The organism is Prevotella rectalis (assembly GCF_900607215.1).
GTDB classification, from domain to species: domain Bacteria; phylum Bacteroidota; class Bacteroidia; order Bacteroidales; family Bacteroidaceae; genus Prevotella; species Prevotella brunnea.
Genome location: NZ_LR027820.1, coordinates 277,374 through 321,001 on the forward strand (window position 1 = coordinate 277,374; position 43,628 = coordinate 321,001).

Annotated in this window: 32 protein-coding genes and 2 pseudogenes; 13 read left to right on the plus strand and 21 right to left on the minus strand. The window is 41.9% G+C overall.

Annotated elements, in window-relative coordinates:
* Positions 1 to 666 precede the first annotated feature (666 nt).
* The 15 genes from E0E16_RS02020 to E0E16_RS02090 form a co-directional block, all read right to left on the minus strand.
* Positions 667 to 1,167: a hypothetical protein gene (locus E0E16_RS02020; protein WP_130828605.1), complete on the minus strand. Its 501-nt coding sequence runs from the start codon at positions 1,165 to 1,167 to the stop codon at positions 667 to 669.
* Positions 1,168 to 1,172: 5 nt separating this feature from the next.
* Positions 1,173 to 2,954 carry an AAA family ATPase gene (locus tag E0E16_RS02025; protein ID WP_130828606.1) on the minus strand — a complete coding sequence of 594 codons (1,782 nt, stop codon included), beginning with the start codon at positions 2,952 to 2,954 and terminating at the stop codon, positions 1,173 to 1,175.
* A gap of 2 nt (positions 2,955 to 2,956) precedes the next feature.
* Positions 2,957 to 5,464 carry a transglycosylase domain-containing protein gene (locus tag E0E16_RS02030; protein WP_130828607.1) on the minus strand — a complete coding sequence of 836 codons (2,508 nt, stop codon included), beginning with the start codon at positions 5,462 to 5,464 and terminating at the stop codon, positions 2,957 to 2,959.
* A gap of 47 nt (positions 5,465 to 5,511) precedes the next feature.
* The gene (miaA, locus tag E0E16_RS02035) at positions 5,512 to 6,426 is read right to left on the minus strand and encodes a tRNA (adenosine(37)-N6)-dimethylallyltransferase MiaA (RefSeq protein ID WP_130829713.1); all 915 of its coding nucleotides are present in this window, start codon (positions 6,424 to 6,426) and stop codon (positions 5,512 to 5,514) included.
* Positions 6,427 to 6,433: 7 nt separating this feature from the next.
* A complete protein-coding gene (gene lpxA / locus E0E16_RS02040; RefSeq protein WP_130828608.1) occupies positions 6,434 to 7,204 on the minus strand; it encodes an acyl-ACP--UDP-N-acetylglucosamine O-acyltransferase in 771 nt (256 codons plus the stop codon).
* A 10-nt stretch (positions 7,205 to 7,214) separates the two neighbouring features.
* On the minus strand, positions 7,215 to 8,600 hold the full coding sequence (locus tag E0E16_RS02045) for a bifunctional UDP-3-O-[3-hydroxymyristoyl] N-acetylglucosamine deacetylase/3-hydroxyacyl-ACP dehydratase (RefSeq protein ID WP_130828609.1): 1,386 nt from the start codon (positions 8,598 to 8,600) through the stop codon (positions 7,215 to 7,217).
* Positions 8,601 to 8,606: 6 nt separating this feature from the next.
* Entirely contained in the window at positions 8,607 to 9,647 is a 1,041-nt protein-coding gene (lpxD, locus tag E0E16_RS02050; RefSeq protein ID WP_130828610.1) for a UDP-3-O-(3-hydroxymyristoyl)glucosamine N-acyltransferase, read from the minus strand.
* Between the two features lie 43 nt (positions 9,648 to 9,690).
* Positions 9,691 to 10,911 carry an HD domain-containing protein gene (locus E0E16_RS02055; RefSeq protein ID WP_130828611.1) on the minus strand — a complete coding sequence of 407 codons (1,221 nt, stop codon included), beginning with the start codon at positions 10,909 to 10,911 and terminating at the stop codon, positions 9,691 to 9,693.
* A gap of 48 nt (positions 10,912 to 10,959) precedes the next feature.
* The gene (gene pyrF, locus E0E16_RS02060; RefSeq protein WP_130828612.1) at positions 10,960 to 11,781 is read right to left on the minus strand and encodes an orotidine-5'-phosphate decarboxylase; all 822 of its coding nucleotides are present in this window, start codon (positions 11,779 to 11,781) and stop codon (positions 10,960 to 10,962) included.
* A gap of 49 nt (positions 11,782 to 11,830) precedes the next feature.
* The gene (gene prfA, locus E0E16_RS02065) at positions 11,831 to 12,940 is read right to left on the minus strand and encodes a peptide chain release factor 1 (protein ID WP_130828613.1); all 1,110 of its coding nucleotides are present in this window, start codon (positions 12,938 to 12,940) and stop codon (positions 11,831 to 11,833) included.
* 14 nt (positions 12,941 to 12,954) lie between these two features.
* The gene (locus E0E16_RS02070) at positions 12,955 to 14,121 is read right to left on the minus strand and encodes an AIR synthase-related protein (protein ID WP_130828614.1); all 1,167 of its coding nucleotides are present in this window, start codon (positions 14,119 to 14,121) and stop codon (positions 12,955 to 12,957) included.
* A 31-nt stretch (positions 14,122 to 14,152) separates the two neighbouring features.
* The gene (locus E0E16_RS02075) at positions 14,153 to 14,902 is read right to left on the minus strand and encodes a shikimate dehydrogenase family protein (protein WP_130828615.1); all 750 of its coding nucleotides are present in this window, start codon (positions 14,900 to 14,902) and stop codon (positions 14,153 to 14,155) included.
* Between the two features lie 15 nt (positions 14,903 to 14,917).
* Positions 14,918 to 15,652: a bifunctional demethylmenaquinone methyltransferase/2-methoxy-6-polyprenyl-1,4-benzoquinol methylase UbiE gene (gene ubiE / locus E0E16_RS02080; protein WP_130828616.1), complete on the minus strand. Its 735-nt coding sequence runs from the start codon at positions 15,650 to 15,652 to the stop codon at positions 14,918 to 14,920.
* Positions 15,653 to 15,739: 87 nt separating this feature from the next.
* Entirely contained in the window at positions 15,740 to 16,690 is a 951-nt protein-coding gene (locus tag E0E16_RS02085; RefSeq protein ID WP_130828617.1) for a phosphoribosylaminoimidazolesuccinocarboxamide synthase, read from the minus strand.
* A gap of 4 nt (positions 16,691 to 16,694) precedes the next feature.
* On the minus strand, positions 16,695 to 17,660 hold the full coding sequence (locus E0E16_RS02090; protein ID WP_130828618.1) for a PhoH family protein: 966 nt from the start codon (positions 17,658 to 17,660) through the stop codon (positions 16,695 to 16,697).
* Between the two features lie 108 nt (positions 17,661 to 17,768).
* Between E0E16_RS02090 and E0E16_RS02095 the strand changes: the two genes are divergently transcribed.
* Positions 17,769 to 18,584 (plus strand): DUF5715 family protein, encoded by an 816-nt coding sequence (locus E0E16_RS02095; RefSeq protein ID WP_130828619.1) that lies wholly within the window; start codon positions 17,769 to 17,771, stop codon positions 18,582 to 18,584.
* 611 nt (positions 18,585 to 19,195) lie between these two features.
* Here E0E16_RS02095 and E0E16_RS14900 read toward each other — a convergent pair.
* Positions 19,196 to 19,312: pseudogene (locus E0E16_RS14900) on the minus strand (IS256 family transposase, variant Zn-binding type); the annotation flags it as partial.
* Between the two features lie 560 nt (positions 19,313 to 19,872).
* On the opposite strand from E0E16_RS14900, the gene E0E16_RS02100 reads away from it, so the two are divergent.
* A complete protein-coding gene (locus E0E16_RS02100) occupies positions 19,873 to 20,052 on the plus strand; it encodes a hypothetical protein (protein WP_130828620.1) in 180 nt (59 codons plus the stop codon).
* A gap of 81 nt (positions 20,053 to 20,133) precedes the next feature.
* Positions 20,134 to 21,804, plus strand: coding sequence for a hypothetical protein (locus E0E16_RS02105; protein ID WP_130828621.1), 1,671 nt, complete (start codon positions 20,134 to 20,136; stop codon positions 21,802 to 21,804).
* Positions 21,805 to 22,416: 612 nt separating this feature from the next.
* Here the strand turns inward: E0E16_RS02105 and secA are convergent.
* From secA to E0E16_RS02120, 3 genes are all read right to left on the minus strand, one after another.
* Entirely contained in the window at positions 22,417 to 25,773 is a 3,357-nt protein-coding gene (gene secA / locus E0E16_RS02110; protein ID WP_130828622.1) for a preprotein translocase subunit SecA, read from the minus strand.
* 85 nt (positions 25,774 to 25,858) lie between these two features.
* Complete coding sequence (locus tag E0E16_RS02115) at positions 25,859 to 26,212, minus strand: hypothetical protein (protein WP_130828623.1); 354 nt, start codon at positions 26,210 to 26,212, stop codon at positions 25,859 to 25,861.
* Positions 26,205 to 27,398, minus strand: coding sequence for an Lnb N-terminal periplasmic domain-containing protein (locus E0E16_RS02120; RefSeq protein WP_130828624.1), 1,194 nt, complete (start codon positions 27,396 to 27,398; stop codon positions 26,205 to 26,207). Before E0E16_RS02120 ends, E0E16_RS02115 begins: the two co-directional genes overlap by 8 nt.
* Positions 27,399 to 27,536: 138 nt before the next feature.
* On the opposite strand from E0E16_RS02120, the gene bamG reads away from it, so the two are divergent.
* The 5 genes from bamG to E0E16_RS02145 all read left to right on the plus strand — a co-directional run bounded on the left by bamG (position 27,537) and on the right by E0E16_RS02145 (position 34,716).
* Positions 27,537 to 28,844: a BamG family beta-barrel-assembly machinery protein gene (bamG, locus tag E0E16_RS02125; protein ID WP_130828625.1), complete on the plus strand. Its 1,308-nt coding sequence runs from the start codon at positions 27,537 to 27,539 to the stop codon at positions 28,842 to 28,844.
* A gap of 66 nt (positions 28,845 to 28,910) precedes the next feature.
* The gene (lptC, locus tag E0E16_RS02130) at positions 28,911 to 29,543 is read left to right on the plus strand and encodes an LPS export ABC transporter periplasmic protein LptC (protein ID WP_130828626.1); all 633 of its coding nucleotides are present in this window, start codon (positions 28,911 to 28,913) and stop codon (positions 29,541 to 29,543) included.
* 7 nt (positions 29,544 to 29,550) lie between these two features.
* Positions 29,551 to 30,810, plus strand: coding sequence for a hemolysin family protein (locus E0E16_RS02135; RefSeq protein ID WP_130828627.1), 1,260 nt, complete (start codon positions 29,551 to 29,553; stop codon positions 30,808 to 30,810).
* Between the two features lie 99 nt (positions 30,811 to 30,909).
* A complete protein-coding gene (locus E0E16_RS02140; RefSeq protein WP_130828628.1) occupies positions 30,910 to 33,057 on the plus strand; it encodes a peptidylprolyl isomerase in 2,148 nt (715 codons plus the stop codon).
* 546 nt (positions 33,058 to 33,603) lie between these two features.
* Positions 33,604 to 34,716 (plus strand): porin, encoded by a 1,113-nt coding sequence (locus tag E0E16_RS02145; protein ID WP_130828629.1) that lies wholly within the window; start codon positions 33,604 to 33,606, stop codon positions 34,714 to 34,716.
* Positions 34,717 to 34,962: 246 nt separating this feature from the next.
* On the opposite strand, the gene E0E16_RS02150 is transcribed toward E0E16_RS02145, so the two are convergent.
* Entirely contained in the window at positions 34,963 to 36,024 is a 1,062-nt protein-coding gene (locus E0E16_RS02150; RefSeq protein WP_130828630.1) for a hypothetical protein, read from the minus strand.
* 143 nt (positions 36,025 to 36,167) lie between these two features.
* Here E0E16_RS02150 and E0E16_RS02155 point away from each other — a divergent pair, with 143 nt between their 5' ends.
* The 5 genes and pseudogenes from E0E16_RS02155 to E0E16_RS02175 all read left to right on the plus strand — a co-directional run.
* Positions 36,168 to 37,352: an ATP-binding protein gene (locus E0E16_RS02155; protein ID WP_130828631.1), complete on the plus strand. Its 1,185-nt coding sequence runs from the start codon at positions 36,168 to 36,170 to the stop codon at positions 37,350 to 37,352.
* An 82-nt stretch (positions 37,353 to 37,434) separates the two neighbouring features.
* Positions 37,435 to 40,995, plus strand: a complete 3,561-nt coding sequence (gene nifJ / locus E0E16_RS02160; protein ID WP_130828632.1) for a pyruvate:ferredoxin (flavodoxin) oxidoreductase — start codon at positions 37,435 to 37,437, stop codon at positions 40,993 to 40,995.
* A gap of 227 nt (positions 40,996 to 41,222) precedes the next feature.
* Entirely contained in the window at positions 41,223 to 41,924 is a 702-nt protein-coding gene (locus tag E0E16_RS02165; RefSeq protein ID WP_130828633.1) for a hypothetical protein, read from the plus strand.
* A gap of 314 nt (positions 41,925 to 42,238) precedes the next feature.
* A complete protein-coding gene (locus E0E16_RS02170) occupies positions 42,239 to 42,625 on the plus strand; it encodes an ISAon1 family transposase N-terminal region protein (protein WP_130828385.1) in 387 nt (128 codons plus the stop codon).
* Positions 42,591 to 43,154 (plus strand): annotated as a pseudogene (locus E0E16_RS02175) (ISAon1 family transposase); the annotation flags it as partial. The gene E0E16_RS02170 and the pseudogene E0E16_RS02175, both read left to right, overlap by 35 nt.
* Positions 43,155 to 43,241: 87 nt before the next feature.
* Here the strand turns inward: E0E16_RS02175 and E0E16_RS14120 are convergent.
* Positions 43,242 to 43,628: transposase (locus E0E16_RS14120; protein ID WP_130828423.1), on the minus strand; the 387-nt coding region annotated here is incomplete at its 5' end.

Sequence of the window (43,628 nt, forward strand, 5' to 3'; positions counted from 1 at the left end):
TATTGCTGTCCGGTAAAACTTTTTTGGGGCTATCTGTGTTAGTTAAAATAGACTTAAACTTATTATTTCTTAGAATTATCGGTTATTTTAGGTCTTTTCTTGTCAAAATAAGTGCATTTTATAATGCTTACAGTTTGAAACTGAAAACCAAGCCCCAGGATGAGTAAAACGGCTGCAATACCGATGGATAAAGAGATACAGAGCTTTCAGTTAATTTTTACCGGACAGCAATAATTATAAAATGCACTTATTTTGACAAGAAAAGACCTAAAATAACCGATAATTCTAAGAAATAATAAGTTTAAGTCTATTTTAACTAACACAGATAGCCCCAAAAAAGTTTTACCGGACAGCAATACTTTTAAATAGCAATTAATATCCTTCTGATTATCAGTAAATTACGAAGCATGTCTCGGATGCAGTTTTTGTAATATAATTTCACAATGATGGTCGAGTAGAATATTCACTATCAAGCGTCTGTTTGCCATCACCTGAATACGGATTGAGGACATAAAGGGATATGTGTTATTCGGCATCGGAATAAAATACGTCAAATGTTCATGACTTGATGCAATCTTGTTGATGCTCTTTTGCTGCCTAAAAACAGCTCTTTTACACGGCAAAAGCAAAGGACTTGAATATAAGGGGTGAAGATTTTTTACAAAATTATTTTTTCTGTTTTATCATGTCTGCGTTGAGGTGTGTAACGTAGATGAGTGGCGTGTCCTTGCTTACAATCACTTGATACTTTCCGTTATTTTTGTCTTTACAATCGTAGATACACGCGAACTTGTTAATAGTCCAGCAGGTGTCCTTTTTTGCCGCGTTTTCAATTCTTGCGTAAAAAGCCTTTGAGGGGACGGAGTCGAGCACCAATGTGGCTTTGTAATTACCTCCGCTAACGGTTTCCTCATCGGCGGCGATGCTGATGGAGTCGGGGAGAATCGGTTCTGCTTTCTTGATTTTGTATTTGGGAAATGCCAATTTGGTAATTTGTTGAAGATTTATGCGAACGATTGTGTCTTGTTCTATGGGGGCAAATACTTCAGCTGCGACAGTATCTCCGGTTGGAACATTGTGCACTTTTTGACCGTTGCATGCTGTGAGCAACGCAATTCCGAAAAGTGAGATGATATGTGTGATATATGAACCGGGTGAGTTGTGCATTTGTTTCAGGATTTATTTTTTTGTGTCTCTTTCGGAAGAAGCTTTTTCAATTTTCTCTTGGCTGATGGGTTGTCGGGATAAAGTTCCAAAGCTTTTTTGTAATTGTTTATGGCAGCGGAAGTCATTCCTTCCTTTTCACAATCTTTACCCATGACTACGTATTCAGCTGATAATCTTTTCAAGAGTTGGGCTTGTCGGACTTGTTGCTCTTTAAGTGCTTTGTTCTCATCCTTTAGTCGATTGATGATTTGTAGTTTACGCCTTAAAAACCTTTTGACAATGGGTTTTTCAATGTCATATCTGCTGTGTATGGCCAAGAAGAAGTTTTTTAAGAATGAATCGAAATCTCCCCGCTCGAACGATGCGTTGGCATCGAAATATTCTTTGTCGGCTTTACTTTGCACCAGTGCTTTTTCTATTATGCTCCTATTGTTGAAATGCTCTGCGAAATGTGCTACTTCGGATTTTACGAATATGTCATTTCTTTTTATGGGTTCACGCAAGGTGATTCCTTCCAAACTCTTACATCTCGAGAGTGCAACATAGGTCTGTCCTCCGGCAAAAACCCCTCCGGTAAAATCTATGGTTACGTTCTTAAACGTAAGTCCCTGACTTTTGTGTACGGTTATCGCCCATGCCAGTTTAACGGGGAATTGTTCAAATGTACCTATCTGTTCCTCTTCGATTTTTTGTTCTTCCTCATTGAACCGATATCTGATATTTTCCCATGTCTCTCTTTCCACCTGTAGGTCTTCGTTTTCCTCTGTATGAATGTAGAGCAGCCCATCTTCCTCGTCAATGCCACTAACCGTGCCGAGAGTTCCATTAACCCATTGCTTTTCTATATCGTTTTTGATGAACATGATTTGTGCTCCCACCTTGAGCACCAATTCCATGGATGTGGGAAGGCTGCTTTCTGGAAATTCGCCTGTGATATTTCCGAAAAAAGTAACTTTATCGTTGGGAAGCAGGTCAAGTTGTTGAGAGTTTATCCAATCTACAGTGTCGCGTCTCGAAGATAGGGTAACGGACAAATCGTTGTCCTTTTCTTTTCCAACCGGTTCTTCTTTTTCTTTCGGGCATACCTGTTCGTTGATACGAGCCAAATCCTTATTGTTGATTTGATTCGTGCGAATTCTGTCGAGAATGGAAATAAAAGTGGGGTCGTTTTGTCGATAGACTTTTTGTAGTTCTATGCTGACGAGTGGAATTTGTTGGAACACTTTTGCGTCGAAGAAGTAGCTGCTTTGATAAAATGCTTGAAGCAATTTTCTGTCCTCTTCTTTCAGAACAGGTTCCAATTGATAAATGTCTCCGACAAACAGCATTTGTTTCCCACCGAACGGCTCTCGCATGTTGCGATTGTAAACACGAAGTACTTTGTCGATAAAGTCGATGATATCAGCCCTTACCATACTGATTTCATCAATAATGATAAGTTCCACCTCGCGCAAAAGTTTTTGTTTGTCGGAATTGTATTTTAGGGCGTTCCGTATATTTCTTACGGAGTATTGTTGGTCGTTTGGGAGAAGGGGATGAAAGGGAAGTTTGAAGAAACTGTGCAGTGTTGATCCACCGGCATTAATGGCCGCGATGCCGGTTGGGGCTAATATAATATGCTTTTTCTTGGTAGTCGCGGCGATGTAGTGCAGGAATGTCGATTTTCCCGTTCCTGCTCTGCCGGTCAGAAAAAGAGAATTATGCGTGAACTGAATAATTTGGAGTGCCTTCTGAAAATCCTCATTATTCAGTTCTATGCCATTAATGTCAATTTTGTTTTTCGACATTATTAGTTTTCAATGGGTTCTATTTTGGGCTTGGTGATTGGTGGCATCGGATGCTTGGGAACATTTGGTGCAGGTATCGATCGTTGCGCGTCTTCTTCGGGTACAATGTTCGGATTGCTTTCGCTTTCTTGTGTATTGTCTTCGTCCTCATCAGATTCTTGCGTCTCTTTTCTCTTTTCCCTTAGGTAAAGTTCAAGACTATCAACTTCATGGCGTCTTGGTTGTACCTCTTGGCAATTATACATCTCAGCGTCAATTTCGTCGGTATTGTTTATCCATTTTGCGTGATATTTTCTGAATTTGTTGTCCCGTAGAATGGAATAGATGAAGTTACCACAAATGGGCAAAGCTGTCTTGGAACCTTGTCCCAACGCACCGGTTCGGAAATGGATGCTTCTATATTCTCCTCCGACCCATGCCCCCACAACAAGTTTGGGACTTACCGCCATGAACCAAGCGTCAGAGTGGTTGTTTGTAGTACCGGTTTTTCCTCCCCAATCGGTATCGCCAATGATATATTGGCTCAAGGAACGACTCGTGCCTCTGCCGTCAGTGATACCGGCTTTCAATAGTTGTTGCATGAAGAAAGCACTCTTGTATTGCATCACTTGTTTTGTCTCGTTGGGTGCCACATAGACCTCATTTCCATCTTTATCTACAATCTTTGTTACGACCACGGGTTCGTGAAATTCTCCATCGTTGGCAACCGTGCAATAGGAATTGACCATTTCCAGCAAGTTTACATCGCTTGATCCCAAAGCCAGCGAAGGCTCGTCATCTAACGGACTCTTTATCCCCATGTCTTGGGCGGTTCTGATGATGTTTTTAATTCCCATTTCCTGTCCCAGTCTCACCGCGATGGTATTGATACTTCTCGCGAACGCTGTCTTTAGCGTAACGGAATCGCCGGAATATCTTCCGTTGGCATTACCGGGAGTCCATGTCTTTATAAGTCCTGTTTTTTTATCGGGAACCTGCATGCTGATAAATTCATCGCGTCGCTTATCGCAAGGTGTCAGTCCTTGGTTCATCGCTTCCGAATAGACAAACAGCTTGAAGGTAGAACCCGGTTGTCGGGCAGCTGTTACCTTGTCGTATTTCCATGTCTTGAAATCCACATCGCCCACCCATGCTCTTACTGCACCGGTCTGAGGCTCCATAGCCACCATGGAACAGTGCATGAATTTCACCATATACCTTATGGAATCCAATGACGATATTTCTTTTGTGATATAGCCTTTTTCGTAGTCAAAGAGTTGAACAGTGTGTGGCTTATTCAGATAATAAAGCACGCTGTCCTGTTGGTTGGGATATTTCTCTAACAGCTTTTTATAGAAAGGTTGTTTTTCAGCGATACTTTCGATAAACCCGGGTACTAATTTTCCATTCTCGTCTCGCCACGGATCTTGCCCACTCCAATGATTGTTGAAGTCCTTTTGTATTTTTTTCATCTGTTTCATGGCAGCTTCTTCCGCATATTTTTGCATACGCGTATCTATCGTGGTATAGATTTTAAGTCCGCTGCTGTAGAGGTCATAGCCGTTTTCGCTTGCCCAATCTTTTAAGTAGTTGGCTATATATTCCCTGAAATAGAGTGCTTGTCCGTCATAGTTCTCTTCCACGTGAACGTCCAATTTCGTTTGTATTTTCGATATGGCATCGTATTCTGTTCTTGATAACTTGTTGTGTGTTACCATATTGTATAAAACGGTGTTCCTTCTCTCCAAAGAGTTCTTGGGATTGGTGATGGGGTTGTAATACGTGGTAGCTTTCAACATTCCCACCAGTGTTGCAACCTGATCAAGTGTCAGTTTTGCCGGCGTCGTGTTGAAATAGGTTCTTGCGGCAGTCTTAATACCATAAGCATTATTACCGAAATCCACGGTGTTGGCATACATCGTCAAGATGTCTTTCTTGGAATAGATGAGTTCGAGTTTGAGGGCAATTATCCATTCCTTGCTTTTCATGATTAACATTCTGATACCCGGAATTTTGCCCAATAATCCGGTTGAATATTGAGTACGAACTCGGAACATGTTTTTTGCCAACTGTTGGGTGATGGTGGAAGCTCCGCGAGCACCGTCTTTGGTAACGGCATCTTTCAATGCACCTGCCAAACCTAAATAATCTACTCCATGGTGGCTGTAAAATCTTTCATCCTCAGTGCTAATCAAAGCATTCCAAAAATGAGGTGTTACCTCCTCATATTTCACGGGAGAGCGATTCTCCTTGAAGAACTTACCTATCAATACTGAGTCTGAACTGTAAATTTCTGAAGCGGCAAAAGTTTGTGGTGTCTTGATGTCTATAAATCCCGGAGATTTTCCAAATAGCCATAAGAAGTTAATATCTACCATTCCGAAGTATAAAAAGACACAAACTATCAATGACACCACTGCGAGAGCAGTCTTAGTGTACCATTTTCTGCCTTTATATAGATTCCTGTACCAAGGGAAGAATTGGCGTATTCCCATAAATAATTGCTTTATGAAATTCAAAATACCTTTCATCGTCTATAACGTATTCTTGTCATTGAGTAGTTTTCTACAATGCAAATTTAATGGATTTGGTATGAAGAAAGATTATTTGTAATGTAGTTTAACAATTCTTCAACGTCGTTTGGTTCAAACCATCTCATGGAAGTGTCTTTTTTTAACCATGTGAGCTGTTTTCTCGCATATCTTCGTGTATTGCTTTGAATTTTGAGAATTGCTTCATCCAAAGTGGTCAGCCCGTCAAGGTAATCAAACATTTCTTTGTATCCCACAGTGTTGAGCGCATTGAGATGTCGGTAAGAATAAACGTTCAAAGCCTCTTTTATCAGTCCTTCAGCAATCATGTTGCGGGTTCTTTGATTGATTCGGGCATATAACTCTTCTCGTGGTCTGTTCAGACCTATCTTGATAATTTTGAAAGGACGCTTTTTTTTCTTTCTTTTGCGAAAAGAGGTGTATGTCGTGCCTGACTGATGACAAATCTCCAATGCGTGAATTACTCTTCTCGGGTTTTTCCGATCAACAATTTTCCAATGTTCATAGTCGAGGGATTTTAATTCATCGACAAGAGTTTCTAATCCTTCTTTTTCAAGTCTCCGTTTCATTTCGGTTCGAACCGCATCACTTATCGTGGGCATTTCGTCTATGCTGTTGCAAACCGCATCAATGTACATCATGGAACCGCCACTAAGGATGAAAGACGTTTGTGGTTGTTGAGCCATCAGTTCCAATACCTTTTCTTCATATAAACTCGCCGAGAAATAATCGGTAATATGAAGATTTCCAACAAAATAATGTTTTACTTTTGCCAATTGTTCTTTTGTTGGTGCTGCGGTACCTATTGGCAGCTCGGCATAAATCTGTCTTGAATCGGCATTTATAATTGGAATGTTTAGGCTTTCAGCCACTTCCAGTACCAAATCGGTCTTTCCCACACCGGTGGGACCGGTTACAACTATCAGGGTCTGTGGCTCCAATCGTATGCTATTTAATGATTCCTCGTTCGGAAGTTTCCACAAAGTCGATAATATTTTTTACTTCTTGCGTCAGTTCCATGGTGTCTTTTATCTTCTGCATATTCTCTGCTCTTGTGCCTTCGCTGTACAGAATACGATATGCGTTATGTATTTGGTCGATTTGTTCTTTGCTAAATCCCCTCCGGCGAAGCCCGATGATATTGATACCGGTATATCTTATGGGGTCTCTGCCCGCTAAAATGTATGGAGGTATGTCTTGCGAAAATCTGCTTCCACCTTGAATCATTACGTTTCTGCCAATTTTGCAGAACTGATGGCAAAGAACAGCTGCGGAGATAACTGCAAAATCATCTATTGTTACTTCTCCTGCGAATTTCGTGGAGTTTCCCACAATGATGTGCGAGCCTATGATACAATCGTGAGCGATGTGCATGTTTTCCATGAAAAGATTATAATCGCCAACAATCGTTGTTCCTTTGGAGGCGGTACCCCGCGATATGGTAACATTCTCACGGATAGAGTTGTGGTTGCCAATTTCGCAAATTGTATCTTCACCTTGAAACTTTAAGTCTTGTGGTTTTGTGGAAATACTTGCACCCGGAAAGAATTCATTGCCATCCCCAATCCTTGCACCATAGTTGATGGTTACACTGTTTTGGAGTATATTGTTATCGCCGAGGATGGTATTATCATCTATGTAACAAAAGGGACCGATAATGTTGTTTTCTCCAAGTTGGGCATTTGGGTGAATAAATGCCATTGGGCTTATTTTGTTCATTTTGGGGCTTTTATTTGTTTTTAACAATTTGAGCTGTGAAAGAAGACTCCGCAACAACTTGATCGCCTACAAACATATAGCCCTTCATTGAGCTGATGCCATGTCTTACCGGAGATAACAATTCTACTCTGAAAAGTAACGTGTCGCCCGGGACAACTTTCTTTCTGAATTTTACATCATCAATCTTTAAGAAATAGGTTGACCATCGCTCCGGTTCCTCTACTTGCGATAACACCAAGATTCCGCCACATTGTGCCATGGCTTCTATTTGGAGAACACCGGGCATTACCGGTTCTTGTGGAAAGTGTCCCTGAAAGAACATTTCGTTGCTTGTTACGTTCTTTACGCCTACAATACTGGTGGAGCCCATCGCGATTATTTTATCAACCAGCTGCATGGGGTATCTGTGGGGGAGTAACTCCCTGATGCGGATATTGTCCATCAGTGGTTCTTCATTTGGGTCGTAAATTGGAGCTTGGATTTCATGTTTGCGTATTTCTCTGCGTAAGAGTCTTGAAAATTTATTATTGACAGTGTGCCCCGGTCGGGTAGCTACAATACGCCCCTTGATAGGCTTACCGATTAAAGCTACATCGCCAATGATATCAAGCAGTTTGTGTCTGGTACATTCATTGTCCCACATTAGTGGTTTGTGCTGAATATATCCTATGGCATTGGCATCGATACGCTGCACTTTAAGCAGGTCTGCCAATTGGTTTAATCTTTCTTGCTCTACTTGTTTTTCGTAGATTACAATCGCATTGTCAAGATCCCCTCCTTTGATCATGTCAGCTTTCAGTAATGGCATAATGTCTCTTACAAAGACAAAAGTTCGTGCCGGAGCTATTTCTGAAGCAAATTCATCTATACTGTCCAAAGTTGCGAATTGGCTGCTTATGAACTTCGATTCAAAAGAACACATCGCCGTGATAGAGAATTGTTCATCGGGAAATATTGTAATGACGGAATCTCCATCCTTGATTTCAATCTTTTTGCGTATGATGTAGTAGTCTTTAGGGGCTTTTTGCTCAACGATGCCAACTTCTTTAATCTTTTCTACATATTTGGCTGATGACCCATCCAAGATAGGAAATTCCGGACCGTTTATTTGTATGAGGCAGTTGTCAATACCCATAGCATATAGAGCAGCCATGCCATGCTCAATAGTACTTACACGAACATCTCCGCGAGCGATGACTGTTCCCCTTTGAGTGTCAATCACGTTTTCCGCAACTGCGTCTATGATGGGCTGATTATCTAAATCTATTCGTTGGATTTTGTAGCCTGTATTATCCGGTGCAGGATTAAAGGTAATTGTCAGGCTGTATCCCGTGTGTAATCCTTTGCCGAAGAGAGAGAAACTTCCCTTGAGCGTTTTCTGCTTTGTAGTTTCCATTATCAGTTACTTATTCTTTTTCAGTTCTTCTATTTCTTTTTGTAAAGCATTTAGTTGTTTGTACATTTCAGGTAGTTTTCTGAATATTGCTTGAGACTTGAAATATGGCTTTGATTCCATGGGAGGAGTTCCTATCAGCGTTTGATTGCTTTTGAGGTTACCGGGAACTCCGGATTGCGCACCGAGAAAAACTTTGTCGCCAATTTCAATATGACCGGCTATTCCCACCTGTCCTCCGAACATACACCATTGCCCAACTTTGGTTGAGCCTGCGATGCCCACTTGAGCACTCATGACTGTATTTTCCCCTATGTCATTGTTGTGGGCTATTTGAACAAGGTTATCTATCTTAACTCCTTTGCGCAGATAGGTGCTTCCCATCGTTGAGCGGTCTATGCAAGTATTCGCACCTATCTCAACATTATCTTCTATGGTTACTATTCCTATTTGTGGGATTTTATCGTAGTTGTTGTTTTCGTGGTTAGGGGCAAAACCAAAGCCATCGGCACCGATTACAGCTCCGGAGTGAATGATGACATTGTTACCCAACTTGCATTCATGATAAATGCTGACATTCGGATATATGATGCAATTGTTTCCCAATGTGCAATTGTCCATCACGGTTGCGTGTGGGTAGATTTGTGCTCCATCGCCAACAATCGTGTTATCCCCAACGTATGCAAACGCCCCTATATATACATTGTTACCAATTTTTGCTTTTGGTGAGATAAACGCCAAAGGATCAATACCTTGTTTCTTAGGCTTCATACTCTCATAGAGTTGTAATAGTCTTGCTACACAATCTCTTGCGTTTTTTACACGAATTAGCGTGGTAGTGGTCGGTTTCTCTGTTTTGATGTCTTCATCCACCAAAACAATGGTGCTGTCAGTTTCGTAGAGGTAGTGCGTATATTTGGGATTTGCCAAGAATGATATATCACCTTTCTTTCCATCCTCTATTTTCGCGAAAGAATTGATACGCGCATTTTCGTCTCCTTCTATGCGTCCTTGTATGAATTGTGCGATTTGCTTTGCGGTAAATTCCATTATTACTGTTTGTGCTTAATTTTGCAAAGATAACAAACTTTTGTCATATTCTATGATAACATAAGTAATATTTGCGAATTTTTTTTGATAGAAGATCAATATTAAGAATTTCAGAAGCTTCTGTAATATCTTTTAGTTGACCATCTTTTGATAGGATGCTTATGTGATCGTCGTTAATGTCGTACATGTCTTTTTGAATTGTGTCATTACACACCAAGTACTTTGTATCCTCGTAATCTAAGTTGAGTGCACTGCAGAGTTTATGTCTTTGTTCTTCGATGGCGTATTTCGAAATAGGTTCTTCATGTATCTCAACCTTAAATAATTTTCGGTTAATAAAGTCAGAGGCAAGAGTAGATAAGACAGTATCCTCATTGTTCTTCCAAACTTTCAGCGCGGACCAAAGGTCGTTATCGTCCAATTCAATATAATTTTGAAGTGCTTCCGAATTCTGATGAAAGAAATAGGTATCAACATCATTTTCAAGAAAGAATTGAAGCGATGGGGAGGCAAAGAGTTCTTTCCCTTTTCTTACCAACTCCTTGGCTCGCAACAATGTGTTGATAAGAATCTTTTCATATCCAACGGCTGTTTTGTGCAAATAGACCTGCCAATACATCAAGCGTCTTGTGGTGAGATAGTTCTCAATGGAATAAATTCCTTTTTGTTCTACCACAAGTGCATCGTTCACCACATTCAGCATCTTGATAATTCTTGCCGACCCTATATTTCCTTCCGTTACGCCGGTAAAGAAGCTATCCCTCCTAAGATAATCCAGTCTATCCATATCCAGCTGACTGCTAATAAGTTGGTGCAGGAAACGTTTGGGATATTCGTCCTTAAAAATTTTTATTGCCAAACACAGTTCTCCATTCATATCCTTATTAATACAGTCCATCATCATGAGTGATATTTCCTCGTGCGATATTCCTTGAATCAATGTGTTTTCAAGAACATGAGAGAACGGACCATGCCCTATATCGTGCATGAGGATAGCTGCTTGAACGGCTTCTGCCTCACTGTCGAAAATGAATACACCTTTTTGCTGAAGCGATAATATAGCCTCACCCATCAGATGGAAAGCACCTAATGAGTGTTGAAACCTTGTGTGTTGAGCACCCGGATAAACAACGGAAGTTACTCCGAGTTGTTTGATTCTTGAGAGCCGTTGCATCAGCGGATGCTTAATAATATCAAGTAGAATTCCTCTTGGTATTCGTATAAAGCCAAAAACCGGGTCGCTGATTATTTTGTTATCGTTCATTGTTAAAGGTGATGCCGTGGTTCAAAACAGAATACGAGCCTTTGAGAGTCAAAGTCTTGCAAGTTCTTTTTCCATTTCTTCTTGCAGTTCTTTAGCTTTCTTGGCAGCTTCTTCGGCAAAGCTCTCCCCATTATCAGCATAGATTATTCCCCTTGAGGAATTTACGATTAGTCCGCAATCTTTTGTTATTCCATATTTGCAGACTTCTTGCAGACTTCCTCCTTGTGCGCCAACTCCCGGCACTAAAAGGAAATTATCCGGAACAAATCTTCTTATGTTTTCAAACAAACGTCCTTGAGTGGCACCTACCACATACATGAGATTGTCAGGTGTTCCCCATTCTTGAGATTTTGTCAGAACGTGTTCGAAAAGTCGAGTTCCTTTTTTGTCTTCCAAAAATTGAAAATCCTTGCTTCCTTTGTTGCTGGTCAAAGCCAACAATACCACCCATTTGTTATCATATTCGAGGAAAGGCTTTACGGAGTCCTCTCCCATATAAGGAGCTACGGTAACGGAATCGATGTCATATTCTCCAAAGAATGTTTGAGCATACATTCTCGATGTATTCCCAATGTCTCCCCGTTTAGCATCAGCGATGATAAAATGATTCGGATAGTTAGATTTCAAATATTGAATTGTCTTCTCAAAAGCATGCATCCCCTTCAATCCGTAGCATTCGTAAAACGCCAAATTGGGTTTATAGGCGATGCAATAAGGAGCGGTTGCGTCAATGATGCGTTTGTTAAATGTGAATATTGGATCTTCATTCTTTAAAATAAATGCAGGAACCTTGTTCAAGTCGGTATCTAAACCTACACACAAAAAGGTTTTCTTCGTAAAGATGTGTTCAACTAATTGTTTTCTGTTCATAATATAAAAATATCTCCCATCTTAATGAAAAGATGAGAGAGGTTAATGATTATAGTTCCGATTCTTTTAGTTTTTCTGCATTTTCTGCAACGGTCAATGCGTCAATCATGTCTTGAATGTCTCCATTCATGAAACCTTGCAAATCATGCGTTGTATAACCAATTCTATGGTCTGTAACCCTACCTTGCGGATAGTTGTATGTTCTGATTTTAGCTGAGCGATCACCTGTAGAGACAAGGCTCTTGCGTCGGGTGGCGATATCGTTTACATATTTTTGATGCTCCCTGTCGTAGATGAAAGTGCGCAGTCTCGACAATGCTCTTTCTTTGTTCTTCGGTTGATCGCGTGTTTCAGTACATTCTATCAAGATTTCCTCCACTTCACCCGTGTTAGGGTTTTTCCACGGATAACGTAGGCGCACGCCTGATTCTACCTTGTTTACGTTCTGTCCACCGGCACCACTCGAACGGAACGTATCCCATTTTATATCGCCTTCATTGATGTTCACTTCAAATTTATCAGCTTCAGGCAATACTGCCACCGTGGCAGCCGATGTGTGCATTCTACCTTGGGTTTCTGTGGCTGGGACGCGTTGAACTCGATGAACTCCTGATTCGTATTTCAGCACACCGTAAACCCCATCTCCTGAAATGGCAAAGTCGATTTCCTTGAAACCTCCCACTGCACCTTCCGAAGCAGCTGTTACCGACAATGTCCATCCTTTCTTGTCGCAGTATTTCTTATACATACTGAAAAGGTCGCCGGCAAAGAGAGCCGCCTCGTCTCCACCGGTTCCGGCTCTAACCTCCATCTGTACATTTTTATCGTCTTCAGGATCTTTGGGCACAAGAAGCAACTTTATCTCTTCTTCCAAGTCAGGGCGCAGTTCTTCGTTCTCGTTTAGTTCCATCCTTGCCATTTCCTTCATGTCCGGATCGCTCTCGTTGGCGAGAATATCTTTGGCTTCTTTAATGGTTGTCAGGCAAGTTATGTATCGCTTACGAGCATTCATGATGTCGTTAAGTTCTTTATATTCCTTTGTGAGTTTAACATATCTCGCCTGATCTGCAATCACTTCCGGGTCGGTAATGAGAGTGGAAACTTCTTCAAATCTGGCTTCGAGACCATCTAACTTCTCTAATATGTTATTTTCTGCCATGCGCTATTTACTTTTTATTTGTATTCGAATTTACCGTGCTCGGATTCAATGGTCAAGCTCTTGTTACCTTCTTCTATATGTCCGATAATTTGTGCATCGATGTTGAACGATTTGCTGATATTGATGATTTGCTCTGCAACTTCTCGGCTTACATAGATTTCCATGCGATGTCCCATGTTGAACACCTGATACATTTCTTTCCAATCGGTGCCGCTGCTCTCCTTAATCGCTTTGAACAACGGAGGAACCGGGAACATATTGTCTTTTATCACTTTGCAATTTTCATCAACGAAATGCAGCACTTTTGTCTGTGCTCCCCCGGTGCAATGTACCATGCCATGTATCTCCGGCTTGCATTCATCGAGAATTCGTTTGACTACCGGCGCGTATGTGCGAGTAGGAGAAAGAACCAGCTCTCCGGCGTTGATGGGGCTACCCATTACCTTGTCGGTCAGTGTGTATTTCCCACTGTAAACGAGTTCGTTAGGTACGGCATGGTCGTAACTCTCCGGATATCTTTCCGCAAGATATTTTGCAAAGATGTCATGTCTGGCACTCGTCAGACCGTTGCTGCCCATTCCACCATTGTAGTGCTTTTCATAAGAAGCTTGTCCCGTTGAACTTAATCCTACTATGACATCGCCGGGGCGAATATTGGCATTGTCAATTACATCCGAACGTTTCATGCGACAAGTTACCGTAGAGTCCACGATGATGGTTCTCACCAAGTCGCCTACGTCCGCCGTTTCGCCTCCTGTGGGATAGATTCCGATCCCCATTTTCCTCATTTCTGCCAATAGTTCGTCCGTACCATTGATAATGGCGGAGATTACCTCTCCGGGGATGAGCATTTTGTTTCTGCCAATGGTAGAAGACACCAGTATGTTGTTTACCGCACCCACACACAACAAGTCGTCCGTATTCATCACGATGGCATCTTGGGCAATGCCTTTCCATACGCTTAAATCGCCTGTTTCTTTCCAATATAAATAAGCCAATGCCGATTTTGTTCCTGCTCCATCGGCATGCATGATATTGCAATACTCCGGATCGCCTCCCAAAATATCGGGTATGATTTTGCAAAAAGCCTGTGGGAAAAGCCCCTTGTCTATGTTTTTTATCGCATTATGTACGTCTTCTTTCGCCGCGCTGACGCCACGCATTGCATATCTGTTGTTCATAATCTTTGTCGAATAGTTGAAAAATAAATCTTTAATATTCTGTACCGTTCCAAAATGCCCAAGATGCGAAAGCTTGTAGAAGCAGCATTTCCAAACCGTTCTTCACTACGGCTCCGTGTGCTCTTCCTTTCTGTAAGAAAAGGGTTTCGTCCGGGTTGTAAATTAAATCGTATAATAATGTATGACCATCCATAGCCTCGTATGGGAGTTTCGGACATTCTTCTATATTTGGATACATCCCCAACGGGGTGCAATTGATAATTACGTTGTAATCCTTTATGATCTTTGGTGATATGTCATAATATGTCAATCCTTCCAAGCTCTTCCGTCTGGATACATATCGAGGTTCCACCCCAAGTTGTTTTAGTCCGTAGTGTATGGCTTTTGCTGCGCCGCCGGTGCCCAATACCAAGGCTTTTTTATGGTAGCGTTCCAATAATGGCTCTATACTCTTCGTAAATCCTGTTACATCGCTGTTATAGCCTTTCAGTAAGGTTTTGAAACCTTTGTGTTCCACTCTTATAACATTAACAGCTCCAATGGCTTTTGCTTCCGGACTGATGTAATCCAAGTATTTCATCACCTTTTTCTTATACGGAATGGTAACGTTAAGCCCTTTTAGTTCCGGAGTGGAATTAAGTATTTCAAGGAGGTTGTCAAGTTCTGGAATTTCGTAATTGATGTATTGCGCATCAATTCCTTCGCTCTCAAACTTTTCATTAAAATATCCCATTGAAAATGAGTGTCCAAGCGGAAAGCCTATAAGTCCGTATTTATCCATAACAAAGAATGTTTTTTATTTTTCAGCCAAATACATTGTGCAGACTCCAAAAGTTAAGCGTTTAAACGATGTACTGGAAAAACCGATCTTCTTGAGAATTTCCATCATCGTCTCTCCTTGTGGAAAAGCAGCTATTGTCTTGTTTAGGTACTCGTAAGCACTCTCGTCTTTAGAAACGAGCCGTCCATAGCCGGGTAGAATGTAGGTCGAGTAAAATCGAAAGAGTTGTTTCATGGGAAAAAGAACCGGTGTAGTCAGTTCTATGATGCATAAATGTCCGCCGGTTTTCAAGACTCTGTACATTTCGCTCAGCCCTTTTTCCAAGTCCTGAAAGTTGCGAATGCCGAAAGCAGCCGTTACTGCATCGAAAGTTTCAGCAGTGAATGATAAGTTCAGGCAATCTTCCTTGTGGAACGAAATGATATCTTGCATTCCCTCTTGTCTCACTTTGCCCCTGCCTATTTGCATCATTCCCTCAGAAATATCAACACCCGTTACCGATTGCGGTTTTAACATTCGGGTAGCGAGGATGGCAAAATCGCCTGTTCCGGTTGCGATGTCCAAAATTTTATTTGGGTGATAGGGTAGAAGCCGTTTTATCGCTTTCTTCCTCCACCCCTTGTCAATATCCCATGATAATCTGTGATTCAGCGTGTCGTAAGTCGGGGCAATGTTGTCGAACATTTCCTCTACAAGTTTTCCTTTTTCTCCGGAACCGTTATATGGTTTTATTTTTTCTTGTTTATACACGCATTTCCGTCATTATCGGCTTTGCCTCACCCCGTCATATCTTTTTGTTGGTATTTCGGCGTGAGGCAAGGTCGGATGGTTTGATGTTTATTTCTTAGATTTTAGATAGTTCTTCACGTTGTTTTCGATGCGCAGTGCCAAATCCTCATGATTGTCGGCACGTTGGAATTTCTCACCGGTGATGTGCTCGTATAGCTCAATGTATCTGTTGCTGACGCTATCCGCATATTCATCGGTTATTTCCGGCATCACCTGTCCTGGCTCGTTCATGAAATTGTGGTCTATGAGCCATTGGCGCACAAACTCTTTAGATAGCTGCTTTTGAGGCTCACCATTGCGGAATTTTTCTTCGTAGCCGTCAGCATAGAAGTAGCGACTGGAGTCAGGTGTGTGGATTTCATCAATGAGATAGCACTTCCCATCGCGTTTGCCAAATTCGTATTTTGTATCGACAAGAATGAGTCCTTGCTTTGCCGCAATTTCCTGACCGCGGGCAAAGAGTTTCCGCGTCCAATCTTCGATGATGTTGTAGTCTTCTTCCGATACAAGTCCTTGGCGAATAATCTCCTCGCGCGATATGTTCATGTCATGTCCTTCGTCAGCCTTCGTCGTAGGAGTGATGATTGGTTCCGGGAATCTTTGGTTTTCTTTCATTCCGTCGGGCAACTTCACTCCGCACAGCTCTCTGCAACCTTTCTTGTATTCTCTCCATGCCGAACCGGTAAGGATGGAGCGGATAATCATTTCCACACGAAAGCCTTCGCACTTCAAGCCTACCGTTACCATCGGATCCGGCGTTGCCAACTTCCAATTGGGACAGATGTCTGCGGTTTGGTCTAAGAATTTTGCGGCGATTTGGTTGAGAACTTGGCCTTTGAATGGGATTCCCTTCGGTAATACGACATCAAAAGCTGAAATACGGTCAGTAGCCACCATTACAATAAGGTCGTCGTTGATGTCGTAAACATCACGTACTTTACCGTGGTAAACACTCTTTTGTCCATCAAAATGGAAATCAGTTTTTGTTAATGCGTTCATTTCTTCAATTTTTAGAGTCGCTTTGTTTTGATATTTTCTTGTCGTAGGCTTCGTAGGCGGTAACGATTTTTGTTACCAACTTATGTCTTACGATATCTCTTTGGTCTAAGTTGATGACCGAAATTCCCTCTGTGTCCGAAAGGATGGACAAAGCTTCTTTCAATCCGCTCTTTTGGTTGTGGGGAAGGTCTATCTGAGTCATGTCTCCGGTGATAATCATTTTTGAGTTCCATCCCAAACGAGTCAGGAACATTCTTATTTGCGCCGGTGTGGTGTTTTGAGCCTCGTCCAAGATAACAATGGCATCGTTGAGTGTTCGTCCGCGCATGAATGCTAATGGGGCAATCTGAATAACGTGCTTGTCCATCATGTCTTGAAGTTTCACCGTCGGAATCATGTCCTCCAAAGCGTCATATAATGGTTGGAGGTACGGATCGATTTTTTCTTTCATGTCGCCCGGCAGAAAACCTAATTTCTCTCCGGCTTCCACCGCGGGGCGCGATAGGATAATACGTTTGATAGTTTTCTCCTTAAGAGCTTTAACCGCCAAGGCAATGCTTAAATAAGTCTTTCCGGTTCCGGCAGGACCAACGGCAAACACCATGTCATTTTTTTCAAAAGCATCCACCAATTCTTGTTGATTCTTCGAGCGGCTTTTTATGGGCTTTCCGGAGATGGAGTAAACCAAAACGCCTTTTATTGCCTCTTCTCTTGATTTTCTTCCTTTGACGATGTCAAGAATATCTTCATCATGGATGGTGTTGTATTTCACAATGTGCCGGCGCATTTTCTCAATGTGTTCTTCCAGCTTTGCCATCTCTTCTTCGTCGCCAAGCACCCTGACGACATTGTCTCTTGCCACAATCCTTATTTTAGGGTGTAGCGACTTGATTATCTGTAGATGCGAATTGCCCACCCCATAGAAAACCACCGGGTCGATGTCTTCAAGAATAATATGCTTTTCTATCAACTTTTCTCTTGTAATTTATAGGGCACAAAGTTAATATAAAATAGCGAACCTTGCAAATAATTCTTAATTCATAATTTATTATTCTCAATTTATGCTTACCTTTGCCAAATGAAGAAGAAGTATAAAATAACGAAGAATGGCTTTCTAAAAATATTTCTTGTCGTAACGGCGGCTTTGGCATTGACTCGTCTCATTTATCCCTCCGTTGTTAAGGTGAGGCGTTCGTCCTCCACACATGAGAGTGGACTCTCTGACGTTCGCCATTCCAAAGATAAAAATGAAAATGTGCAATTCGAGGGAAATATGGGCGATAAAAGTATTGATCCTGCTCAGCGCGCGACATCCCGCTTTTTTACAGCTGATGGTAAGGAGGGACGGCATAAAATCTGGAGCGTGGCGAGTTATGAGGAGAGTTTTCCTGACTCTCAAAACGTCCAATGGGCTGCGGCATCGTTGCATGGAGTGCCTCCCGTAAGGAATCGTGAAGATGCGGAGAATAGAAAACGTGAACTGGTTTACATAGCTGCCAATCCTTATTATGAAGTGAGAAAGTTGTCGAGCAGCATTCCTTATCTTGTTCCGAGAGCCGCGATATTGCTTCAAGACATCGGTCGGAATTTCTTCGACAGCTTGCAGATAAAGGGTATTCCCCTTAACAAGTTGTATGTTACAAGTGTGTTGCGCACAAAGGAAGATGTGGAGAAGCTTCGGCGTCATAATGGTAATGCCACCGAAAACAGTTGCCATCTGCGTGGAACGACTTTCGATGTGGCTTATAATAAGTATGGTGCCATATCGCGTCCCGTTCGTGATGACACGTTGAAATGGGTGCTGTGCGAGGTGTTGAACGACATGCGGAAGCAGGAGCGTTGCTACATAAAGTATGAGAAGAAACAAGGATGCTTCCATATCACGGTCAGATAACATGTTCAATGCCCTGCCGGCTTGCGAAAGTGAAACAGTAAGCCGGTTTCAGTTACTTGAAATCAACAACCGATAAAAAGGACAATAAAATAAGAAATGTTCACATTTGTCGGTTGAAATGAAGTGCATGTTTTAATTTTTGTTCGACTTCGTTTGTGTTTATGCGAAAAATAGGTGCGTTTCTTAATCCATTGATAATCAGTTGTGTTTGAAAAACAGGTGATTCTTCGGGTTTCAAAAGCTTAGCTATTGGTTTGCAAAAGCTTAGCCATTGGTTCTCAAAAGCTTAGCTGTTGGCGAACAAAACATGGCGTTTAGAACCGATAATCAAGGCGATGGCATGGTAAAAGCTTAGCTTTTGAAGACGATGCCTCTTCATTTTTGTCGTTTTCATTTTGCTTGCTTAGTTCTCTGTGAAAAAATCTCACTCTTTTTACCTCTATTTGGAAAATTCTCATTGTAAAAATATTTGCAAGCAATCATTAATTTAGTTGAACTTTAGAACAATTTAGGCGTAATGGACATTTTTCAGGCTGTTTTTTTGTGTTAGATGTTCAATAGCTCATTTTGCAGGCTGGTTTTATTCGGAATATTCAAAGAGTTTATATACCTTTGAAGAGACTCTTTTTGCCGTCAATGATCAGACCGCGTATGACATACCCACGCTTCTCAATTCTTCCGACCGCATCTTCATAGTCCTTCACCGTCTCGCTCTTTACAAAGGATAGTACCCAACTTTTAATTTTGAGACATCTTAAATGCCCATAAAGTTAGTGTACATCGGAAAGATAGCAATGTTTCAGCCTGCAAGATGAACTGTAGAACTTCTTTTATGATGTAGGGAATAGACCGTAAATTGTTTGTTTTTTTTAAAAGTTGCAAAATATGGGGAAATATATTATAAAAAGTTGCAAAATACGAAAAGATACCTTACCTTTGCCAACAAATTAAATACTGATAGAGATTGGGATCAGCTTTTTCACATAGCCGCTTACAGTTTTGTACCAAATATTCTTTGGTTCGGGATGTGCTGCAAAGAAAAAACAACTTTCTTTCTTCTTTTAACGCAAATTATTTGGTAGTTCCAAATAATTTTGTACTCTCTCTCTCTCTCTCTCTCTCTCTCTCTCATATAATTTAGGTATATCTTCTTTCATCCTCCTTTCTGCGCATTATGCTTTGGTGCGCAGCGAATCTTTGTGTCCGTTTGTGGGGGATAAATCTCTGCCTTCCTTTATGGTAGTATATTCAGAAATTAAAAATCATATTCAAAATTTATTGTAGCGTTATGAACAAAACAGAAACTGGTGTCGTCGTTGTCAAGGCGGCTTACGTTCGTCCCCGCATCGCTTGTTATGAAGCAGAGTCCGAGTCTTCGCTTTGTGTTGGAACCAGTCCTTCCGATGGCGGACATAAGCCTGTCCTTCCCGATCCCAAAGGTAATCTTATTGAAGAGGAAGAACCTTAAAGTGGATGAGAACAGATCTTAAATACTTTATTCGTAATAACCATTTTTTTAATGAATTAATTTTATAAGCGATTTATACAAATGAAAACAAAAAAATTATTTATCTCATTTGCGGCTTTCGCAGCCGCATCCGTGCTGATGAGTAGCTGCTCCAACGAAGAGAGCACAGCTACCACCAATGAACAGCTTACCGCCTTTACTGGTGGTATCGTTACCGAGGTTCCCATGGAGCGTGTACAGATTGGTACTCCCGGTATTACCACTCGTACTTCCATGAATCGTGACAAAATCGGTGGCCAGGGCGTCTTCCTTTGGGAGCCTAACGACGTGATCTATGTAGTGGACGATAATGACAAGTTACGTAAGAGTCTGAATACAATCAACGAGTCAGCCCCCCGCACAACATTCTTGGTAGATGGTTCTTACACCACTAAGGGTCCATACGACGTGTACTATTATGGTACTAACACCGGTGCCGGTGCACAGAAGGTTGTTATCGCTGACAATCAGACCCAATCCGAATTTAACAACACCAAGCATTTTGGTGCCGTTGGCGATTGCGGTGTGGCCAAGGCAACGAAGACTACCGCTGCAGGCACGAGCGGTTATCGTTTCGACTTGGAGCACAAGGCCTCTTATCTTTGCTTCCTTCCTTATATACCTTCTCAGCAGGATCGCGCAAACTTTAAGATCAGACGCATAGAGATCACCTCTAAAGTCGACAATATTTCCGGTACTTATGACCTTACCCAAGATGGTCTTTCCGGTACGGGTGATGCAAAGACCATTACGCTTAACGTAGGTACTGATGGAAAAGGTCTTGCGCTTGCTGATCAAAATACAGCAACGACAAGTATAAAGAACTCACTTTACGTCGTTATCGCTCCCGGCGAGCGTAACTTGAGCGTTAAATATACAGTCTTTAGCATCAAGGAAAATAAGGAGTTGACACTGACCAAACACTACAAAACCCATACCTTTGCCATCAATCGGATTTGTGATATTCCCGTAAGTCTTGGTTCTGCCGATCTTAACGGTGGTCATAAGAATGCCGATGGTTCCGATGAATTAGAAGAGGACAAAGTTACTTTTTTTTACACTGGTAAAAATTATTACATGTGGGATGCCGCTAAGAACTATTGGGCTGGTCACGAGTGGGACGCTGCTGTCGCTTGGCAGCCAACAGTGAAAGATGCAACAAACGACGGTTATCCCAAGTCCAAGTCTGCCGATGGTGCTCTTTGGTATCACGAGGGCAGCGGTGCTTTCGAGGCTTCCAATGCTCTCTTCAAGCAGCTTCCCAATGCTAATGAAATTGGTTGGTACGTAAGTAAGGGCGATGCCTATTGGGATAATAGTACTCAGTGGAAGGCTTTCGGCAAGACTTATACCGGTGGTATCTGGTTGAAGAAGCTCAGCGTCATCGCTAAAGAAAACAGTAAGCAGCTTGCCGACTTAAAGAAGGCAGATCCAAACGGTACAAACTTGCTGACTTCTGCCAAATCCTACAGCATTTCTCCTGAGTCCGGCAAGCCGGCTGATAGTGAAATTAGTAAATACTTCTTCCTCCCTGCGTTGGGCTGTTACAACGCTGGTGGGCTTGACAACCTCGGTTTCACCGGTTACTACTGGTCGTCCAGTGCTTATCCCAGCGTTAGTAGTTACGCGTACAGCCTGGGCTTCAGCAGTGGTATCGTGTCCTTGGACTACACCTACCGCCACAACGGGTTTGTAGTGCAGCCTTTCGAGTAGTCTTCCCCGATCGTTTTATTTTGAGCGGGCCCTTTAAAAGGTCCGCTCATAAATACCGCCTTTGGCGGTCGAAAGTTTTACCGGACAGTAATAATTTTAATTGAATGATAAAAACGTGGCTGTACCCAAGCCGGCACAGCCACGTTTCTTCATTTGAATCGGGTTGAAGCCCCCCTTCAAAACCTAATGGTTTATGAATAACCCTGCGATCATCGCTACGATGAGTTCGAGACAGTTAATACCAGTCGTCATCGTTGGTTAATTCTACTTGGCGGTCATCTTCTTGATACATATTGTCAAGTTCGTACTCGCGTTCGTTGTACATTTTTGGTCTGCGTTTCATAGTTATTTCCTCCTTAGGCTTACCATGTCGCGAAAGCCGTTCAACATATTAGACTTATAGAATGGCGACACATTCTCGACTTCTTGTTGCAAATATACACTAAATATTTCATATTTCCTAATAATTGTTTGTGAAATTGTATTTTTAATGTCTATTTGTTGAATTGTTGAATAAAACCGCCTCTCATTGGCTGTGTGATCATTTTGAAAAATAAGAGGGTATGCCATGTGAGCATACCCTCTTATCATCAGACGGAAGTTCTAAGGTTTTTATCTTATGTTTCTTCCGTGGCAATTCTTAAATTTCTTTCCGCTACCGCAGGGACATGGATCGTTCGGACGAGGCATCTTCTCAGCCCGATAAGGAACTCGGTTGGGTTGTCTGGCACCCTCGCGAGTGTCGTGGTGGGCGGCTGCCTGTTGGTTTCTGTCAATCAAGTCATCTTTTTGTTCCGTATAGCGTTGTGATCTCTCTTCCGGCGCAGCTTCCTGTATTTGTTGTTCGGGTTGCATCTCCGGAATTTGACCTCGCATCAGTACGCTGCCGGTGCGATTGTTGAGGTCGTTTATCATGTTGTCCCAGAGTTTTACACTCTCTAACTTAAATATCAGCAAGGGGTCTTTCTGCTCGTACGACGCGTTCTGCACAGAGTGACGAAGCTCGTCAAGCTGACGTAGGTTCTCTTTCCAGTCATCGTCGATTAAATGGAGTAAAATAACCTTTTCAAATTGGCGGACAACCGACTTCGCCTCCGTCTCGTAGGCTTCTTTCAGGTCGCAAGGAATATTATAAACGCGCTTTCCATCGGTTATAGGCACCATGATGCGCTCATAGATGGCACCTTGATCTTCGTAAACCTGCTTAATGATGGGCCATGCCACAGTTTGGATGCGTTCTGTCTTGCGCTCAAAATTGCCAATGGCAGCTTGGAAACTCCGTTCGGCAAGTTCTGCGTGAGCAATGGTATTGAACTCGTCTTCACTGAATGGACATTCCATGGCAAGGACTTTGAGAAACTCCTCTTGACAACCTTCGTAGTCGTTCGTCTCAACAATGTTAAGACAGCGATCCCAAATCACGTTGGAAATATCCATGCCTATGCGCTCACCCATTAACGCGTGGCGTCGTTTTTCATAAATGACGGTACGCTGCTTGTTCATAACGTCATCATATTCGAGTAGGCGTTTTCTGATACCGAAGTTGTTTTCTTCCACTTTTTTCTGGGCACGTTCAATGCTACTTGATATCATGGAACTCTCTATGCGCTCGCCTTCTTCAAATCCCAATCTGTCCATCACTTTCGCAATACGTTCCGAACCGAAAAGACGCATTAGTTTGTCTTCCAGCGAAACGTAGAAAACGGATGAACCCGGGTCTCCCTGACGACCGGCACGACCACGCAGCTGGCGATCGACACGACGACTCTCATGTCGCTCTGTACCAATGATAGCCAAACCACCGGCGTCTTTTACTTCCTGTGTCAGTTTGATATCGGTACCGCGACCAGCCATGTTCGTAGCAATGGTTACCGCACCTAATCCATTGACGGAACGACCGGCTTCTGCTACGATTTGCGCCTCTTTCAAGTGTTGTTTGGCATTGAGCACTTGGTGAGGTATCTTTCGCATGGTCAGCATCTTGCTCAGCAATTCACTTATCTCTACGGAAGTTGTACCAACCAAACAGGGACGTCCGCTGTTGCGCATTGCTTCAATCTCTTCTATGACGGCTGAATATTTCTCGCGAGCTGTCTTATAGACGCGGTCTTCCATGTCGTGTCGCTGAACGGGGCGATTGGTGGGAATTTCCACAACATCCAATTTGTAGATGTCCCAAAATTCTCCCGCCTCAGTTGAAGCGGTACCGGTCATGCCGGCTAATTTATGATACATCCTGAAATAGTTTTGCAGAGTGATCGTGGCAAATGTTTGGGTAGCCGCTTCCACTTTCACATGCTCTTTTGCCTCTACGGCTTGATGTAAACCATCGCTCCATCGTCGTCCCTCCATGATACGACCGGTTTGTTCATCAACGATTTTCACTTCACCGTCAAGTACCACATATTCATCGTCCTTGTTGAACATGGTGTAGGCTTTGAGTAATTGTTGCAACGTGTGAACTCTTTCGCTTTGGATACCATAATTTGTCATCATGGCATCTTTCTTGTCGATGTATTCTTGTTCGTCTATTTTCTTGTCATCTTTTTCTTTCTCGAGCAATGACAAATCGGTGGTGATGTCGGGCAGGACAAAAAGTTTCTCGTCTTGAACCTGCTTAGCGAGCCAAGCGGCTCCCTTGTCGGTGAGGTCGCAAGAATTAAGTTTCTCATCCGTAACAAAGTAGAGTGGTTCCACTGCCTTTGGCATTTCACGGTTGTTGTTTGCCATGTAGAACTCCTCAGTCTTCAACATACCTGATTTGATACCTTCTTCCGAGAGGAATTTTATCAAGGCTTTGTTTTTAGGAAGTGCTTTGTGCGAGCGATAGAGTGCCAAGAAACCTTCTTCGAGCATGGCTTGGCGTGCTTTGTCATCGGTAAGTTGTGATGCTTCAACAATCTTGTGGCGTGCCTCGGATAGAAGCTCCGTTGCTTGTTTGCGTTGAACTTCAAAGAGTCTTTCCACCAATGGCTGATACTCTTCAAACATCTGGTCATCGCCCTTTGGCACAGGTCCACTGATGATAAGTGGCGTGCGGGCATCGTCTATTAGGACAGAGTCCACCTCATCGACAATGGCATAATTGTGTTGGCGTTGTACAAGATCGGCGGGCGATACTGCCATGTTGTCGCGAAGATAATCAAAGCCAAACTCGTTGTTGGTACCAAAAGTGATGTCAGCTTGATACGCTTTGCGGCGCGCTTCAGAATTGGGTTGATGTTTATCGATACAGTCCACAGACAATCCGTTAAATTCATAAAGTGGTCCCATCCATTCCGAGTCGCGTTTTGCCAAATAGTCGTTCACTGTTACCACATGTACGCCGTTCCCGGTCAGGGCATTGAGGAATACCGGTAGCGTGGCCACAAGTGTCTTTCCTTCACCTGTTGCCATTTCGGCAATTTTGCCTTGATGCAGAACCACACCTCCAAAAAGCTGTACGTCATAATGTATCATCTCCCATTTTAGGTCGTTGCCTCCCGCGGTCCAATGATTATGATAGATGGCTTTGTCTCCATCTATGGTGATGAAGTCCTTGTTGGGGTTTGCCGCCAATTCGCGATCGAAATCTGTTGCGGTAACAATAGTTTCTTCGTTCTCGGCAAATCTTCGTGCGGTGTCTTTGATGATGGAAAAAGCAATGGGCATTACTTCGTTCAACGCCTCCTCGTACTTGTCGAGTGCCACTTTGTCGAGTTTGTCTATTTTGTCGAATATCGCTTCACGCTCGTCAATGGGAGTTGCTTCAATCGTCTCACGCAACTTGGCTATTTCTTCTCTTTGTTCCTTTGCGGCACTTTGTACAAAATCTTGTATTTCTTTTGTCTTGGCACGCAGCTCGTCATTGCTGAGAGCTTTGATTTCCGGATATGCTGCCTTTATTTTCTCCACGAAAGGCTGGATATGTTTCATGTCTCGGGTGGATTTGTCGCCAAAGAGTGATTTCAGTATTTTATTAAAATTCATTTTTTCGTTTTAAGAATAATAAGTTTATGGATTCTTTATATTTCAAATGTTTGTGAATGTAACAACGGATGAAACCGTGTTTGTTTCATTTTGTTCTTCCCGGTGCACGTATGATAACGGATGAACAAATAGACGGGTGGAGTGTATAAAATTTGTTGTCGTAGTTCAATGGGGTAAAGTGAAAATCTTTATCGAATTTCTCTTTGTTGAAGATTGTGAATAGACAGGTTGGAGACTCTTTCCACTTTTCGTCTTCAATGTTTTTGTAAGCTTCGATTACGGATAAAATCTCTGTCTTTATGTCTTGAAACTCCGCCTTATTGTATAATTCTTCAAGTGTACAATTACCCAATGCCACTTCAATGGCAGAACGATAGGTCTGTGCCTCAACGCCAGTTGCGGTCAATGCCACAAGTAGTGCGGTAATGTATTTATTCATTGTCGATTTTCTTGTTTGAGGTGAAGATTATTCCATGCATAATGCCATTCATAAGCAAGAATAATGCCACAATGATTACCGGTAGAGGAATTCTCTGAAAGTAAGTTCCCAAAAGTCCTATACAAATCGATATACTCCAAACAATCCACCACCAATGCTTCTCGCCTGGTTTTACATTCCGAACAACCGGAACGAGGAAAATCAAGCATAGTGGATTGAAAATGAAAATAATGAGATTTAAGTTCACACAAGGATGATCTGAGAATATCATTGCGAAGAGTAGCAGTCCGATGATCCCGGAAACCGTCATTAGAATCAAATCCCACCATAGATACATACGCTTTTTCTTCCATTGTATGCCAAGAATTATTGTAGCAATAATAGCAAAGATGATAGATATTTGCAATGGCGAAAGGGGAAACTCCTTATTATTGATATTTGCCGGTTCTTGGAGAAGTCGTCGTGTGGTTTTTACCAATGGTCTGCCATTAACCATTGTGACATCAAACGATTTTCTTAAATTGTCTGGTAAGAAGTTATCCTCTTTTTCTTTATTCTTAAAAGGTATATCTGCTTTTACTCCCAAGAGTAAATCTTCACCAAATTGCGACCATACAAAACTCTTATTCCATTCATGTATGCATTCCCTAAACGTATTATTGTTTTGGGTAGAAACTTCTTTTGTTTGAATTGTTCCGTGAATGTTGCTCAACAATATCTGTCCGGCTCTTGTTGTGCAGTTATCATAAAAAAAATTGTAACGATAGACAACATTCTCCGGTCTGAGATTTTCTTCAAGGGCTTTGTAAATATTAAACTTCTCATCTTTCGTTAGGTTTAAGACTTGTTCTATAACTCCATGCCCCTGATAAGCGTGTAATGCAAGAAAATCTTCCATAGGCTCTATTCCTACTCTGTAATCGGTGAGCCCGAAAGTAAATCGAAGGATGAAATAAGGTTGATCTTGAGAGAACAATCCATAATTGACCGCTAAGTCATTATTGTTCTTTAAGTCGTTGTATCTGATGGCGGTATGACCGTATTGCGCCCATATCTCTTTGCCGGGTGAACAGGTGAGCAGGGATATTTCCACAGAGTCGGAATAAGTAAGAACTTGCGCTTCGGTATTTAGTTGGAAAACCGAAAGCAAGCATCCTGTCACCATATATATAAATAGTCTCTTCATTTATGCGTCGCAAAGGTACTTAAAAAGAATGATTCAGCAAAGAAAGCTTATAAAAAAACAAAATACCATATAGTTTTTCCTTGATATCATTTTTTTTTAATAACTTTGCGCCGTTTATACTTTGATAATAAAAATCGGATGAAAAAGATAATTGCCGCTTCTCTTTTGCTGGCATTTGTTATGACCGGGTGGGCACAGAGCGGAACCAACTCACCCTATAGCAAATTTGGTTTGGGTACACTGGCGCCACAGTCCACTGGCTTTAATCGTGGCATGAATGGATTGGCGTATGGCTTCCATGAACACAATCAGATTAACTATCAGAACCCCGCTTCTTACTCGGCGTTAGACTCACTCTCATTTATTTTTGATGCAGGCGTAAGTTTGCAACTGACTAATTTTGAGGAAAATGGTCAAAAGAAAAATGCCAAGAACGGCAATTTAGAGTATGTAGTAGCCGGCTTTCGAGCATTCAAGCATTTAGGTGTTAGTTTCGGTTTGATGCCTTATTCAAATATAGGATATAACTATAGTTTTACCGGGAATATCAATGATGGAATACATCCCTCATCACCCGATGCCACTTATACCAATACTTTCTCTGGCAATGGTGGATTACGACAGGTTTATCTCGGATTAGGTTGGGAACCTTTTAAGGGGTTGTCAATCGGCGTCAATGCCTCTTATCTGTGGGGGACATTGGATCGCAGGATTATAAATAGTTATAGTGATAATTATGTCAATACTTTGTCCAAGATATATTCTGCTGATGTAAGAAATTATAAAGTTGATTTCGGGTTGCAATATACGAAGAAATTATCAGTAAGAAACGCGATTACACTTGGCGTTGCTTACTCCTTAGGGCATAAACTTAATGCCGATGCAAATTGTGATATTATTAACACGAACTCACAAACCTCTGTTGCTGATACGACACACTTCTTTGTTAACGACGCGTTGCAAATTCCTCACACCATTGGCGCGGGAGTCTTGTATAATTACAACAATACCCTAAAATTGGGCTTTGATTATCAATTGCAAAAATGGAAAGAAATTGAAATGCCACAGTTGAAGGTCTCAGACAATGTTACGTCTTATTCCAAAGTTTCCGGATTGTTCAAGGATAGGCATAAGTTCACTTTTGGTGGTGAATATTGTAAAGGAGAACGTTATAGAAGTATTTTTAGCAGAATTCATTACAGGGCAGGCGTTAGTTACACCACTCCGTATTTGAAGATTAATGGTGAGAATGGACCTCGCGAATTGTCTGCGAGTTTAGGTTTAGGTATTCCCATCATGAACGGATACAACAACCGAAGTATTCTGAACATCAGTGGAGAATGGGTGAACCAAACTGCTAAAGGACTCGTAAAAGAAAATATGTTTCGCATCAATATCGGACTTACTTTCAACGAGCGATGGTTTGCTAAATTCAAGGTGAATTAAACATAGTTGGCGCAAGGTATATCAACAGTAAAAATGTGGATTGCTCATTTTCAGAACACTTTTATAATGATAGCTTTTGCTTTAATGTTGGCAATGGCATCTTGTTCAGAGAAACATGAGCATACAGCACCAGCTATTCGTGAACAAGATTCCGTTGCTGTGATGACGACTTATGGTGTAAATACGCTTGTTTCCGACTCCGGAGTAATCAAATACAGGATTGTGGCAGAGGAATGGGAAGTAAACGAGAATAAGAATCCTTCTCGTTGGACTTTCAACAAGGGATTACTTCTTACCCAGTTCGACCTGAAGAAGCACGTTATTGGGTTTATTCAGTGCGACACTGCTGTTTATTATGATAAGGATCGGATTTGGAAGTTGAATGGACGAGTGAGGATATTAACCGCGCAGGGCGTTCATTTCTATAGCAACGAATTGTCGTGGGATGAGCAGAACCATAAGATATGGTCTTATTCTTATTCTTATTTGAAAGCACCGGACAAAGAACTTGAGGGTAATTGGTTTACCAGTGATGAGCAAATGATGAATTATGAGATTCGGCAGACCAGAGGATGGAGTATTCTAAAGAAAAACGAATTTATGCCCACTGCTGGTCAATCTCCCTTGTCTGATCAATCGCAATTGACTTTAGATACCCTTGCCCAAAAAGATTTGAGAGGTTCCATATTAAAACGATAAATAAAAGTTGAATATAAGTTTGATAGTAGGTATAATCATATCGTTGGTACTGTCTGCGTTCTTCTCCGGAATGGAAATAGCGTTTGTGTCGAGCAATAGAATGCTTGCGGAGATGGATAAAGAAAAGAAAGGATTGGCACAAAGATGTATTCAGGTCTTCTTTCACAATCCCAATGGATTTGTCTCAACCATGTTGGTGGGAAACAATATCGTTCTTGTGTTGTATGGAATTCTTTTTGCCGACCTTTTTAATAAGACTCTATTCTCCTCATTCGATTCTGCCACACAAGTTTTTCTGTGTACTGTTTTCTCAACCATCATCGTGGTTTTTACCGGTGAGTTCTTACCCAAAACTTTTTTCAAGAGCAACCCCAACAAACTGCTCACTTTCTTTGCCCCCCTTGCTTATTTCTTTTTTATTTTGTTGTGGCCGATAAGTCGGTTTTCCACATTCCTTTCTCGCATCATGCTTCGTTCCATTGGAGTGAACATGATAGAAGTGAAAAATGATGGAACTTTCACCAAGGTGGATTTGGACTATTTGGTACAAAGTTCTATTGAGAATGCGAATGCGGATAATGAAATCGAAGAAGAAGTTAAGATTTTCCAAAACGCGTTGGAATTTACGGATACGAAAGTCAGGGATTGCATGGTTCCCAGAACGGAGATCAATGCGGTGGAAGAGTCGTGTAGCACAAATGATTTGAGACAAATGTTCATAGAAAGTGGAAATTCCAAGATAATTGTCTATAAAGACGACATCGATCATATAGAAGGCTACATCCATTCTTCCGAGATGTTCAAGAATCCCAAAGATTGGAAAACCCATATCCGGCAGATGCCATTTGTTCCAGAAACCATGACAGCTCAGAAGCTCATGCAAATTTTCCTACAACAAAAGAAAAGTTTGGGCGTTGTCGTGGATGAGTTTGGGGGAACCAGCGGAATTGTATCTTTGGAAGATATAGTGGAGGAAATATTCGGAGAAATAGAAGACGAACATGACAGCTCTAAGTATATTGCCAAGCAAATGGGCGAAAACGAGTATCTTCTCTCTGCCCGATTGGAAATAGACAAGATAAACGATATGTTCAATCTTCAATTACCCGAAAGCGATGATTATATGACTTTAGGCGGACTGATACTTCACAGTTATCGAAGTTTTCCAAAGTTAAATGAAGTAATACAGATAGGCAATTTGGAATTTAAGATCATTAAGAGTACCATGACTAAGATAGAATTAGTGAAGCTAAAAGTTCATGTTTAACATTTTTCCGGGTAAAAATTACTTTAATTCTCTTTTTCTTTGTATTTTTGTAGGCAATTTGCCAAACGATAGCATAAAAAATTAAAATATAAAATAAATATGGCAGCATTAGGAAAAATCAGACGCAGAGGAATCACACTGATTGTTATTATCGGTTTGGGTCTTTTTGCATTTATTGCTGAAGAAGCTTTCCGTTCTTGTAACGGAATTAAAGGAGAAGCCAGACAACAAATTGGCGAAATCTTAGGTGAGAAAGTCAGCGTACAGGACTTTCAGAAAATGGTTGATGAGTATCAAGATGCCATCAAATTTACCATGCAACGCGATAACTTGTCGGAGGATGAGTTGAATCAGGTGAAAGACCAAGTTTGGCAGCAGTTGATTAGTAATAAGGTGTTACAGGCTGATGCCGAGAAAGTGGGACTCACCGTAACGGAAGATGAGTTGCAAGCTGTGTTAAATGAGGGGACGAACCCGATGTTGGCACAAACTCCATTCTTGAATCAGCAGACAGGTCGTTTTGACGTGAATGCATTGAAACAATTCCTGGATGAGTATAACAAATCGAAAAATGCCAATCCACAGCAAGCCGAGCAAATGCAGTTGGTTTATAACTATTGGATGTTTGTTGAGAAGAATCTGAGAGCACAATTGTTAGGACAGAAATATCAAGCATTGGTGGCAAGCTGTGTACTCTCTAATAAAGCTGAAGCCAAGATGGCATTCAATGAACAAAACGAAGAGGCTGAAGTTCAGTTGGCTTCTTTCGCATACAACTCCGTAAAAGATGCGGAAGTTAAGATTACCGATGAAGACTTAAAAGCGAAATATGAGGAGTTGAAACCGGCATTCCGTCAGACAGTGGAAACACGTGATATTAAATATGTTGATTTCCAAATTAAGGCAAGTGCTTCCGACCGCAACTCGATTATCAAGGAAATGAACAATCTGCAAAAGCAGTTGGCAGTCGCTTCCGACCCCACACAGGTTATCAGTAAGAGTGGTAGCGAGATACCTTATCTTGGTTTGCCGGTAAGCAGCGATGCTTATCGTGCGTATCCCGACATTGCTTCCAAGATTGACTCATTGAGCGTGGGAACAACGGGAGTAACGGAAAATAAGCAAGACAACACACTTAATATTATTAAGGTGTTGAGCAAATCACAATTGCCCGATTCCGTCCAGTTCCGCCAAATTCAAATTGCAGCTGCAACACCGGAACTTGCCAAGACAAAGGCCGATTCCATTCAAAAAGCATTGGCTGCGGGTGCTGATTTTGAAGTCATAGCTAAAAAATATGGACAAGAGGGTGAAAAAGTGTGGTTCACAGGGCAGCAATATGAAAATGCTCCGACAATGAGCAATGAGAATCGGGAGGTAATCAATGCCATCATGAATGGAAACGTGAATGATATTCAAAATGTAGCCTTGTCGCAAGGTAACATCATTCTTCAGGTCTTGGATAAACGTGCTATGAAGACAAAGACCGTGGCAGCTGTTATTAAGAAAGTGATAGATTTCTCCAAAGATACACGTAGCACAGCGTTTAATAAATTCTCAGAGTTCGTAGCGAAGAGCACGACTCTTGCCGAGATGGAGAAAAATGCGCCCAAATATGGCTATATGGTTCAAGAGCAAAAGAATATCTCTACATCAGAACATAATGTCGTTGGCATACGCTCTACGCGCGAAGCCTTGAAATGGATATTTGAAGCTAAGACCGGCGACATATCGCCTTTGTATGAATGCGGCGATAACGACCACTTCATGGTGGTTGCCTTGACAAATGTTCATGCGCAAGGTTACCGCGACTGGAATGATGCCGAGGTGAAAGAAATTCTCAGGCGAGAGGTCTTGAAAGATAAAAAAGCAGAATTGCTTATGGCGAAGTTGAAAGGTGTGAACAGTATCGCAGCGGCACAAGCGAAAGGCGCACAGGTTAGTATGGTACATCAGGTAACATTCGCGGCGCCGGCGTTCATCTCTGCCACGGGAGCCGCCGAACCGGCTGTATCCGGAGCAGTGGCAGCCACACCTGCAGGAAAGTTCAGCAAGTCTCCCGTTAAGGGAAATGCAGGAGTTTACGTTTTCCAAGTTGTCAAGAAGGCAATGCGTCCCGGTTCTAAATATAACGAATTGCAGCAAATGCAGCAATGTGTACAACAGAATATGCAATATGTAGGTAATTTTATGCAAGATTTGATTTTGCAGGCCAAGGTTGTTGATAATCGTTATATCTTCTTCTAAAAAATAAGAACAAAATCCATAATAATGAAGGGTGTATCGGCTAAAAGATCGGTACACTCTTTTTTGCTTTTTATTTGAGACTTAGCACGCATGACAAGTTGCTCGGTACGGAGCGAGAGGGAGGGTTGAGAGAGTTAGAACTTACAACTTTATTATGACAAACAAAGCAGAAAACAATAGCAAAAATTAACAAGCGATTTCCGGAAGAGATAACGACTACTCACTTCGATGGAACATAAATGATGAAATTACCATTGGTTGGTAATCTGGTTACCATTGACCGGTAATCCAATTACCACTGATTGGTAATGGCTTTACCACTAAGTGGTAATTTTTTAATGGTTCGACAGTTTTTGTTGAAAATTGTTGTAAAAGTGCCAAATCAGTTGTTCGTTGTTTTACTCATTCTCTTGCTTTTCCATTCGTTTACCCATGTCAGTTAATATATTTGGAACAAAAATTAACTCATTGTTGTCTTTTTGTGAAAAAATATTGTAACTTTGCAAAATCAATTTTCAAATTTCACACATTTATTAATAAACACTTATGAGGAAATATTTCGTGATTGCTGCCATGACCTTAGGAATGCTCAACGTTCAGGCACAATCGGTAAAATGGATTAACAACGTGAAATTATCCGGTTATGGCATGGCCCAGTATCAGTTCAGCAGCCAGGATAACGCCAAATCTAATTCGTTCAACCTTAGGATGGCGCGTGTCGCCCTTGATGGTCGCATCCTGCATGATTGGTATTGGAAAGCACAAATTCAGTTTAATGGCAACACCTCTACCTTGGGCTCTTCTCCACGAGTGGTTGATCTCTTTGCGGAATGGCAGAAATATCCATGTTTTCGCGTGAAAGTGGGTCAATTTAAGAATCCCTTTACCTTTGAGAACCCAATGCACCCCATAGAGCAAGGCTTCATGTCCTATTCACAAGGTACATTGAAACTGGCTGGTTTCAGCGATCGTTCGGGGCAGCACGCATCGAATGGAAGAGATATTGGTTTGCAGTTCCAAGGCGACTTCTTGAAAAACTCAGAAGGCAGAAATCTCGTTCATTATCAGGTCGGTGTGTTCAATGGTCAGGGGATAAATATGAAAGATGTTGATCAGCAGAAGAATGTCATCGGAGGTGTCTGGGTAATGCCGATTGCCGGAATGCGTTTAGGTTGGTTTGGATGGACTGGTTCATACGCTCGCAAAGGCTCTTGGATAGACGCAAGCGGAGAACAAACCGGTATTCGCAAACTGCAACAGAGACGATATGCGTTTTCTGCAGAATATGCCAAAGATGATTGGACTTTCCGTTCTGAGTATATCCATTCTACGGGAGCAGCATTCGCTAAAACACTTCAAAACACCAATGATGCCAATGCTTCGGACTGCACACTAAGCAACAACGGCGATAAGGCACAGGCTGTTTACGCATTGGTGATAGCTCCGATCATAAAGAATAAGCTTCATGTGAAAGCACGTTACGATATGTACCAGCCATCTGATGGGGCAGAAAAGCAAAAAACGCTGTATGAGTTTGGCTTGAACTATCATTTCAACAAGAATCTTGTTTTGACGAGTGAATACGCTTATGTTCACAACCGCGCTCTTGCCGACCCTAACTATTCAATAATTGATTGTCAGTTGAGCTTCAGATTTTAACGACGACTTAATCTTGTTTGACAATGTTTCTATAAACAACCCTATATAAAAATGGTAAGAACAGAAAATTCTAAACATAAACGGAAACACTATGATCAATACAGCAGCTTTGATTCGAAGAGATACATGTCTGCCAAGCAAAAACGGAGATTATTGTTCAGAATAACTTTAGCGGTAGTAAGCGCTTTCGCTCTTGTCATCGTGGGATTTGTGTTATGGGCTTATTCTCGGTAGCTTTCATCCCGGTTATGTGATTTTCAAATAATAGTGATTATCAGAAAAGGCAATCTGCATGGTTTTGTGCATATTGCCTTTTATTTTTGAAAACGCGAGCGCAGCATACCCCATGGTGTATCTAAGGTTTATCTCTACCATGGGATGTATTGCGTAGATTTGTTCAATGTCTCCCGAAGATTGTTTTTTCACGATCATCATATCAACTCCCAATGGTCCGTTATATTTATTGGAAAACCATTCAGCAAGCGTGATGGTAAGCTGCTCTTTTAGGTTATCCAGCAATGGCAAAGGGACATAATTTGATAGTATCTTTTGCTTTTCTTCCTCCGAAGTCAAAACATTGCCCACGTAGGAGCCATTGGTCGTGGAAAACAATGATAGCCCAAGGAAATTAGCACCTTTACTGTCAATAAGAAACTCCATGGCAAAATCTTGTATTTTCTCATAACGAGGCTCTATGACAATTCCTCCCTGACATGAAATTACGTTCTTGACCCAATTCAATCGAGGCGTGTCAATCTGTGAGTCTATAAATCTTACGCCTCTTCCACTGCTGCTCCATGGAGCTTTCAACACCGCTCGCTTGTATTGTGAAGCCAATTGTTTTATCTCCGCCAACGAAGTAACATATCTGGGGTTTCCTACAAACTCTGCATGATTGATGTTTTTGCGTAAATTCTCAAACAGCCATATGGAGGTTTTGCGGTTGCTAAGCTCCTTATAGATAGATAATTGCGAATTGTCTGGAAGTAAATGGTCGGGAATGCCCAAACTCCATAATCGATATTTCACGCATATATCCCAACCCCATGGGACGATTTCGGTAATCTTGTTAAGATAATATCGCAAGCCCATCCCATCAGTGAATATCACATTTCTGCTTTGTACCAATGGTTGTTTTATGGCTTCCTCAATGTTTTCAACCAATATGAGGGAATTGTCATCAGCCCAAAGGGCAGGAATGTAAGCCAAATCGGAACGAAGTTTCATGGCAGCCTTTGGAGCCGTGAAGTATTTGTTAGCTTGCGCCAATGCCAAATCATGTTCAGGATTGAAAATATAGAGTTTCATCAGTATTCGTTTCTTTCGGCTTGCAAAGGTAAAGTAAAGTGGACATAACTCAAAATAAAAATTAAAAATTGTTTTTTGCTATATAGAGTTTGCAAATTAACGAAATAAGTATTATCTTTGCAATTGTAATAAATCATAAGCAGATGGATGCATTCTTCCGTACTCACGCCTATCTTGTTGAGCATAATTATGCTCCGGTTCATCGAGTTCTAATGGATGAGATAAATTGGGATGATCGCCTGATTGGAATTAAAGGAACTCGAGGGGTAGGGAAGACTACTTTTTTGCTTCAGTATGCCAAGGAGAATTTTGCGAGTAGGGATCGTCAGTGCCTCTACATCAATATGAATAATTTCTATTTCCAAGGTCGAGGAGTTGCCGATTTTGCCGGTGATTTCTACAATCAAGGTGGGAGAGTATTGCTGATAGATCAAGTTTTCAAACAACAGCATTGGAGTAGTGAACTAAGAAAATGCTTCGACAACTATCCGAAATTGAAAATTATCTTTACCGGCTCAAGCGTCATGCGCTTGAAAGAAGAAAATCCGGAACTGAATGGGATAGTAAAAAGCTATAACCTTAGTGGCTTTTCTTTCCGTGAATTTTTGAACTTGCAGACCGGAAATAACTTCAAGCCATACAGCCTTGAGGAGATACTTCAAAACCACGAGCATATCGTTAAGGAAATATTACCCAAAGTTCGCCCCCTAAAATATTTCCAGGATTACATACATCATGGCTTTTATCCTTTCTTTCTTGAAAATAGAAACTTCTCGGAGAATCTATTGAAGACCATGAATATGATGACTGAAGTAGATATCTTGCTTATTAAGCAAATAGAACTGAAGTATCTTACAAAAATCAAGAAACTCTTCTATTTACTCGCATTGGAAGGTCCGAAAGCACCCAATATCAGTAATTTGGCCAAGGAAATCAACACAAGTCGTGCCACTGTGATGAATTATATAAAATATTTGGCAGACGCAAGACTTATCAACATCATTTATCCCATCGGGCAAGAGTTTCCAAAGAAGCCCGCTAAAGTAATGATGAACAACACAAATCTAATCTATGCCATCTACCCCATACAGGTGGAACAACAAGATGTGATGGAAACATTTTTCGTAAATGTACTCTCTAAAGAACATCTTGTAAATATGGGGAATAAGTCGGGAAGCTATCTTATAGACCGGACACAAAAATTCAAGGTTTGCAATGTGGACAATGCAAGGATACGTCTCAATTCAGACACAATATATGCCCGCTATAATACTGAAGTTGGAAAAGATAATAAAATCCCATTGTGGCTTTTGGGATTCTTATACTAAGAGGAATAAAATTGAAAAGAGAGAATTTAGGCCTACATGAAAAGACCAAAAACATTATAAAATTCATTTAATAAATTACAAAATGGCTAAAGAAAAAAAGTTTATCACATGTGATGGTAATGAAGCAGCTGCTCACGTGAGCTATATGTTCTCAGAAGTAGCGGCTATTTATCCTATCACACCGTCATCGCCAATGGCTGAGCATGTTGATACATGGGCTGCCAAAGGTCGTAAGAACCTATTTGGGCAAACTGTAACTGTTCAAGAAATGCAGTCTGAAGGTGGTGCTGCCGGAGCTGTCCACGGTTCGCTTCAGGCAGGTGCACTCACCACTACGTTTACAGCCTCTCAAGGATTGCTGTTGATGATACCCAATATGTATAAAATTGCCGGTGAGATGCTTCCTTGTGTGTTTGATGTTTCAGCGCGTACTGTAGCAACTCACGCCCTTTGTATATTTGGCGATCATTCAGACGTTATGGCTTGTCGCCAGACTGGGTTCGCTATGTTCTGCTCTGGTTCCGTTCAGGAGGTAATGGACTTGACAGCTGTTCCTCATCTCGCAACTTTGAAGACCAGCATTCCTTTCGTTAACTTCTTCGATGGATTCCGTACATCTCACGAATACCAAAAGATAGAGGAAATAGATCAGGAGGCACTCGCTAAACTCATCGACCCGGAAGACATCAAACGATTCCGCGATCGCGCGCTTTCCCCAGAACGTCCGGTAACACGTGGTACGGCGGAAAACCCAGAAACATTCTTTACTCATCGTGAAGCATGTAACCAATATTACGATCAGATTCCGGAAATTGTTGAGGATTATTTGGCAAAGATAAAGGATATCACCGGTCGTGAGTATCATCTCTTCTCCTACTATGGTGCTAAAGATGCAGAAAACATCATTATTTTAATGGGTTCCGCAACTGAGGCTGCTCGTGAGGCGATTGACTTCCAGATGAAGCAGGGCAAGAAGATTGGTATGATTTCCGTACATCTTTATCGTCCGTTCTCCGTTAAGCATTTGCTGGCTGCAGTTCCAAAGACGGTAAAACGTATTGCAGTTCTCGACCGTACGAAAGAACCGGGTGCAGAGGGTGAGCCTTTGTATCTTGATGTTAAGAGCGCTTTCTATGATGTTGAAAACAAGCCATTGATTGTTGGTGGACGTTATGGTCTTGGTTCTTCAGACACTACTCCGGGGCATATTATTTCCGTATTCAACAATCTTGAATTGCCAGAACCAAAGAATCACTTTACAGTGGGTATTGTTGATGATGTAACTTTCACCTCTCTTCCTATGATTGAAGAGGTTCCTATGGGTGGCGAAGGTATTTTTGAGGCTAAGTTCTATGGTCTTGGTGCGGATGGAACCGTAGGTGCCAACAAGAACTCGGTTAAGATTATTGGCGACAACACTAATAAGTATTGCCAAGCATACTTCTCTTACGATTCTAAGAAATCGGGTGGCTTCACTTGTTCTCATCTTCGTTTTGGCGATTCGCACATCCATTCCACTTATCAGGTAAACACTCCTAACTTTGTGGCTTGTCATGTACAGGCTTACTTGAGAATGTATGACGTTATTCGTGGTCTGCAGAAGAATGGCACTTTCCTCCTGAATACAATCTTTGATGGTGAGGAGCTTGTTAATTTCATTCCTAACAGAATCAAACGCTATTTTGCACAGAACAACATTACCGTTTACTATATCAATGCAACGAAGATCGCACAAGAGATTGGACTTGGCAATCGCACCAACACCATTCTTCAGAGTGCTTTCTTCCGCATCACCGAAGTTATCCCAATCGACCTTGCTGTTGAGCAGATGAAGGCATTCATTGTTAAGTCTTATGGTAAGAAAGGTCAAGATGTCGTTGAAAAGAACTATGCTGCTGTTGATCGTGGTGGCGAATACAATGAACTCACCGTTGATCCATCTTGGGTCAATCTTCCCGATGATGCTGAAGATACTACAGATGACGCGCCGGCATACATCAAGGAAATTGTTCGTCCTATTAATGCACAGGCCGGAGATTTGTTGAAGGTTTCCGACTTTATCAGATATGATATGGTTGATGGAACAATGCATAATGGTTCCGCAGCATACGAAAAGCGTGGCGTGGAAGCGTTCCATCCTGAATGGACACTTGAGAATTGTATCCAGTGCAACAAGTGTGCTTATGTATGTCCTCATGCTGCCATTCGTCCGTTTGTTCTCGATGATGAAGAGCTGAAAGGTTTCGACGATAAGACCTTGGATATGAAAGTTCCAAAGCCGATGGCAGGTATGCACTTCCGCATTCAGGTAAGCGTGCTCGATTGTGTTGGTTGTGGTAACTGTGCTGATGTATGCCCCGGCAATAAGCAGGGTAAAGCATTGAAGATGGTTCCGTTTACTCGCGATGAAAAGATGATAGCAAACTGGAACTATCTCACAAAGAACGTGAAGTCGAAACAACACCTCGTAGATGTTCAGAGCAATGTCAAGAACTCTCAGTTCGCTAAACCGTTATTCGAGTTCTCAGGTGCTTGTGCAGGTTGTGGTGAGACACCTTACGTAAAATTGGTTTCTCAGCTCTTTGGCGATCGCCAGATGATATCCAATGCAACAGGATGTTCTTCCATCTATTCCGCATCTCTGCCTTCTACTCCTTACACTACCAATGAGCAAGGTCAGGGACCGGCATTCGACAACTCTTTGTTCGAGGATTTCTGCGAATTTGGCTTAGGTATGGCACTTGGTAATAAGAAGATGCGTAATCGCATTACGCTTCTCTTGAACGAAGTAATCGCGAAAGAAGATACACCGGCTGACTTCAAGGAGGCTGCAAACGAATGGATTAGCACCAAGGATGATGCTAATGGTTCAAAAGCATCAAGCGCAGTATTGAAACCATTGATTGCCAAAGGTGCTGAAGCTGGTTGCCCCATCTGCGCTGAGCTGAAGACGTTGGATCATTATCTCGTGAAACGTTCACAGTGGATTATCGGTGGCGATGGCGCTTCTTATGATATTGGTTACGGTGGTCTCGACCATGTAATTGCTTCTGGTGAAGACGTAAACATTTTGGTTCTCGATACCGAAGTTTATTCTAACACAGGTGGTCAGAGTTCTAAATCAACTCCACTCGGTGCTATTGCACAGTTTGCCGCACAAGGTAAGCGTATCCGCAAGAAGGATCTTGGTTTGATGGCTACGACATACGGTTATGTATATGTGGCTCAGATTGCCATGGGTGCTGACCAAGCTCAGACTCTGAAGGCTATCCGCGAAGCCGAGGCATATCCCGGACCATCTCTTGTCATCGCTTACTCTCCTTGTATCAACCATGGCTTGAAGGCTAAGGGAGGTATGGGCAAGAGTCAGGCAGAGGAGGCTCGTGCCGTTGAAAGTGGCTACTGGCATCTGTGGCGTTATAACCCACAATTGGCTGACGAGGGCAAGAACCCATTCACTCTCGATTCCAAAGAACCGGATTGGAGCAAGTTCCAAGACTTCTTGATGGGTGAAGTGCGTTATCTCTCTGTTAAGAAGGCATATCCTGACGAAGCTCAAGAACTCTTCAATGCCGCTGAGGAAATGGCAAAAATCCGTTATAAGAGCTATGTTCGTAAGACTCAGGAGGATTGGAGCAAATAATTCGCGACAGTATTGTTGCGTATCAATACTGAAAATTAGGGGAATTTCCATTGGGAAGTTCCCCTTTTTAGTTTGTTACTTTCTTGTTTTTTCATTGTTCTGTATCAATGCTCAATTTTTTTCTTGTAGAATTTTGCGTATCGAATTAAGTTAAAACTTGCTAAGTATGTCTCTAACATGTTTTTTTTCTTTACCTTTGACATGTAATCAACTATATACTCAAAATTATGAAGAAGGTATTTATTTTGGCAATTGTTGTTGCATCAGTGACATTTGCCGGTTGTGGTAACAAATCCAATCCGTCAGCGAATGCAGAGACCGATTCTACAGAACTTTCAGTAGCCGACTCCGTCAATGCCTTAGCGTCTGAAGTTCCCGAAGATGCCAAAGCATTGGTTAAGAATCTTACAGAGAAGCTGAACACTAAGGATGCAAATGGAATCATTTCTGCTATCCGGGGCGCGAAAGCCAAGGCAGTTGAAATGGCAAAGAACAATCCGGAAAAAGCAAAAGAATATTTGTCAATGCTTCAATCATGGGTAAAGTCCAATTCGGAAAGCATTAAGAACATTGTAGCGAATGCAGGCAATTCAGCACTATCCAAGTCGCTTAATGGGGCGATAGAAACTGTAACCTCTGCTAATCCTGATGTTTTGCTGAAGGACTTGACAAATACTGCCGATGGTCTGAAGGATGCTGGAACCAAGGCACTTGACAACGCCGCACAAAAAGGAGAGGAAAATGTCGAGGCTGTGAAGAAAAATATAGAAAATGTTTCCGCTAAGGCTCAAGAGAAAGCGGAACAGAAGGTAAAAGACGCAAGAGCCGAAACATCGAAAAAGGTAAATGATGCAACTAACAAGGCAGAAAAAAAGGCTCATAAAGCTATCGATGAAGCCGGAAAGGCCGTGAAAGGCTTGGGGTTGTAATTATCGGTTTTTGATTTAATGGGAATTTAGGAGGTAAACGCGATGCTGTAAATCAGGTGTGTTTTCCTCCTGTTTTTTATTTACTCATCCATGAGAACTTGTGAATAACATAGAATGTTTCGGGAGTTTCCCTGAGCATTGTGAAAAACTTTTGGTAATCATCGTTTATTTTTGTTTTAGAACTTTTGATATTCAGCCATAAAGCAACAAAAACAAATGAGATTTCCAACTTTTTAAAGCGGTTTCTTGGGCTCAGTAGAAAATCAGTGGGGGAATAATTTGTTATTTATCTTAATAATTCCGACCTTCGCATCATGGAAGAAAATATGTTACGCACCTTGGCAGCTCTTGTGTTGCCCACTCAAATATTAGAGTTTTTTACTATCGTTTCTGTCCGTGAGGTCGGATCAGAGTTTCATATTAGTCTTGACGAACGTATGGACAAGACTTTGGCGGATGATGCCAACTTCGAGTCCAAAGGGTTCATGGAAGCTGTTAATATAACTGACTTTCCGATCCGAGACCATAAGGTTATATTGAAAATTCGTCGCAGACGATGGACGGACTTGCGCACAGGCAAGAGCTTTACGCTTCCCATCGCTTTAGACATGGTAGCTCAGGGCACTCGTTACTCCAAGGAATTTGGAGCTTTTTTAAAAGAAACGTATGGAGACATCCCCCGTGAGCTGCCTTACGCTTGAGGATTTCTATCATATTGACGGACACACATTTGAGAAACAATACAAGGAAGTTCTGAGCGGCTTTCGTCAATGGGACCAGGCAGAACATGCCGACGAGTGGCTTCTCTTTCCTGACAACATCGGATCCTCTTTGGCTATTGATGAAACTTCACTGTCTAACGGCGAACTGTACACTTTCGTGACCAACCGTGCAGCAAGGACACGGGAAAGAAGTCTCGTGGCAGTAGTTGCAGGTACAAAGTCAGAAGATGTCATAGCAGTACTGGATAGGATTGGTGAGGAGAAACGCTCCTCTGTTGAGGAAGTCACTCTGGACCTGTCCGACTCTATGCGCAAAATAGTCAGAAGCTCGTTTCCCAATGCCAAGCGTGTAATCGATAGGTTCCATGTACAAAAGTTAGCATGCGACGCCGTACAGGAATTGCGTATCAAGCACCGCTGGGATGCAATACAGCAGGCAAACGACGAGATGGAGGAGGCAAAACTCTGCGATGAACCATACAGCCCATACCGATACGCTAATGGAGATTATTACTGTCCGCTAAACATAGAAATCCTCATTCCAACTCATTGAGACACAATAGTTCGGATGACAGCATGTTAGTGACAAGCCCCCTTATTCATTTTCTGTTACCTCGGGTGGCGATTCAGCCGCTGCTTCAAGCATGAGTTTCATGTCGGCATCCGGCATGTTGAAGAAATTATTCATGTTGAGGTATTCCATAAGTACAATGCGCACCATAGTAGCCAGCCCTGAGAAACTCCACCGCCTCTGCAATGAGCTTTGCAGCAGTGACAGTAATAGATTGGCAATGAGTGTAACCCAAATCTGTATCTTGATGGCGTTGGCACTCTCCCCATAGAAGTATCTAAGCGGGAAGTTCTGTTTTATCTGCTTGAAAAGAGACTCTATCTGCCACCTCCTGCGGTAGATGGCTACGATAGTCTCCATGGACATGTCAAAGTCGTTGGTAAGCAAGGACACCAACTTTGGCATCTTTCC

Bases quoted from the DNA above. Each gene is read 5' to 3' on its own strand.
- E0E16_RS02025 (WP_130828606.1), bottom strand. From the start codon at position 2,954: ATGTCGAAAAACAAAATTGACATTAATGGCATAGAACTGAATAATGAG.
- E0E16_RS02075 (WP_130828615.1), bottom strand. From the start codon at position 14,902: ATGGATAAATACGGACTTATAGGCTTTCCGCTTGGACACTCATTTTCA.
- E0E16_RS02140 (WP_130828628.1), top strand. From the start codon at position 30,910: ATGGCAGCATTAGGAAAAATCAGACGCAGAGGAATCACACTGATTGTT.
- E0E16_RS02145 (WP_130828629.1), top strand. From the start codon at position 33,604: ATGAGGAAATATTTCGTGATTGCTGCCATGACCTTAGGAATGCTCAAC.
- pyrF (WP_130828612.1), bottom strand. From the start codon at position 11,781: ATGAACAGAAAACAATTAGTTGAACACATCTTTACGAAGAAAACCTTT.
- bamG (WP_130828625.1), top strand. From the start codon at position 27,537: ATGAAAAAGATAATTGCCGCTTCTCTTTTGCTGGCATTTGTTATGACC.
- E0E16_RS02165 (WP_130828633.1), top strand. From the start codon at position 41,223: ATGAAGAAGGTATTTATTTTGGCAATTGTTGTTGCATCAGTGACATTT.
- E0E16_RS02105 (WP_130828621.1), top strand. From the start codon at position 20,134: ATGAAAACAAAAAAATTATTTATCTCATTTGCGGCTTTCGCAGCCGCA.
- E0E16_RS02115 (WP_130828623.1), bottom strand. From the start codon at position 26,212: ATGAATAAATACATTACCGCACTACTTGTGGCATTGACCGCAACTGGC.
- E0E16_RS02095 (WP_130828619.1), top strand. From the start codon at position 17,769: ATGAAGAAGAAGTATAAAATAACGAAGAATGGCTTTCTAAAAATATTT.
- E0E16_RS02020 (WP_130828605.1), bottom strand. From the start codon at position 1,167: ATGCACAACTCACCCGGTTCATATATCACACATATCATCTCACTTTTC.
- prfA (WP_130828613.1), bottom strand. From the start codon at position 12,940: ATGGCAGAAAATAACATATTAGAGAAGTTAGATGGTCTCGAAGCCAGA.
- E0E16_RS02085 (WP_130828617.1), bottom strand. From the start codon at position 16,690: ATGAACGCATTAACAAAAACTGATTTCCATTTTGATGGACAAAAGAGT.
- E0E16_RS02070 (WP_130828614.1), bottom strand. From the start codon at position 14,121: ATGAACAACAGATATGCAATGCGTGGCGTCAGCGCGGCGAAAGAAGAC.
- lpxD (WP_130828610.1), bottom strand. From the start codon at position 9,647: ATGGAATTTACCGCAAAGCAAATCGCACAATTCATACAAGGACGCATA.
- E0E16_RS02150 (WP_130828630.1), bottom strand. From the start codon at position 36,024: ATGAAACTCTATATTTTCAATCCTGAACATGATTTGGCATTGGCGCAA.
- E0E16_RS02030 (WP_130828607.1), bottom strand. From the start codon at position 5,464: ATGAAAGGTATTTTGAATTTCATAAAGCAATTATTTATGGGAATACGC.
- E0E16_RS02055 (WP_130828611.1), bottom strand. From the start codon at position 10,911: ATGAACGATAACAAAATAATCAGCGACCCGGTTTTTGGCTTTATACGA.
- lptC (WP_130828626.1), top strand. From the start codon at position 28,911: ATGATAGCTTTTGCTTTAATGTTGGCAATGGCATCTTGTTCAGAGAAA.
- E0E16_RS02045 (WP_130828609.1), bottom strand. From the start codon at position 8,600: ATGGAAACTACAAAGCAGAAAACGCTCAAGGGAAGTTTCTCTCTCTTC.
- secA (WP_130828622.1), bottom strand. From the start codon at position 25,773: ATGAATTTTAATAAAATACTGAAATCACTCTTTGGCGACAAATCCACC.
- lpxA (WP_130828608.1), bottom strand. From the start codon at position 7,204: ATGAACAAAATAAGCCCAATGGCATTTATTCACCCAAATGCCCAACTT.
- E0E16_RS02170 (WP_130828385.1), top strand. From the start codon at position 42,239: ATGGAAGAAAATATGTTACGCACCTTGGCAGCTCTTGTGTTGCCCACT.
- E0E16_RS02155 (WP_130828631.1), top strand. From the start codon at position 36,168: ATGGATGCATTCTTCCGTACTCACGCCTATCTTGTTGAGCATAATTAT.
- nifJ (WP_130828632.1), top strand. From the start codon at position 37,435: ATGGCTAAAGAAAAAAAGTTTATCACATGTGATGGTAATGAAGCAGCT.
- E0E16_RS02100 (WP_130828620.1), top strand. From the start codon at position 19,873: ATGAACAAAACAGAAACTGGTGTCGTCGTTGTCAAGGCGGCTTACGTT.
- E0E16_RS02120 (WP_130828624.1), bottom strand. From the start codon at position 27,398: ATGAAGAGACTATTTATATATATGGTGACAGGATGCTTGCTTTCGGTT.